This is a genomic window from Nocardioides lianchengensis, assembly GCF_900101465.1.
Lineage (GTDB): Bacteria > Actinomycetota > Actinomycetes > Propionibacteriales > Nocardioidaceae > Nocardioides > Nocardioides lianchengensis.
In genome coordinates this window covers 222,205-277,859 of sequence record NZ_FMZM01000008.1, presented here as the reverse complement: position 1 = coordinate 277,859, position 55,655 = coordinate 222,205, and the positions used below count along the sequence as shown (strand labels likewise).

59 protein-coding genes (2 of these 59 only partly in view) are annotated in these 55,655 nt (G+C 73.1%); 39 read left to right on the top strand and 20 right to left on the bottom strand.

Annotated elements, in window-relative coordinates; translation table 11 throughout:
- The 10 genes from BLT76_RS16305 to BLT76_RS16260 all read left to right on the top strand — a co-directional run.
- Positions 1-547 carry the 3' end of a cystathionine beta-synthase gene (locus tag BLT76_RS16305; protein ID WP_090858365.1) on the top strand. It extends 845 nt beyond the left edge of the window, so 547 of the gene's 1,392 nt are visible here — the last part of the coding sequence; the start codon falls outside the window, past its left edge; the stop codon is at positions 545-547.
- Positions 548-609: 62 nt separating this feature from the next.
- Positions 610-1,251: an ABC transporter permease gene (locus BLT76_RS16300; RefSeq protein ID WP_090858362.1), complete on the top strand. Its 642-nt coding sequence runs from the start codon at positions 610-612 to the stop codon at positions 1,249-1,251.
- Positions 1,248-2,408 carry an ABC transporter ATP-binding protein gene (locus BLT76_RS16295; RefSeq protein WP_090858359.1) on the top strand — a complete coding sequence of 387 codons (1,161 nt, stop codon included), beginning with the start codon at positions 1,248-1,250 and terminating at the stop codon, positions 2,406-2,408. Before BLT76_RS16300 ends, BLT76_RS16295 begins: the two co-directional genes overlap by 4 nt.
- Entirely contained in the window at positions 2,398-3,180 is a 783-nt protein-coding gene (locus tag BLT76_RS16290; protein ID WP_090858356.1) for an ABC transporter permease, read from the top strand. The genes BLT76_RS16295 and BLT76_RS16290 overlap by 11 nt, the downstream gene beginning before the upstream one ends.
- A gap of 1 nt (position 3,181) precedes the next feature.
- Positions 3,182-4,162 carry a glycine betaine ABC transporter substrate-binding protein gene (locus BLT76_RS16285; protein ID WP_090858352.1) on the top strand — a complete coding sequence of 327 codons (981 nt, stop codon included), beginning with the start codon at positions 3,182-3,184 and terminating at the stop codon, positions 4,160-4,162.
- Positions 4,163-4,229: 67 nt separating this feature from the next.
- Positions 4,230-4,667, top strand: coding sequence for a Zn-ribbon domain-containing OB-fold protein (locus BLT76_RS16280; RefSeq protein ID WP_090858349.1), 438 nt, complete (start codon positions 4,230-4,232; stop codon positions 4,665-4,667).
- Positions 4,664-5,854 (top strand): lipid-transfer protein, encoded by a 1,191-nt coding sequence (locus tag BLT76_RS16275; RefSeq protein WP_090858345.1) that lies wholly within the window; start codon positions 4,664-4,666, stop codon positions 5,852-5,854. Before BLT76_RS16280 ends, BLT76_RS16275 begins: the two co-directional genes overlap by 4 nt.
- Before the next feature lies 1 nt (position 5,855).
- Positions 5,856-6,659, top strand: a complete 804-nt coding sequence (locus BLT76_RS16270) for an enoyl-CoA hydratase (protein WP_090858342.1) — start codon at positions 5,856-5,858, stop codon at positions 6,657-6,659.
- Positions 6,660-6,734: 75 nt separating this feature from the next.
- Entirely contained in the window at positions 6,735-7,577 is an 843-nt protein-coding gene (locus tag BLT76_RS16265; RefSeq protein ID WP_170867094.1) for a universal stress protein, read from the top strand.
- A 9-nt stretch (positions 7,578-7,586) separates the two neighbouring features.
- Positions 7,587-8,147 (top strand): hypothetical protein, encoded by a 561-nt coding sequence (locus tag BLT76_RS16260; RefSeq protein WP_139175586.1) that lies wholly within the window; start codon positions 7,587-7,589, stop codon positions 8,145-8,147.
- On the opposite strand, the gene BLT76_RS16255 is transcribed toward BLT76_RS16260, so the two are convergent.
- Positions 8,134-8,505, bottom strand: a complete 372-nt coding sequence (locus tag BLT76_RS16255; RefSeq protein ID WP_090858332.1) for a YchJ family protein — start codon at positions 8,503-8,505, stop codon at positions 8,134-8,136. The two genes, BLT76_RS16260 and BLT76_RS16255, sit on opposite strands and share 14 nt — an antisense overlap.
- A gap of 90 nt (positions 8,506-8,595) precedes the next feature.
- Here BLT76_RS16255 and BLT76_RS16250 point away from each other — a divergent pair, with 90 nt between their 5' ends.
- Genes BLT76_RS16250 through BLT76_RS16230 form a run of 5 tightly spaced genes read left to right on the top strand, consistent with a single transcriptional unit; the run spans position 8,596 to position 13,748 of the window.
- Positions 8,596-8,979 (top strand): hypothetical protein, encoded by a 384-nt coding sequence (locus BLT76_RS16250; protein ID WP_090858329.1) that lies wholly within the window; start codon positions 8,596-8,598, stop codon positions 8,977-8,979.
- Between the two features lie 32 nt (positions 8,980-9,011).
- Positions 9,012-9,920 (top strand): universal stress protein, encoded by a 909-nt coding sequence (locus tag BLT76_RS16245; RefSeq protein ID WP_090858326.1) that lies wholly within the window; start codon positions 9,012-9,014, stop codon positions 9,918-9,920.
- A gap of 21 nt (positions 9,921-9,941) precedes the next feature.
- On the top strand, positions 9,942-11,330 hold the full coding sequence (locus BLT76_RS16240) for a sigma 54-interacting transcriptional regulator (RefSeq protein ID WP_090858323.1): 1,389 nt from the start codon (positions 9,942-9,944) through the stop codon (positions 11,328-11,330).
- Positions 11,308-11,730, top strand: a complete 423-nt coding sequence (locus BLT76_RS16235) for an OsmC family protein (protein WP_244509436.1) — start codon at positions 11,308-11,310, stop codon at positions 11,728-11,730. Before BLT76_RS16240 ends, BLT76_RS16235 begins: the two co-directional genes overlap by 23 nt.
- The gene (locus tag BLT76_RS16230) at positions 11,727-13,748 is read left to right on the top strand and encodes a vWA domain-containing protein (protein WP_090858317.1); all 2,022 of its coding nucleotides are present in this window, start codon (positions 11,727-11,729) and stop codon (positions 13,746-13,748) included. The genes BLT76_RS16235 and BLT76_RS16230 overlap by 4 nt, the downstream gene beginning before the upstream one ends.
- A gap of 6 nt (positions 13,749-13,754) precedes the next feature.
- On the opposite strand, the gene BLT76_RS16225 is transcribed toward BLT76_RS16230, so the two are convergent.
- From BLT76_RS16225 to BLT76_RS16215, 3 genes are read right to left on the bottom strand one after another with little or no spacing between them, the layout of a single operon-like run.
- Positions 13,755-14,183 (bottom strand): DUF2695 domain-containing protein, encoded by a 429-nt coding sequence (locus tag BLT76_RS16225; protein ID WP_090858314.1) that lies wholly within the window; start codon positions 14,181-14,183, stop codon positions 13,755-13,757.
- Between the two features lie 10 nt (positions 14,184-14,193).
- Positions 14,194-15,054 carry a cobalamin-binding protein gene (locus BLT76_RS16220; RefSeq protein ID WP_090858311.1) on the bottom strand — a complete coding sequence of 287 codons (861 nt, stop codon included), beginning with the start codon at positions 15,052-15,054 and terminating at the stop codon, positions 14,194-14,196.
- A gap of 25 nt (positions 15,055-15,079) precedes the next feature.
- Complete coding sequence (locus tag BLT76_RS16215) at positions 15,080-15,691, bottom strand: hypothetical protein (RefSeq protein WP_090858309.1); 612 nt, start codon at positions 15,689-15,691, stop codon at positions 15,080-15,082.
- Positions 15,692-15,825: 134 nt separating this feature from the next.
- On the opposite strand from BLT76_RS16215, the gene BLT76_RS16210 reads away from it, so the two are divergent.
- Both BLT76_RS16210 and BLT76_RS16205 read left to right on the top strand, forming a co-directional pair.
- Positions 15,826-16,605, top strand: coding sequence for a TSUP family transporter (locus BLT76_RS16210; RefSeq protein ID WP_090858307.1), 780 nt, complete (start codon positions 15,826-15,828; stop codon positions 16,603-16,605).
- Entirely contained in the window at positions 16,602-17,231 is a 630-nt protein-coding gene (locus BLT76_RS16205; protein WP_170867093.1) for an IMPACT family protein, read from the top strand. Before BLT76_RS16210 ends, BLT76_RS16205 begins: the two co-directional genes overlap by 4 nt.
- Before the next feature lie 14 nt (positions 17,232-17,245).
- On the opposite strand, the gene BLT76_RS16200 is transcribed toward BLT76_RS16205, so the two are convergent.
- A complete protein-coding gene (locus BLT76_RS16200; protein WP_090858305.1) occupies positions 17,246-17,470 on the bottom strand; it encodes a hypothetical protein in 225 nt (74 codons plus the stop codon).
- A gap of 113 nt (positions 17,471-17,583) precedes the next feature.
- Here BLT76_RS16200 and BLT76_RS16195 point away from each other — a divergent pair, with 113 nt between their 5' ends.
- Positions 17,584-17,769: a hypothetical protein gene (locus BLT76_RS16195; protein WP_090858303.1), complete on the top strand. Its 186-nt coding sequence runs from the start codon at positions 17,584-17,586 to the stop codon at positions 17,767-17,769.
- On the opposite strand, the gene BLT76_RS16190 is transcribed toward BLT76_RS16195, so the two are convergent.
- Entirely contained in the window at positions 17,770-18,738 is a 969-nt protein-coding gene (locus BLT76_RS16190; protein WP_090858299.1) for an MsnO8 family LLM class oxidoreductase, read from the bottom strand.
- Positions 18,739-19,128: 390 nt separating this feature from the next.
- On the opposite strand from BLT76_RS16190, the gene BLT76_RS16185 reads away from it, so the two are divergent.
- Positions 19,129-20,442 (top strand): hypothetical protein, encoded by a 1,314-nt coding sequence (locus BLT76_RS16185; RefSeq protein WP_090858296.1) that lies wholly within the window; start codon positions 19,129-19,131, stop codon positions 20,440-20,442.
- 14 nt (positions 20,443-20,456) lie between these two features.
- On the opposite strand, the gene BLT76_RS16180 is transcribed toward BLT76_RS16185, so the two are convergent.
- Positions 20,457-21,407 carry a tetratricopeptide repeat protein gene (locus BLT76_RS16180; protein WP_139175583.1) on the bottom strand — a complete coding sequence of 317 codons (951 nt, stop codon included), beginning with the start codon at positions 21,405-21,407 and terminating at the stop codon, positions 20,457-20,459.
- Between the two features lie 199 nt (positions 21,408-21,606).
- Here BLT76_RS16180 and BLT76_RS16175 point away from each other — a divergent pair, with 199 nt between their 5' ends.
- The 4 genes from BLT76_RS16175 to BLT76_RS16160 are packed head-to-tail and all read left to right on the top strand — an operon-like array spanning position 21,607 to position 23,637.
- Positions 21,607-21,915 carry a hypothetical protein gene (locus BLT76_RS16175; RefSeq protein ID WP_139175579.1) on the top strand — a complete coding sequence of 103 codons (309 nt, stop codon included), beginning with the start codon at positions 21,607-21,609 and terminating at the stop codon, positions 21,913-21,915.
- Positions 21,912-22,664 (top strand): VOC family protein, encoded by a 753-nt coding sequence (locus BLT76_RS16170; protein WP_090858287.1) that lies wholly within the window; start codon positions 21,912-21,914, stop codon positions 22,662-22,664. The genes BLT76_RS16175 and BLT76_RS16170 overlap by 4 nt, the downstream gene beginning before the upstream one ends.
- Positions 22,661-23,155: a DinB family protein gene (locus BLT76_RS16165; RefSeq protein WP_090858284.1), complete on the top strand. Its 495-nt coding sequence runs from the start codon at positions 22,661-22,663 to the stop codon at positions 23,153-23,155. Before BLT76_RS16170 ends, BLT76_RS16165 begins: the two co-directional genes overlap by 4 nt.
- On the top strand, positions 23,152-23,637 hold the full coding sequence (locus BLT76_RS16160) for a GNAT family N-acetyltransferase (protein ID WP_090858281.1): 486 nt from the start codon (positions 23,152-23,154) through the stop codon (positions 23,635-23,637). The genes BLT76_RS16165 and BLT76_RS16160 overlap by 4 nt, the downstream gene beginning before the upstream one ends.
- Here the strand turns inward: BLT76_RS16160 and BLT76_RS16155 are convergent, their stop codons facing one another.
- The 4 genes from BLT76_RS16155 to BLT76_RS16140 are packed head-to-tail and all read right to left on the bottom strand — an operon-like array spanning position 23,638 to position 27,755.
- Positions 23,638-24,597, bottom strand: a complete 960-nt coding sequence (locus BLT76_RS16155; protein WP_090858278.1) for an SIS domain-containing protein — start codon at positions 24,595-24,597, stop codon at positions 23,638-23,640.
- A complete protein-coding gene (locus BLT76_RS16150) occupies positions 24,594-25,808 on the bottom strand; it encodes a phosphotransferase (protein WP_090858275.1) in 1,215 nt (404 codons plus the stop codon). Before BLT76_RS16150 ends, BLT76_RS16155 begins: the two co-directional genes overlap by 4 nt.
- Before the next feature lie 7 nt (positions 25,809-25,815).
- Complete coding sequence (locus BLT76_RS16145) at positions 25,816-27,126, bottom strand: glycosyltransferase (protein ID WP_090858272.1); 1,311 nt, start codon at positions 27,124-27,126, stop codon at positions 25,816-25,818.
- Entirely contained in the window at positions 27,123-27,755 is a 633-nt protein-coding gene (locus BLT76_RS16140) for a TetR/AcrR family transcriptional regulator (protein ID WP_090858267.1), read from the bottom strand. Before BLT76_RS16140 ends, BLT76_RS16145 begins: the two co-directional genes overlap by 4 nt.
- 203 nt (positions 27,756-27,958) lie before the next feature.
- Here BLT76_RS16140 and BLT76_RS16135 point away from each other — a divergent pair, with 203 nt between their 5' ends.
- From BLT76_RS16135 to BLT76_RS16105, 7 genes are read left to right on the top strand one after another with little or no spacing between them, the layout of a single operon-like run.
- Positions 27,959-29,080 (top strand): polyamine ABC transporter substrate-binding protein, encoded by a 1,122-nt coding sequence (locus BLT76_RS16135; RefSeq protein WP_090858263.1) that lies wholly within the window; start codon positions 27,959-27,961, stop codon positions 29,078-29,080.
- The gene (locus BLT76_RS16130; RefSeq protein ID WP_090858260.1) at positions 29,080-29,985 is read left to right on the top strand and encodes an ABC transporter permease; all 906 of its coding nucleotides are present in this window, start codon (positions 29,080-29,082) and stop codon (positions 29,983-29,985) included. Before BLT76_RS16135 ends, BLT76_RS16130 begins: the two co-directional genes overlap by 1 nt.
- Positions 29,978-30,766: an ABC transporter permease gene (locus BLT76_RS16125; RefSeq protein ID WP_211753009.1), complete on the top strand. Its 789-nt coding sequence runs from the start codon at positions 29,978-29,980 to the stop codon at positions 30,764-30,766. The genes BLT76_RS16130 and BLT76_RS16125 overlap by 8 nt, the downstream gene beginning before the upstream one ends.
- Positions 30,763-31,743 (top strand): ABC transporter ATP-binding protein, encoded by a 981-nt coding sequence (locus tag BLT76_RS16120; protein WP_090858257.1) that lies wholly within the window; start codon positions 30,763-30,765, stop codon positions 31,741-31,743. Before BLT76_RS16125 ends, BLT76_RS16120 begins: the two co-directional genes overlap by 4 nt.
- On the top strand, positions 31,740-33,122 hold the full coding sequence (locus tag BLT76_RS16115; RefSeq protein ID WP_090858254.1) for an NAD(P)/FAD-dependent oxidoreductase: 1,383 nt from the start codon (positions 31,740-31,742) through the stop codon (positions 33,120-33,122). The genes BLT76_RS16120 and BLT76_RS16115 overlap by 4 nt, the downstream gene beginning before the upstream one ends.
- 9 nt (positions 33,123-33,131) lie before the next feature.
- Positions 33,132-34,589 carry an aminobutyraldehyde dehydrogenase gene (locus BLT76_RS16110; RefSeq protein WP_090858251.1) on the top strand — a complete coding sequence of 486 codons (1,458 nt, stop codon included), beginning with the start codon at positions 33,132-33,134 and terminating at the stop codon, positions 34,587-34,589.
- Between the two features lie 2 nt (positions 34,590-34,591).
- Entirely contained in the window at positions 34,592-36,895 is a 2,304-nt protein-coding gene (locus tag BLT76_RS16105) for a molybdopterin-dependent oxidoreductase (RefSeq protein WP_211753007.1), read from the top strand.
- On the opposite strand, the gene BLT76_RS16100 is transcribed toward BLT76_RS16105, so the two are convergent.
- The 7 genes from BLT76_RS16100 to BLT76_RS16070 all read right to left on the bottom strand — a co-directional run bounded on the left by BLT76_RS16100 (position 36,885) and on the right by BLT76_RS16070 (position 46,746).
- Positions 36,885-38,642 carry a sensor histidine kinase gene (locus BLT76_RS16100; protein ID WP_090858248.1) on the bottom strand — a complete coding sequence of 586 codons (1,758 nt, stop codon included), beginning with the start codon at positions 38,640-38,642 and terminating at the stop codon, positions 36,885-36,887. The two genes, BLT76_RS16105 and BLT76_RS16100, sit on opposite strands and share 11 nt — an antisense overlap.
- 46 nt (positions 38,643-38,688) lie before the next feature.
- Positions 38,689-42,576, bottom strand: coding sequence for an HtaA domain-containing protein (locus BLT76_RS16095; protein ID WP_090858246.1), 3,888 nt, complete (start codon positions 42,574-42,576; stop codon positions 38,689-38,691).
- A gap of 77 nt (positions 42,577-42,653) precedes the next feature.
- Positions 42,654-43,115: a neocarzinostatin apoprotein domain-containing protein gene (locus BLT76_RS16090; RefSeq protein ID WP_090858242.1), complete on the bottom strand. Its 462-nt coding sequence runs from the start codon at positions 43,113-43,115 to the stop codon at positions 42,654-42,656.
- A 136-nt stretch (positions 43,116-43,251) separates the two neighbouring features.
- Positions 43,252-44,589 (bottom strand): ABC1 kinase family protein, encoded by a 1,338-nt coding sequence (locus BLT76_RS16085; protein WP_090858239.1) that lies wholly within the window; start codon positions 44,587-44,589, stop codon positions 43,252-43,254.
- A 52-nt stretch (positions 44,590-44,641) separates the two neighbouring features.
- Entirely contained in the window at positions 44,642-45,349 is a 708-nt protein-coding gene (locus tag BLT76_RS16080) for an Ig-like domain repeat protein (protein WP_170867092.1), read from the bottom strand.
- Positions 45,350-45,728: 379 nt separating this feature from the next.
- A complete protein-coding gene (locus tag BLT76_RS16075; protein ID WP_090858233.1) occupies positions 45,729-45,992 on the bottom strand; it encodes a PspC domain-containing protein in 264 nt (87 codons plus the stop codon).
- 94 nt (positions 45,993-46,086) lie between these two features.
- Entirely contained in the window at positions 46,087-46,746 is a 660-nt protein-coding gene (locus tag BLT76_RS16070; RefSeq protein ID WP_090858231.1) for a class I SAM-dependent methyltransferase, read from the bottom strand.
- 60 nt (positions 46,747-46,806) lie between these two features.
- Here BLT76_RS16070 and BLT76_RS16065 point away from each other — a divergent pair, with 60 nt between their 5' ends.
- The 4 genes from BLT76_RS16065 to BLT76_RS16050 all read left to right on the top strand — a co-directional run bounded on the left by BLT76_RS16065 (position 46,807) and on the right by BLT76_RS16050 (position 50,399).
- Positions 46,807-47,412, top strand: a complete 606-nt coding sequence (locus BLT76_RS16065; RefSeq protein ID WP_170867091.1) for a helix-turn-helix domain-containing protein — start codon at positions 46,807-46,809, stop codon at positions 47,410-47,412.
- A gap of 88 nt (positions 47,413-47,500) precedes the next feature.
- On the top strand, positions 47,501-49,153 hold the full coding sequence (locus tag BLT76_RS16060) for an eCIS core domain-containing protein (protein ID WP_090858227.1): 1,653 nt from the start codon (positions 47,501-47,503) through the stop codon (positions 49,151-49,153).
- A gap of 2 nt (positions 49,154-49,155) precedes the next feature.
- Positions 49,156-49,560 carry a YbjN domain-containing protein gene (locus BLT76_RS16055; protein ID WP_090858225.1) on the top strand — a complete coding sequence of 135 codons (405 nt, stop codon included), beginning with the start codon at positions 49,156-49,158 and terminating at the stop codon, positions 49,558-49,560.
- Positions 49,557-50,399, top strand: a complete 843-nt coding sequence (locus BLT76_RS16050) for an SDR family NAD(P)-dependent oxidoreductase (protein ID WP_090858222.1) — start codon at positions 49,557-49,559, stop codon at positions 50,397-50,399. The genes BLT76_RS16055 and BLT76_RS16050 overlap by 4 nt, the downstream gene beginning before the upstream one ends.
- A 1-nt stretch (position 50,400) precedes the next feature.
- Here BLT76_RS16050 and BLT76_RS16045 read toward each other — a convergent pair whose 3' ends face one another.
- Both BLT76_RS16045 and msrA read right to left on the bottom strand, forming a co-directional pair.
- Positions 50,401-50,754, bottom strand: coding sequence for a YciI family protein (locus BLT76_RS16045; RefSeq protein ID WP_090858218.1), 354 nt, complete (start codon positions 50,752-50,754; stop codon positions 50,401-50,403).
- Between the two features lie 142 nt (positions 50,755-50,896).
- Positions 50,897-51,559, bottom strand: coding sequence for a peptide-methionine (S)-S-oxide reductase MsrA (msrA, locus tag BLT76_RS16040; protein ID WP_244509435.1), 663 nt, complete (start codon positions 51,557-51,559; stop codon positions 50,897-50,899).
- 100 nt (positions 51,560-51,659) lie between these two features.
- On the opposite strand from msrA, the gene BLT76_RS16035 reads away from it, so the two are divergent.
- The 5 genes in view from BLT76_RS16035 to ilvA are tightly spaced (at most 28 nt apart) and all read left to right on the top strand, a layout consistent with a single transcriptional unit that may run on beyond the window.
- Positions 51,660-51,866, top strand: coding sequence for a ribbon-helix-helix protein, CopG family (locus tag BLT76_RS16035; RefSeq protein WP_090858213.1), 207 nt, complete (start codon positions 51,660-51,662; stop codon positions 51,864-51,866).
- A 20-nt stretch (positions 51,867-51,886) separates the two neighbouring features.
- A complete protein-coding gene (locus tag BLT76_RS16030; RefSeq protein ID WP_218856253.1) occupies positions 51,887-52,240 on the top strand; it encodes a type II toxin-antitoxin system death-on-curing family toxin in 354 nt (117 codons plus the stop codon).
- 14 nt (positions 52,241-52,254) lie between these two features.
- Positions 52,255-53,421, top strand: a complete 1,167-nt coding sequence (locus BLT76_RS16025) for a cystathionine gamma-synthase (RefSeq protein WP_090858206.1) — start codon at positions 52,255-52,257, stop codon at positions 53,419-53,421.
- Positions 53,422-53,449: 28 nt separating this feature from the next.
- Positions 53,450-54,796 carry an AI-2E family transporter gene (locus BLT76_RS16020; RefSeq protein ID WP_090858468.1) on the top strand — a complete coding sequence of 449 codons (1,347 nt, stop codon included), beginning with the start codon at positions 53,450-53,452 and terminating at the stop codon, positions 54,794-54,796.
- Positions 54,793-55,655 carry the 5' portion of a threonine ammonia-lyase gene (gene ilvA / locus BLT76_RS16015; RefSeq protein ID WP_090858203.1) on the top strand. Its footprint extends 346 nt past the window's final position, so the window shows 863 of its 1,209 coding nt (coding positions 1-863); it begins with the start codon at positions 54,793-54,795; the stop codon falls past the right edge of the window. Before BLT76_RS16020 ends, ilvA begins: the two co-directional genes overlap by 4 nt.

The following is a 55,655-nucleotide window of genomic DNA, read 5'->3' as shown; positions in this document are numbered from 1 at the left end:
GGCCACCGAGCTCGCCGCCGAGGGCCGCACGGACGCCGTGATCGTCGTCCTCCTCCCGGACTCGGGGCGCGGCTACCTCGGCAAGATCTTCAACGACTCGTGGCTGGCCCAGTACGGCTTCCCCAGCGGCCACGCGCCGGCCACCCGCACGGTCGGCCAGGTGCTGCGCGGCAAGGACGGCCGGCTCCCCGACCTCGTGCACACCCACCCGGGCGAGACCATCGCCGAGGCCGTCGCCATCCTCCAGGAGTACGCCGTCTCGCAGATGCCCGTCGTCCGCGCCGAGCCGCCCGTGGTGGCCGCCGAGGTCGTCGGATCGGTCTCCGACCGAGCCCTCCTCGACGCGCTCTACGCCGGGCACGCCAAGCTGACCGACCGGGTCTCCGACCACATGTCGCCGCCGCTCCCGACGATCGGCTCGGGCGAGGACGCCTCCGCCGCGGTCAGCCTCCTCGAGACCGCCGACGCCGTGCTGGTGCACGAGGGCGGCGCCCCCGTCGGCGTGCTCACCCGCCAAGACCTGCTGGGGTTCCTCGCCGGCGCCTGACGCCCGGAGGCGAGATGGCACACACGTTTGGGTGAGGCGGTGATCGGGCACCGCGGCGCTTCATGTGGCAATTCGTCGACGACCGGTCTGACCAGATCGTCTACAACACCCTCCAGCACGCCAACCTCGTGGTGCAGGCGGTGCTGTTCGCGGCGCTGGTCGGGGTGGCCCTGGCCGTCGTCGTGGTCTGGGTGCCGCGCCTCGAGACGCTCGCCAACGCGGTCTCGGCGATCGGGCTGACCATCCCCGCGTTCGCGCTCGTGGGCCTGCTGCTGCCGCTGCTCGGCATCGGTGCCTTCACGGCCTTCTGGGCGGTGGCCTTCTACGCCGTCTTCCCGGTGCTGCGCAACGCGGTCGTCGGCCTGCGGGGGGTCGACCCGACGCTCCTGGAGTCCGCGCGGGGGATGGGCATGGGCCCGGTCGCCGTCCTGCTCCGGGTGCGCCTCCCGCTGGCCTGGCCGGTGATCCACGCCGGCCTGCGCGTCTCGATGCAGATGTCGATGGGCGTCGCGGCAATCGCGGCGTACGTGAACGGTCCGGGCCTGGGCGGCTACATCTTCACCGGCATCACCCAGATCGGCGGGGCCAACGCGGTCAACTACGCCGTCGTCGGCACCGTCGGTGTCGTCGTGGTCGCGCTCCTCGCCGACCTCCTCCTGCTGCTGCTCGGGCGGCTCACCGTCTCGAAGGGAATCCGCGCATGACCACCGACCAGCCCGAGGTGAGCGGCGCCGAGATCGCGCTCGAGAACGTCACCAAGCGCTACCCCGGCCAGAAGGCCGCGGCCGTCGACGGCCTCACCCTGACCATCCCCGCCGGGGAGATCGTGATGTTCGTCGGCCCGTCGGGCTGCGGCAAGACCACCAGCCTGAAGATGATCAACCGGCTCATCGAGCCGTCCTCCGGCACGATCCGGATCGGCGGGCAGGACGTGCGCCAGCAGGGCGAGAACGAGCTGCGCCGGCAGGTCGGCTACGTCATCCAGGGCGGCAGCCTCTTCCCGCACATGACCGTGGCCAAGAACATCGCCCTGGTGCCGAAGCTGCTCGGCTGGGACGCCGACCGGATCGAGCAGCGGGTCGTCGACCTGCTCGACCTGGTCGGTCTCGACCCGGCGAAGTACCGCGGCCGCTACCCGCGCGAGCTGTCCGGCGGGCAGCAGCAGCGGGTGGGCGTGGCCCGCGGCCTGGCGGCCGACCCGCCGGTGATCCTGATGGACGAGCCCTTCGGTGCGGTCGACCCGATCACCCGCCAGCGGCTCCAGGACGAGCTGCTCAGCATCCAGCGCGAGCTGCGCAAGACCATCGTGTGCGTCACCCACGACATCGACGAGGCGATCAAGCTCGGCGACCGGATCCTGATCCTCCGGGAGGGGGCCGAGGTCGCGCAGTACGACACCCCCGAGAACGTCCTGGCCGCGCCGGCCGACGACTTCGTCAGCGACTTCGTCGGCTCCGGCTCGACGCTCAAGCAGCTGTCCCTGGCCCGGGTGTCCTCGATCGAGCTGGCCGACCGCCCCACCGCCTGGGTCGGCGAGTCGACCGGCGAGGTCGTGGCCCGCGCCGAGGCGGAGGGCCACGACGCGGTCGTCGTGCTCGACGACCGCGGCCGGCCGCTGGGCTGGCCCTGGCTGCGCCAGCTGCGCGGGCACGACCGGGTCCCGTCGTACGACGCCGAGAAGCTCAACACGCTCGACTCGCGCGCGACCCTGAACGACGCGCTCGACACGATGCTGACCTCCAGTCACGGGGCCGCGGTAGTGACCGGGGACCGCGACCAGTACCTCGGCGTGATCAGCTTCGAGGCGGTCACCGACCACATGCGCCAGCTGGAGCGGGAGGCCGCCGCCCATGGCGAGTGACACCGTGACCGACGTTCCCGCCAGGACCTCGCGGCTGCGGTCGATGCCGCGCGGCACCGTGACCATGCTCGTGGTGCCGCCGGTCATCGTCGCCTCCGTCTTCCTCGTGTACGTCGTGTGGCGCCAGACGGCCACGCTGGACTCGATCGAGGAGTCGCAGCTGGCCTGGCCGACCGTGTGGAAGCTGCTCGGCGAGCACGTCCGCCTCACCGTGGTCTCCGCGCTGGCCGTCGTCGCGATCGCGGTGCCGGCCGGCGTCCTCCTGACCCGGGGACGCGCCCGGATCGCGGCGCCCCTCGTGGTCGCGGTGGCCAACACCGGGCAGGCGGCGCCGTCGATCGGGCTGATCGCGCTGCTCGCGATGTGGCGGGGCTACGGGTTCTGGACCGGCGTCATCGCCCTCACGCTCTACGGCCTGCTGCCGGTGCTGCGCAACACGATCACCGGCCTCCAGGGGGTCGACCCCACGCTGAAGGAGGCGGGCCGCGGCCTGGGCATGTCGGCGACCGGGGTGCTGCTCCGGGTCGAGCTGCCGCTCGCCGGGCCGGTGATCATGGCCGGGGTCCGCACCTCCCTGGTGCTCGTCGTCGGCACCGCCGCCCTGGCGACCTTCATCGACGCCGGCGGTCTCGGAGCGATCATCACCACCGGCATCTCGCTGCTGAAGGTCTCGCTCATGGTGTGGGGCGCGGTCCTGATCGCGCTGCTCGCGCTGCTCGTGGAGTGGCTGGGCCGGCTCCTGGAGCTGTTCACCCGGCCGAAGGGGGTCTGAGATGACGACGCGACTGCGCCGTACCGCCGCCGTGGCGGTGCTCGCCACGTCCCTGACCGCCTGCGGCCTCGGGACGGCCGGCGGACCGGTGCCCGACGCCGAGCTGGCCGGGGCCCTGACCGACGCCGGGCCCCTCGACGGCGCCGAGATCACGGTTGGCTCGAAGAACTTCACCGAGAGCATCCTGCTCGGCAAGATCGCGCTGATCGTGATGAAGGCCGCCGGGGCCGAGGTCACCGACCTCACCAACATCCCCGGGAGCTCGGCGACCCGGCAGGCCGCCCTCGAGGGCCAGATCGACGCCCAGTGGGAGTACACCGGCACCGGCTGGATCACCTACCTCGGCCACACCGACCCGATCAAGGACGAGCAGGAGCAGTACGAGGCGGTCCGCGACGAGGACCTCGAGAACGGACTGGCCTGGCTCCCGCCGGCGCCGATGAACAACACCTACGGCTTCGCCGTGACCAAGCAGTCCCAGGAGAAGTACGGCCTGAAGACGCTCTCCGACATCGCCAAGGTCCCGGTCGCCGAGCGGACGATGTGCATCGAGTCCGAGTTCGCCAACCGGCCCGACGGGCTGAACGGGATGCTGAAGACCTACGGGCTGTCCCGGGGCGCGGACGGGGTCCCGGAGGGCAACCTGCAGACCTACCAGACCGGCGCGATCTACGACGCGACCGCGAAGGGTCGCTGCACCTTCGGCGAGGTGTTCACGACCGACGGCCGGATCCTGGCCCTGGACCTCGTCGTGCTGGAGGACGACCAGCGCTACTTCCCCAACTACAACGTCTCGCTGGTCCTGGGGGAGCAGGTGCTGGAGGACCACCCGGAGATCGCGGACCTCTTCGCACCGGTCTCGGAGAAGCTCACCAACGAGGTGCTGCTGGAGCTGAACGCCCGCATCGACGTCGACGGGGAGGACCCGACCGACGTGGCCCGGGACTGGCTGGCCGACGAGGGGTTCGTCGATCCGGTCTGAGCGGGGGCGGGCGTCCTGCCGCTAGAGTGAGAACCTGTTCTAGTTTTCGGGTCTCAGGAGGCGACGGATGACGGCGACACCCGCCATCGAGGGGTGGTTCACGACGGGGCCGGAGCCGGCGCTGGTGGGGTCACGGTGCACGACGTGCACCACGGTCTACTTCCCGCCGCTGGCGGGTGGCTTCTGCCGCAACCCCGCCTGCGACGGCGAGGACTTCGAGAGCACCGAGCTGTCGCGTCGCGGTCGGATCTGGTCCTACACCGACGCGCAGTACCAGCCGCCCGCGCCGTACGTCCCGGCGTCTGACCCCTACGAGCCGTTCGCGCTCGCCGCGGTCGAGCTGCCCGAGGGCCTGACCGTGCTCGGCCAGGTCGCCCAGGGGTACGGCGTCGCCGACCTGCGGGTCGGCGCGGAGGCCGAGCTGGTCGTCGAGATCCTCCACGACGATCTGTCGATCTGGCGCTGGAAGCCTGTGGTCGAGCTGGGCCAGGAGGCCGACCAGTGAGCCACGACGTCGCCGTCCTGGGCGTGGGCATGCACCCCTGGGGCAAGTGGGGCAAGAACTTCGTCACCTACGGCGTGCACGCGGCCCGGGCCGCCCTCGCGGACGCGGGCGTCGCGTGGACCGACGTCGACCTGGTGGTCGGCGGCGAGACGGTCCGCAACGGCTACGGCGGGTACGTCGCCGGCGCCACCTTCGCCCAGGCGCTGGGCTGGAACGGCGCCCGGGTCGCGACGTCGTACGCCGCCTGCGCCACCGGCGCCCAGGCGCTCGACACCGCTCGTGCCCGGATCCTGGCCGGGCTGTGCGAGGTGGCCCTGGTCGTGGGCGCCGACACGACGCCGAAGGGGTTCCTCGCCCCGAACGCGGGGGAGCGGTGGGACGACCCGGACTGGCTGCGGTTCCGGCTGCTGGGCATGACCAACCCGGCGTACTTCGCGCTCTACGCGCGTCGGCGGATGGACCTCTACGGCGCCACCCAGGAGGACTTCGCGCAGGTCAAGGTCAAGAACGCGCGGCACGGGCTGGAGAACCCCTACGCCCGCTACCGCAAGGCGGTCAGCGTCGAGGACGTGATGTCCAGCGCCGTGGTGAGCGACCCACTGCACCTGCTCGACATCTGCGCGACCTCCGACGGCGCCGCGGCCGTGGTGCTGGCCAGCACCGAGTACGCCAAGCGCCTGGGGCTGGCGAGCCCGGTCCGGGTCTCCGCGGTCTCCACGGTCACGCCGACCTTCCCGAACACCGTGATGGACATGCCCAACCTCTCGACCGACTCCAGCGCCGCGGTGGGCGAGCCCGAGCACACCTTCAAGGAGTCGATCGCCCGGGCCGCCTACGAGGAGGCCGGGATCGAGCCTGCGGACGTGGGCGTCGCCGAGGTCTACGACCTGTCGACGGCCCTCGAGCTCGACTGGATCGAGGACCTCGGCCTCAGCGGGCGGGGCGAGGCCGAGCAGCTGCTCCGGGCCGGCGAGACGACGATCGGCGGCCGGATCCCGGTCAACCCGTCGGGCGGGCTGGCCTGCTTCGGCGAGGCGGTCCCGGCCCAGGCGCTGGCGCAGGTCTGCGAGCTCACCTGGCAGCTGCGCGGGCAGGCGACCGGTCGCCAGGTCGAGGGGGCCACGGTCGGCATCACCGCCAACCAGGGGCTCTTCGGGCACGGCTCGTCGGTGATCCTGAGCGTCTGAGGTGTCCTTCGTCCTGGTCGACCGCCCGGTCGAGGCCGTCGCCGTCGTCACCCTGAACCGGCCCGAGCGGATGAACGCGATGGCCTTCGACGTGATGGTCCCGCTGCTGGCGGAGCTGCAGGCCCTGGGCAGCGACAACTCGGTGCGCGCGGTCGTCCTCACCGGGGCCGGCGCGGGCTTCTGCTCGGGCGCCGACCAGGAGTCCGCCGGGGTGCCGCCCGGGGTGGCCGGGGTGACGCGGCCGACGTACGCGCTCCGGGCGATGGAGGTCCTCGAGGAGGTCGTGCTGACCGTACGACGGCTGCACCAGCCGGTGGTCGCCGCGATCAACGGCGCGGCGATCGGCGGCGGGCTCTGCCTGGCCCTGGCCTGCGACCTGCGGCTGGCCGCGCCGGCGGCGTACTTCCGTGCCGCCGGCATCAACAACGGGCTCACGGCGAGCGAGCTGGGGCTCAGCTACCTGCTGCCGCGGGCGGTGGGCTCGACCCGGGCCGCCGACATCATGCTCACCGGGCGCGACGTCGGCGCCGCGGAGGCCGAGCGGATCGGCCTGGTCTCGTCGGTCCACGAGGACGTCGTGGCCGCGGCGGTCCGGACCGGTGAGCGGGTCGCGGGCTTCTCCCAACCCGGCGTCGAGCTCACCAAGCGCTCGTTGCAGGCCGGCCAGGCGGCGACGTCGCTGGAGTCCTACCTGCCCAGCGAGGGCCTGGGACAGCTCTACCTGAGGTTGCTGACCGGCAACTTCGAGGAGGCGACCCGGGCCCGGCACGAGGGCCGGGCGCCGCGGTTCACCGACGACCGCTGACGAAAGTGACGGCTTCCCCCGAAAGGGGGAGGTGTGAAACAAAGGTCCCAGACGCGTCGACCGGGGGGTGGGGGCTTGCCAGCAGCACGTTCGGAGCTGGTGGAGCGCGGGTCCGGTGCGGTCGTGGTCGGGGTGAGCGGGTCCGAGTCGGACCTGCTCACGGTGCCCCAGGCGGCCTTCGCCGCGGCGCGCGAGGGCGCGCGGCTGCTGGTCGTGCACGTGGTCGGCTCGCTCAACCGCGACGCCGACGGCGACGTCGACGAGACGCTGCTCGAGCGCTTCGCCGCAGCCGGGGAGGCGGTGGTCGAGCGCGGCGTGGCGCTGGCCCGCGCGACCGCCCCCGGGCTGGCGGTCGACGACGCGCTGCTCAGCGGCGACCGGGTCGGCGTGCTGCGCGCCGTCACGACGCGCGCCCTGCGGCTGTACGTCGGCACCTCGGAGACCAGCTCGGTCCGCCCGATGGTCCCGGGCCTGGTCACCGCGGGCATCACCAGCGACGTCGGCTGCCCGGTGCTGCTGGTGCGCGGCAGCCGGACCGAGCGCGGGGGCCGGGTGCTCGCCTACCTCCACGAGGCCGACGAGCGGGCCGTGGTCGCGTTCGCCGAGCACGAGGCGCGGGCGCTCGGTGTCTCGTTGACCATCGTCTACCGCGGATCGATCGGGGAGGTCTGGCCGGTCGGCGAGGACATCGCGGTGACCCGGCTGCTGGTCCCGCAGCAGGCCCGCGCCCACCGGCTGCTCGCCTCGCCGCGCAACGACCTGCTGGTGGTCGCGGCCTCCGACCTGCGCTCGGCGCGCACCGCCGAGGGCGCGACGTCCCTGCGCCAGCGCTACTCCGGCACCGCCTGCCTGGTGGCCGTGGTCCCCGAGGAGCAGTCGGCGGTGCCCCTGAGCCCGCTGCCCCCGCCGGGCCACTAACCTGGCTCGGTGCTCGGCTCCAGCAGGTCTCCCGCCGCCGGGCCGCCGGACCGGGTGCTCGACCTCTTCGTGGTGCCGGACGCCGTCGTTCCGCTCGTCGGTGCGCGCGGCGGCCAGGTCGTGGCCGGCGACCTGGTGCTCAGCCCCGACCGGGACGCCGGCGTCCTGGCCTGGCTGAACCCCCTGGTCGCCCGCCTCGCCGTACGCCTCGACGAGCGACCCGGCCGGGACCCCCGCGACCTGCGGCTGGCGATGCCGGTGCCCGCGCGCGACGGGTCCTGGGTGGTCGACGGCTGGGCGGCCAGCCGCTACGAGCCGGGGACGACGGTCTGCACCGACCTCGACGTCGTCGTCGCGACCGCCCACCTGCTGCACGCGGAGCTGGCGGTCGCGGTGTCGACCCGGCCCGAGGCCCTGCCCCCGGTCGACGAGCCGGACGCGCAGCTGGTGGACGCGAACCTCGTCGGCAACGTCCTGCTGGACGCGCGCGGCGCGCCCGTCGTGCTCGACGTCGAGCCGGCCTGGCGCCCCGCCCGCTGGGCCGTGGACCGGCTGCTCAGCCGGTGGTGAGGTCCTCGCCGACGTAGACCCAGCGGCCGCCGCGCCGCTCGAAGAGCGACCGCTCGTGCCGCTGGCCGGCCACCCCGCCCCGGTCGTACGACGCCACGAACTCGACCCAGTCCTCACCCGAGCCGAGGATCTCCAGCCCGGTCCAGGTCAGCGTCGGGTCGGGCTCGAGCTCCGGCGGCCGGGTCCGCGGGTGCCAGGTGCGGAACACGTGGTCGAGGTCGTCGACGGCGTACGCCGAGTAGCGCGAGCGCATCAGCTCCTCGGCCGTGGCGGCCTGGGCCGCGCCGCGGTGCAGCCGCCCGCAACAGGCGTCGTACGACGGGCCGGAGTCGCACGGGCAGGGGCGCTGGAGCTGCACGCCGCGACGCTACCCGCTCGGGACCAAGGTCCCGGCCGCTGGGACCCGACGTCCCTCGATGAGACGGCTCTCACACCGCACCGTCGAGTCATGCGGATCGTGGAGGTGCCCGCGGGCACGGTCGTGGTGGAGCTCGAGGACGACGAGGCCTCCTGGTCGACCCTGAGCTGGGCGGCCGAGCGGGCGGCACGGGCGGGTCGCGACCTCACCCTCGTGCACGCGCTCGCCGTCGAGGAGCGCTTCGGCACGGATCCGTGGGTGCTGCTCGAGGTCGTCGGGTCTCTGGCCGACGCCGGCCAGGAGCTGCTGGCCGCGGCCCGTCACGAGGCGCGCCGGGTCGCCCCGACCCTGCGCATCCGCGAGGTGCTGCGGCTGGTCGACCGGAAGACGGCGATCGACGCCCTGGCCGCGACCGCGGCCGAGGTGTTCCGGGCCGGGACCAAGGTCCCCTCGGTCGCGGTCGTCAGCCACTGACCCCGGCGCGCGGGGCCCGGCAGGCTGGCGGCATGGAGACCATGAGCAGCACCCCCGCCGTCCCCGCAGGCACGGTCGTCGTCGGGGTCGACGGCTCCGAGGGATCCACGCGCGCGGTGCGCTGGGCGGCCACCGAGGCCGGTCTGACCCGTCGGCCGCTGACCCTCGTGCACGCCTGGACCCTGAACGGCAGCAGCTGGCTGGACCAGGCCGGCATCGACCACCGGACGCTCGCCGCGGCGATCCGCGACGAGGCGGTCGGGATGCTGGCCACGGTCCGCGCGGGGCTGCTCGCCGAGCGGCCCGCCCTCGACCTGGAGGTCCACCGCCTGGTCGTGGAGGCCGACCCGCGCGACGCGCTCGAGGAGCTGTCCCGGTCGGCGGCGATGGTGGTGGTCGGGTCCCGCGGCCGGGGCCCGGTACGCAGCCTGCTGCTCGGCTCGGTGAGCGTGGCGGTCTCCCGCCTGGCGCACTGCCCGGTCGTCGTCGTGCGACCGGGCGCCGAGCGCGCCACCGGCGGCGTGCTGGTCGGCGTCGACGGCACCGCCACCTCCCGGCCGGCGCTCGAGCTGGCCTTCCACGAGGCCGCCCTGCGCGGGCTGCCGCTGACCGTCGTGCACTGCTTCTGGGACGCGCAGGTCGCCACCCTGCCGGCCCACCGGGTCGATCCGGGCTCGTCGGCGTACGCCGACCTGGAGCTGCTCGTCGCGGAGTCGGTCGCGGGGCTCCAGGAGGAGTACCCGGAGGTGCCCGTCGAGCGGGCCCTCTGGCGCGGTCTGGTCGACGAGGCTCTGGTCGCCGCGTCGCAGGGCCGGGACCTCACCGTCGTCGGCCTGCGGCAGACCGGGCGGCTGCGCCAGCTGGTGCGGGTGCCGGTCGCGCCGACCGTGGTGGAGCGGGCCGACGGTGCCGTCGCCGTCGTACCCCATGACGCCGATTGAGGTGCTGAGTACGTTGGAAGCGTGACCTCCGCTCCCAGCATCAGCACCGTCGGCGAACTCCGGGCCTCGGGACACGTCCAGAAGCCGCTGCGCACCGAGATCCGCGACAACCTGCTCGGCATGCTCCGCGAGGGCGTCGACCCGTGGCCGGGGCTGCACGGCCTCGGCGGCACGGTGATCCCGCAGCTCGAGCGGGCGCTGATCGCCGGCCACGACGTCGTCCTGCTGGGCGAGCGCGGCCAGGGCAAGACCCGACTGCTGCGCACCATGATCGGCCTGCTCGACGAGTGGACCCCGGTGATCGCCGGCTCCGAGCTCGGCGAGCACCCCTATGAGCCGATCACCCACGCCTCGCGCCGTCGCGCGCTGGAGCTCGGCGACGCGCTGGGCGTCGAGTGGCGCCACCGCGACGACCGGTACGCCGAGAAGCTGGCCACCCCCGACACGTCGGTGGCCGACCTGATCGGTGACGTCGACCCGATGAAGGTGGCCGAGGGCCGCTCGCTGGGCGATCCCGAGACCATCCACTACGGCCTGATCCCGCGCAGCCACCGCGGCATCGTCGCGATCAACGAGCTGCCCGACCTGGCCGAGCGGATCCAGGTCGCGATGCTCAACGTGATGGAGGAGCGCGACATCCAGATCCGCGGGTACGTCGTACGCCTGCCGCTCGACGTGCTCGTCGTCGCCAGCGCGAACCCCGAGGACTACACCAACCGCGGCCGGATCATCACCCCGCTGAAGGACCGCTTCGGCGCCGAGATCCGCACCCACTACCCGCTGGAGCTCGAGGACGAGGTCGCGGTGATCCGGCAGGAGGCCGACCTGGTCGCGGAGGTGCCCGACTACCTGGTCGAGATCCTGGCCCGGTTCACCCGCAACCTGCGCGAGTCCAGCTCGGTCGACCAGCGCAGCGGCGTCTCGGCCCGGTTCGCGATCGCGGGTGCCGAGACCATCGCCGCCGCGGCCATCCACCGGGCCACGGCCCAGGGCGAGGACGAGGCGGTCGCCCGGGTCGTCGACCTGGAGACCGCGGTCGACGTCCTCGGCGGCAAGATCGAGTTCGAGTCCGGCGAGGAGGGCCGCGAGGCCGAGATCCTCACCCACCTGCTCCGCACCGCGACCGCCGAGACGGTGCGCCAGCACTTCCGCGGCATCGACTTCGGACTGCTGGTCGACCGTCTGGAGGCCGGCGAGATGGTCTCGACGGGGGAGCGGGTCACGGCGCGCGACTTCCTCACCGGGCTGCCGGTCCTCGGCGAGTCCGAGCTGTACGACGAGGTCTGCGACCGGCTGGGCGCCACCAACGACGGCCAGCGGGCCGGCGCGATCGAGCTGGCCCTCGAGGGGCTCTATCTCGCCCGCAAGATCGGCAAGGACTCCGACGGTGCCGAGACCGTCTACGGCTGACGTGCAGGTCCGGGTGCGCGTCGCGTCCGGTTCGCGGCGCGACGGGCTGGCGCCGGCGTTCGTCGTCCCGCACGCCTGGACCGAGGACGGCATCTCGGTCGACGGCGGCGGCACCGGGGCGCACCTGCTGCTGACCGCGGTGGCGTGCTGCGTGCTCAACGACGTCTACCGGGAGGCCCAGGAGCCGGGGATCGCCCTGGCCGGGGTCCGGGTGGACGCCGTCGGCGGCTTCGACAGCACGACCTGGTCGTCCACGACCATCGCCTACGACGTCGACGTGGACAGCGACGCCCCGCAGCAGGTCGTCGACGGGCTGCTCGCCCAGGTCGACGAGGTGGCCGAGATCCCGCGCGTGGTGCGCGGGTCGGTCGCCGTCACGCGTGAGAGGAGCGAGGCATGAGCAGGACCCGGCAGTCCCGGTTCAAGCGGTACGAGGGCGGCGACCCGCTCGCGCCGCCGGTCGACATCGCGGAGGCGCTGGACGCCATCGGCGAGGACGTGATGGCGGGCTACAGCCCGGAGCGGGCGATGCGGGAGTTCCTGCGCCGGGGCGGGCGCGACCAGGCCGGCCTCGACGAGCTCGCCCGCCGGGTGGCCGAGAAGCGGCGCGAGCTGCTGCAACGGCACAACCTCGACGGCACCCTGCAGGAGGTCAAGGAGCTGCTGGACCGCGCCGTGCTGGAGGAGCGCAAGCAGCTGGCCCGCGACGCGATGATGGACGACGCCGACCGGGCGTTCCGGGAGATGCAGCTGGAGAACCTGCCGCCCAGCCCCGCGGCGGCGGTGAGCGAGCTGGCGTCGTACGACTGGCAGAGCCCGCAGGCGCGCGAGGACTACGAGAGGATCAAGGACCTGCTCGGCCGCGAGCTGCTCGACCAGCGCTTCGCCGGCATGAAGGACGCCCTGGAGAACGCCACCGACGACGATCGGGCGGCGATCAACGAGATGCTCGGCGACCTCAACCAGCTGTTGGAGAAGCGGCAGCTCGGCGAGGACTCGCAGGAGGACTTCGAAGAGTTCATGGCGAAGCACGGGGACTTCTTCCCCGAGAACCCGCAGAACCTCGACGAGCTCCTCGACGCGATGGCCCAGCGGGCCGCAGCCGCGCAGCGGATGCTCAACTCCATGTCGCCCGAGCAGCGCCAGGAGCTGATGGAGCTCTCGGCGCAGGCCTTCGGCTCCCCGCAGCTGATGGACGCGCTGTCCCGGCTCGACGGCAACCTGCAGTCGCTGCGCCCCGGCGAGGACTGGGGCGGCTCGGAGCAGCTGGGCGGTGACGAGGGACTGGGCCTCGGCGACGGCACCGGTGTCTTCCAGGACCTGGCCGACCTCGACCAGCTCGCCGAGCAGCTCTCGCAGTCGTACGGCGGAGCGCGGATGGACGACCTCGACCTCGACAAGCTGGCCCAGCAGCTCGGCGAGTCCGCGGCCGTGGACGCCAAGACCCTGCAGCAGCTGGAGAAGGCGCTGCGCGAGCAGGGCACGATGCGCCGCGACTCGACCGGCCAGCTCCAGCTCACCCCGAAGGCGATGCGTCAGCTCGGCAAGGCGCTGCTCAAGGACGTCGCCGACAAGATGTCGGGCCGCCAGGGCCAGCGCGACCTGCGCCGGGCCGGCGCGGCCGGCGAGCTGTCCGGCTCGACCCGCGAGTGGGCGTTCGGCGACACCGAGCCGTGGGACATCCCGCGCACCGTCCTCAACGGCACGCTGCGCCGGACCGGTTCCCCGGGTGGCCCGCTGATGGAGATCGGCGACGTCGAGGTGCAGGAGACCGAGGCCCGCACCCAGGCCTGTGTCGCGCTGCTGGTCGACACGTCGTTCTCGATGGCCATGGACGGGCGCTGGGTGCCGATGAAGCGCACCGCGCTGGCCCTGCACACGCTGATCAAGTCCCGTTTCCGCGGCGACGCGCTGCAGCTGATCGGCTTCGGCCGGCACGCGGAGGTGATGGACATCGAGCAGCTGACCGCGCTCGACGCCATGTGGGAGAAGGGCACCAACCTCCACCACGGGCTGCTGCTCGCCAACCGGCACTTCCGCAAGCACCCGAACGCGCAGCCGGTGCTCCTGATCGTCACCGACGGTGAGCCGACCTCCCACCTGGAGGCCAGCGGCGAGGTGTTCTTCAGCTACCCGCCGCACCCGGTCACCGTCGCCCACGCCGTCCGCGAGCTCGACAACTCGCGCCGTCTCGGCGCGCAGACGACGTTCTTCCGGCTCGGCGAGGACCCGGGGCTGGCCCGCTTCGTCGACTCGATGGCCCAGCGGGTCGAGGGCCGGGTGGTCGCGCCCGAGCTCGACGACCTGGGCGCCGCCGTGGTCGGCTCCTACCTCGGGTCGCGCGGGCCGGGCCTCGGCGGGGGCGGCTCGGGGTACGGCGACTGGTTCGGCGGCCGGGGGTTCTGGGTCGGCGACTGAGCCGCCTCAGAACGGCGGCGCGGTGTCGTCCTCCTCGGGCGGCGGCCACGGGTCCCACCGCGGCCGCTTCTCCCACAGCGCGCACGGCCGGGTGGAGGTGCGGTGCACCCCGTCGCAGGCCGGCTGCTCGTCGTGCCCGGCCGGGCGGGTGCCGAGCAGGTCGCGCACGAGTGGTCCGCTGGTCACGCGGAAGCCGTTGCGGTGGAACAGGTCGCAGTCGCAGCGGACCCCCTGGGTCCACAGCCGGTGCTCCAGCGACGTCGCCCGCGGGGAGCGCAGGTCGCGGAAGCGCAGCGTCCACAGCCGCCGGTGGTCGCACGCGCGCACGCGCAGTCGGCGCGCGACGTAGCAGACCAGGCACTCGCGTGGTCGCGGGTCGGCGTCGGGCTCGGACAGGGCCCGCAGGAACTGCTCGGTCTCGTCGGCGATGGACATGGCCACCGTTCTAGCCGGGGTCACCGACAGCCAGCTCGTCGAGCACCCCGGCCAGCTCCTCGACCCCGTCCACGATGCGCGGCCCGGGGCGAGCCCAGCAGCCGTCGGCGTCCACGGCGTGCACGGCGACGCCGGCGGGCAGCAGGGGGCGGACCGTCTCCGCCTGCTCCTGGGCGCCGGCCCGGTCGTAGCCGCAGGGCGCGACCACGACGAGGTCGGGCCGGGCGGCGTGCACGTCGTCCCAGGTCGTCCGGACGGACTTCTCGCCCGCCGTACCCAGGACCGGGTCGCCGCCGGCGAGCGCGACCATCTCGGGGATCCAGTGGCCGGGCGCGTACGGCGGGTCGGTCCACTCCAGTACGACGACCCGAGGCCGCGGCCGGTCGGCGACCCGCGCGGCCACGGCGTCCAGCCGCGCGCGCAGGGAGTCGACCAGCGCGACGGCCGGTCCGGTGCGGCCGAGCGCAGAGCCGAGGGAGATCACGGAGGCGAGCACCTCGTCGACCGTGTGCGGGTCGTAGGTCAGCACGCTGGCGTTCGAGCCGAGGTGCTGCAGCGCGTCCGCGACGGTGTCGACGTCGACCGCGCAGACCGCGCACAGGTCCTGGGTGACGACGTGCGTCGGCTCGAGATCGCGCAACGCGTCCTGCTCGAGGCGGTAGAGGTCCTCGCCCCGTCCGAGCGCGGCGGCGACGTACGCGTCGATGCCGGCGGGCGTGAGGCCCGCCGGCATCGACGAGGTGGAGACGATCCGGCGCTCGCGCGCCTCGTCGGGGGTGTCGCACTCGAAGGTCACTCCGACGACGTCCTCTCCCGCGCCGAGCGCGAAGAGGATCTCGGTGGTCGAGGGGAGCAGCGAGACGATGCGCACCCCGCGACGGTACCCAGGGGCTGGGTCAGCGCGCGGTCTTCAGGGTCAGCTTGGCCAGCTTGACGGCCTTCTTGGCCGACGGCGTCCCGCCGTCCGTGGCGCTGACGCCGGTGGTGATGATCTTCTTGCCCTTGCGGGCCACCACCGACTGGCTGACGAACTTCTGGCCGGAGATCGTCGCGGTCACCGTGTAGCCCCAGCTCTGGTCGCCGAGCCGGACCTTCAGCTTCTTGACCTTGACCTTCACCTTGGTCCCGCCGACGTCCACCGGGCACTTGGTGGCCTTCGAGGCGCTCCGCAGGTACTTCACGGCGGCCTTGGTGTTGCGGAACTTCAGCGCCGAGACGTAGACCAGCGGCGCAGCGGCGGTGGGGGTCGCGTACTGGGCGGGCGAGTAGGCCGCCGACGCCGAGGTGGCGCCCTTGATGGCCTTGCCGGACTTGCACTTCTTGATCGACTTCACCGACGAGGTGGAGGTCGAGGCGGTGCCGCCGGCGAGGTGCGGGTAGATCTTCGCGACCTGCGCGACCGCCGGGACCTTCGGCGCCTTGGCGGCGTGCGCGGGCGTGGTGAGGGCCGGGACGGCGAGAACGGGGACGGCGAGCGCAACGACCGCGCGGGACAGCCAACGAGTCATGGTGAGGTTTTCTCCGGTTCTGTAGAGAGGTGCTGGGCGGGAACTTCCTACCCAACCGGGCGGACGGCATACCTGCGGTCCCGGGATGTCTCGGGATTCGCCCGTGGCCCGGGCGGGCGCGGACAATCGGCCGCGTGGAGGACCCGACCCTGACCGTGCTGGCGCTCCTCGGTCTGGCGGCGGTCACGGCGGGGTTCGTGGACGCTGTCGTCGGCGGGGGCGGGCTGGTCCAGCTGCCGGCGTTGCTGGTCGGGCTGCCGCACGCGAGCCCGGTGCAGATCCTGGCCACCAACAAGCTCGCCAGCATCTGCGGCACGACGGTCAGCTCGGCGACGTACTACCGCCGGGTCCGCCCCGACCCGCACACGTTCCTGCCGCTGATGCTGCTCGCGCTGGTGGGGTCGTTCGCCGGCGCGCTGGTGGCCAGCCAGATCCCGCGCGAGGCCTTCGAGCCGATCGTGCTGGTGGTGCTGGTGCTCGTCGGTGCCTACGTCCTGCTCAAGCCGAGCCTCGGCGAGGCCACCGCGCTGCGGTACGCCGGCAGCACCCACCTGGCCGCCGCGATGGTGGTGGGTGCGGCCATCGGCTTCTACGACGGCGCCCTCGGCCCCGGCACCGGCAGCTTCTTCGTCTTCGCCCTCGTCGGGCTGCTCGGCTACGGGTTCCTGGAGGCGTCCGCGAAGGCCAAGCTGGCCAACTGGGCGACCAACCTCGGCGCGCTGCTGCTCTTCGTCCCGCAGGGTGCGGTGCTGTGGAAGACCGGGCTGGTGCTGGGGGTCTGCAACCTGGTCGGCGGCTACCTCGGTGTCCGGGTGGCGGTCTCGCGCGGCTCGCGGTTCGTCCGGATCTTCTTCATCGCCGTCGTCGCCGCGTTCGTGGTGCGGATCGGCGGCGACGTCGTGGGCGTCTGGTGAGCAGCTACCTCACGCTCGCCCGGGACGCCGAGGCCGAGATCGAGGTCAAGCGGTCGCGGTTCCTGGCCACCGTGGTGCGGGTGCCGGACGAGGCCGCCGCGCGGGCGGTCGTCGAGCGGTCGAGGACCGCGCACTGGGACGCGCGGCACCACTGCACCGCCCTCGTCGTGGGGCCGCCCCCGGTGCCGGTCGAGCGCTCCAGCGACGATGGCGAGCCGGCCGGTACGGCGGGCGCCCCGATGCTCCAGGTGCTCCGCGGCGCCGGGGTCAGCGACACGGTCGCGGTCGTCACCCGCTGGTTCGGCGGCACCCTTCTGGGCGCCGGCGGCCTGGTCCGGGCGTACGGCGACGCGGTCCGCGCCGGCCTCGACGCCGCCGGCACGCTGCGTCGCTCGCTCCTGCGCGAGCACCTCCTCGAGGTCGACCACGCCGACGCGGGCCGGATCGAGACCGAGCTCCGGACGCGCGGCGTCCGCGTGCTCGACACGTCGTACGACGCCCGCGCGACGCTGCGGCTCGGCGTACCGCCCGACGGTGAGGCGCGGCTGCACGCCCTCGTCGCCGAGCTGACCTCGGGGCGCGGCGAGACCGTCGCCGCGGGGGAGCGGTGGGTGGACGGCGGCTGACCCGCCGGTCCGGGTCAGGAGGGGCGGACGGGCGCGCTCGCCTGACGCGCGCCGATCGCCCACATCGCGCCGCCGACGGCGAGGAGCGGGAGGGCGGCCGACGCGCAGGAGAACAGGACGAGGGAGCCGAGTCCGGTCGAGAGCGGGTCGCTGATCGCGACCCCGACGGCGTAGGCGAGCATCCCCAACGCGACGAGCGCGCCCGCGATGGTGGTGAGGGTGCGACCTGACTGCTGCATGGCTCCAGCCTAGGGAGCGAGTGCGCCCGCCGCACGCTGGTGCAGACCACGGCGACGCCGTGCGCCGGCTTCGACGTCGCCGCGGGGGAGCGGTGGGTGGATATCGTCGGCGCATGAACGGGATGCAGCACCGGTTCGTGGTGAGCTGCGTGACCGTCGTCGTCGGCGCGGCGGTGGTGGGGGTCGCCTACGTCGCCACGGCCGACACCGGGCTCGTCGAGGTCTTCGTCGCCGCGGGCCTGACGGGGGCGGCGCTGGTGGCGATCTGGCTCTACGTCCGGGCGCTCCGTCGCGGCTGATCAGGCCACGATGTCGCGGAGCAGCCGGTCCGAGGCGAGCAGGGCGTCCCGGTCGTAGGTCGAGGCGCTGGACATGACCTCGTCGGCCCCGGTGCGCTCGACGAGCCGGTCCAGGCGGCGCCGTACGGTCGCCGGGCTGCCGGCCACGGCGCGGTCCAGGGCGGTCTCGACCCGGCGTCGTACCTGGGCGGGCCAGGGGGTGGCGCGGATTGTCGCCTCGGACTCCAGCGGCGGGAACTCGCCGGTCTGCCGCGACCGGGCCATCGCCCAGGCCTCCGGCAGCGCGAGCTCGCGGGCGGTCGCGTCGTCGTCGGCGACGAGGACGTCCAGCGAGACCGTCACCCAGGGCGAGCCGTCGCCGTGCGGTCGGAAGTCGCGGCGGTACGACGCGAGCGCGGCGGGAAGCTCCTCGGAGTCCAGGACCGGCCCGCCGACCACCACCGGCAGACCGAGCCGAGCCGCCACCTCGATGCCGCGGCCGGTGGCCAGCAGGTGCAGCGGGATCGGCCCTCGCGCCGCCGGGCGGGCGGTGACCTCAGCGGTGCCGTCGAGGTAGCCGCGCAGCTCCGCCAGGTCCGCCTCGAACGAGTCCGCGGCCTCCGGGCCGCTGCGCAGCGCCCGCCGTACCGGCTCGGTGAAGCCGACCGAGCGGCCCAGGCCGAGGTCCACCCGCCCGGGGTGCAGGGCATCGAGCACGAGGAACTGCTCGGCGACGACGAGCGGCTGGTGCAGCGGGAGCATCACGCCCCCGGAGCCGATCCGGATCGTCGTCGTACGACCGGCGATCGCGGCCAGCAGCACCGCGGGCGTGCCCGACGCGATGCCGGGCACCGCGTGGTGCTCGGCGACCCAGAACCGCTTGTAGCCCGCCTCCTCCGCGCGCACCGCCCGGTCGACGGTCGCGGCCAGGGCCTCGGCGTCGGGGGTGCCGGCGCGGGTGCGGGACCGGTCGAGCAGGGAGAGCCTCACATCCGTCCCAACACCGCGACGTGCCGCCGCCTTCCCTGCCGCGTCGTGGTCGCACCCCCCGTTGGTTGAGCAGGTCGCGCTAGCGACCGTGTCGAAACCCCCGCAGCCCGAGAGCCCCCGTTGACCCCCGCCGACTTGTCGGTCGTGGGCTGAAGGTCTGTCCGGGTCGTCGTTGTTTGGCTGGCTACCGGGGTCAGGTCCGCGGGTGGCCACCGTCGGCGGCCGGGCTGCAGGCCGCTCCCTCCCTACCGTCCGTAGGGATCTCGCGGACGGTAGGGAGACGGGCCCACCTGGCCCCCACTCGCCTCCTCCGCAACCGACCCCGAGAACTCTCTCCGCAGATCCATAAAGTTCCTAGATTCGCACACCTGTTCGAACTAGAATGACTCCATGAGCATCGACGTCCACGACCCCGCCACCGTGCTGGCGGCCGCCGAGACGTCCGTGCGTACTCGCCGCGCCGCCGCCCTCGAAGACCTCGATCTCGTCCTGGCCTGGGCCGATCTTCACGGCGACGACCCCCAACACAAGCCCGGCGCGATCCCGGTCCGGTATGGCGGGGACCAGCTCATCGACCTCGGCGGCGACGGCACCCCCTACGTCCAAGACCTCTGCCTCGGCGAGCTCGCCATCGCCCGCCACACCCACCTCCTCTCCACCCGCTCGGTGATGGCCGACGCCCTCGACCTGCGCCACCGCCTCCCCCAAACGTGGGCCATCGTCCAGACCCTCGCCTGCGAGGTGTGGGTGGCGTGTCGGGTCGCGTCCATGACCCGCAAGCTGACCCACGCCCAGGTCGCGCTGGTGGATGAGGCCGTAGCCCGGGCGATCGGCGGGTGTGCGCCCGGGCGGGTGTTCCGCATCGTCGAGGCCAAGATCATCGAAGCCGACACCGCCGCCCACATTGCCCGCATCGAAGAACAAGGCCGCACCCGCACCGTCGTGCTGTCCCCGACCGACGACACCGGACTAAGGATGCTGTTCGCCCGCCTCGAAGCCGGCGACGCCGTCTGGGTCGACGCCACCATCGACCGGGTCGCCGACCTCCTCCACGATGACGCCGACCTCCGGGCGCTGCACCACCCCGACCTGCCCGAGGACGTCACCAAGGCCGAGCTCCGCGCCATCGCGCTGGGCTGGCTGGCCCGCCCCCACGACCTCGCCGCACTCCTCCATCTGCTCGACCAGCACGACGACGAACAGGCCAGCAAGCGGCGGAAGCCTTCGGCGGTGCTGCACGTCCACTTCCACCAGGCCGCCCTCGACACCGGCGTCGGTGTCGCCCGCGTGGAGGAGCTGGGGCCCCTGGTCCTGGACCAGGTCCGACTCCTCCTGGCCCACGCGAACGTGACGCTGCGACCCGTGCTGGATCTGTCGGAGACCATCGCCGTGGACCGGTACGAGCACCCCACCATCGTCCGGGAGCGGACCGCGATCCTGATTCCGGCCGACGCGTTCCCGCACTCCACGTCCGTCACGAGGCGGGTCGATCTGGACCATCCGACGCCATACCTGGACCCAGACTCGGGTGGACCACCCGGACAGACCGGTGACCACGCCGCCGCGCCATTGACCCGCAGGCACCACCGGGCCAAGACCCACGCCGGCTACACCGTCGAACAGCTCGACCGGACGACGTTCGAGTGGACCACACCCCACGGCGTCAAGCGCCGCGTCGACCCCACCGGCACCCACCCCGCCTGAGCGCGCCCGGATCGCTACCAGAGCAGGTCGAGGGTCAGCACGGACACGCCCGATCGGGTGGACGTCCACTCCTGCAGGCACGCCGAGAGGTCGGGCGCGTGTCCGGCGAGGCCGAGACGGGTGGTCGCGGTGGGGGCGGGGGCGTGGGAGTGACCGGGACCCGGCGAGCCGTGGGAGCAGGCGACACAGAGGAAGCGCATCGCCGACCAGTCGTCGACCCCGAGCCCGCGTCGCCCGGCCAGGTCGCTCAGGGCCCGGACGTCCTCGGGGGTGGTGCCCTCCACCTCGGCCTGCCAGGTCGGCAGTCCCGAGTCGTGCAGGCGCTCCAGCTCGTTGAACACGGGTACCTCCTGGTTCCCGAGCTGCCGGGTCCCGGTCGGCTGGCCGTCGTGGAGCAGTACGTCGCGGAAGCGGTGCCCCGACTCCGGGAGCGGGACGCTGGCGACGACCGCGTGGGCGGGGCTGCGACGCCAGCACCAGATCACCTCGGTCGTGCCGTGCTCGGGCAGGACCTGGAGCGACAGGCTCGGTTGGTCGGGGTTGACCCGGATCGGGACCGCCCCGAAGTCCACGTCGATCGGCTCCGCGCCGCCGTCCAGCCCCGCGACGCCGTACGCCGTCCACGCTCGTCGCGCCCGCTCCCAGTCACCCAGCGCGGTGGCGGCGATGCCGAGGTTCCACGCCGCCGGGTCGGCGTCGCCGTTGCCGAGCTCGGCCGCCTCGGCCTCGCCGAAGAGCGGCATCGCGCGCTCGTTCCGGCTGGCGCTCAGCGCCCAGTCCCGGCGCGCCTTGGCGTGCATGCCCGCCTCGAACCAGGCGAAGTACGAGTCGGGGGCGACCTCCGTCAGCTCGGCGGCGCAGCGGTCGGCGACCGCGACGTCCTCCGCCTCGGTGGCGGCGGTCCACTCGGCCCACACCTCCTGCGGGGTGCGTGCGGGCGGTCCGTCGGGTCCGGAGGTGAGCATGCGCGAAGTCTGCCTGCCCTGAGCCCCCGCTGGTACGCCGCGAGCCGATCCCCGATCCCCGCCGAAGCAGGCGGGCTCAGCGTCGACAGGCCACAGCTCGGCAGCGGCACGCGCACCAAGCGTCTTCACCCCTCATGATCCCAGAGCCGGGAGCAGAACGGGCCGGAGGATCTGCCGCTCCGCGCACTAGGTTGTGGGCGTGGAGTCGACCACGGCACGGAGCTCGCGCAGCACGGTCATGATGACGGCCGTGATCACCGGCGTGGTCTGCCTTCTGGCCCTCGCCATCGCCTACGAGGTCGTCTACCCGCAGAGCGACGCGGCCGACCGGCCGGTCGGGTACGCCGCGCTGGTCGTCCTGGCCGTCGGCCTGGTGCTGGCTGTGCCGCGGGCGTCTCGCTCGTGGGGAGTCGGGGTGCTGACCGGCCTGGGGGTGACCTTCGTCTTCGTGGCGGCCGCCTGGTTCGTTTACGCCCTGGCGCTCGTGACGGGCGGAGCGGCCCCGTGACCCCGACCTGGCTCACGGCGTTCCTCGACCTCACCCCCGAGGACCACACGGCCGCGGTGCAGCACTGGCGCGGCGTGACCGGGCACGGCCTGTCGAAGCCGCGCGGCGATCACGGCGAGTTCGCGTCGTACCTCCCGCCCGGTGCGGACGTGCACCTGAAGGTGCAGCGCCTGGAGGCGGGCCCGTCGGGGGTCCACCTCGACCTGCACGTCCCGGCGGTGGCGCCGGCGGTCGAGGACGCGGTCGGGCTGGGGGCGCGGCTCGTGGCCGACCACGGGTACGCCGTGCTGTCGTCGCCCGGGGGCTTCGGGTTCTGCTTCGTGACCGAGCGGGCGGCGGTCCGCGCCGCGCCGGCGTCCTGGCCCGGGGGCCCCACCGGACGGGGCCATCGCTCGTCGGTCGACCAGGTCTGCCTCGACGTGCCACCGGACCTCTGGGAGGCCGAGCTGGAGTTCTGGCGGCGGCTGACCGGCTGGTCGGCGCGGATCGGCGGACGCGAGTTCGTCCACCTGCTCCGCCCGCCCGCGATGGCGGTGCGGATCCTGCTCCAGCGCCTCGACGATCCCCAGCCGGCCGTCACCGGGCACGTCGACCTGGCGTGCACCGACCGGGCCGCCGAGACCGCCCGGCACGTCGCGCTCGGGGCGGAGGTGCTCGCAGTGCACGACGAGTGGACGGTGCTGCGGCCGCCCGCCGGCCCGGAATACTGCTTGACCGACCGGGACCCGGGCACGAGAGTCACCGGATGACCCAGTCCGGCGACGAGCGCGCCACCCTCCTCCACTTCCTCGACCACCACCGCGACGTCCTCCGCCAGAAGTGCAGCGGCCTCACCGCCGAGCAGCTCGACACGCCGCACCCGCCGTCCCCGCTGACCCTCGGCGGGATGGTCAAGCACCTCGCCTACGTCGAGAACTGGTGGAGCGTCGGCGTCTTCCTGGGCCAGGAGCCCGGCGAGCCGTGGGCGAGCGTCGACTGGCGGGCCGACGGCGACTGGGACTGGCACAGCGCGAAGGACGACACCCCCGACCAGCTCTGGGCGCTCTACGACGCGGAGCGCGCCGCAGCCGACCGCGTGTACGCCGCCGCGCGCCTCGACGACCTCGCGGTCACCCCGAACCACCACGCCCAGACCCGGGCCAACCTGCGCTGGATCCTGGTGCACCTGATCGAGGAGTACGCGCGGCACAACGGGCACGCCGACCTGATCCGGGAGTCGATCGACGGCCAGGTCGGGTGAGGATCCGCGCGGCTGCGGCCGACGACTGGCCGGCGATCTGGCCGTTCTTCCGGGCGACGGTCCAGGCGGGGGAGTCCTACGCCTTCCCGCTCGACCTGACCGTCGAGACGGGACGTGGCTGGTGGCTGGAGCAGCCACCCGGCGCGACGGTGGTCGCGGAGGAGGGCGGCGTCGTCCTCGGCAGCGCCAAGATGGGCCCGAACCGCCCCGGCCGCGGCGACCACGTCGGCACCGCGTCGTTCATGGTCGCCCCGGAGGCCCGCGGACGCGGGGTGGGTCGGGCGCTCGGCGAGCACGTGATCGCCTGGCACCGCGAGCAGGGCTACCGCGCGATCCAGTTCAACGCCGTCGTCGAGACCAACACCGCCGCCGTCCGGCTCTGGACCGACCTCGGGTTCGCGATCGTCGGCACCGTCCCCGAGGCGTTCCGCTCAGCCGCGCACGGGTACGTCGGCCTGCACGTCATGCACCTGCGGCTGTGATCAGCCCGCCAGCCACAGGTGCGCGGAGACCAGCTCGGCCACCAGCACCTCGCTGAGCAGCCGGACGTCGTCGTCGGTGTCGCCCGGGTAGCGCAGCGTGTACGACGATCCCTCCAGCTCGCCGCCGACCGACACGACGGTGGTCGAGCGCGGCAGCGTCCACTCCAGGATGCCGTCGTCCCACGCGGAGCCGGCGTACGAGAGCAGCCGGTAGTCGGTGTTCTTGGTGAGGTAGACGTCCACGTGCGCCCAGTCGCCCGCCTCGCAGGCGACCGCTGCCCGGCGGGGGCCCTCGCGCAGCATCAGCGCGGACTGCTGCGCCGAGGACAGCCGTCGGGCCGGGGCGACGACGTGCGCGCCGGCCGGGCCGTCGAGCAGGCCGGTGACGGTCGGACCCCAGTCGCCCCAGGTCGACAGCAGGTACGACGACGCCTCCGCGGCGGCGCTCACGGTGTCCGCGACGGCGTCCACCGGCTCGCCGAGCAGGTGCGCCTCCAGGGCGAGCAGCAGCGCGAGGGTGTGCTGGAAGGAGCGGCAGGCGACCCCGCCCGGCTCCGGTCCGGCCTCGAGGTCGACGGTCCAGGAGGCCCGCTGGGTGATCGTCGACCCGGGGGTGTTGGTCAGCGCGACGACGGTCGCGTCGGGGTGCACCCGCCCGAGGGCGTCGAGGGTCTCCTTCGAGCCGCCGGTCGCCGAGATCGCGACCACGAGGGTGCCGGCGCCCCACGCGGGGAGCAGGTCGCTGCTGGCCAGCTCGGCCACCGCCACCAGGCCGCGGGCCCGCATCCGGGCGGCGGCGACGCCCGCGGCGTACGTCGAGGAGCCCATGCCGACCAGCACGACCCGCTCGGGCAGGAAGCCCAGCCCGGCCCAGGGGTCGGCGGCGCGCAGCCCCTCGGCGAGGTGCTGCAGGGCCTCGGGCTTGCGTTGCAGGTCGGCCAGGAACTCGGCGGGCTTCACGGCTTCTCCTCCGGGAGGGGCAGCAGCGCGGGGAGCGCCGCCTCGGGGACGTAGAACCACCGCGGCAGATGCGCGGCGGCATAGCTGAACTCGCGGCACACCTGGCGCAGCCGGAAGGCGCGCACGAGCGCGGGCTGGACCAGCCGCGGGTGCCCGGCGGTCGCGACGGTCACGGCGTACGACGTCAGGAACGCGTCCTCGGCCGCCTCCGCGGCGGCGGTGACCGTGGCGAGGTCGTGGTGCGGCTCGTGGCGGCGCAGCACCAGGGCCGCGTGCTTGATCGACTGCGCGAGCCCGGCGACGTCGAGGGCCGGCGGCTGGGGGAGCAGCCGCTCGGCCGTGGGGACCACCGGGTTGCCGTCGAAGTCGGTGACGACGTACGTCGCGTCCGCGCCGGTGCCCCGGCGCAGCACCTGGCCGACGTGCAGGTCGCCGTGCACGCGGATCAGCGGCGTCCCGAGCGCGTGGGCGGGGGCCCGGGTCTCGGCCCGGAGCGCGACGGCGCGCCGGGCCAGCAGGTCGTGGGTGTCGCCGGTGGTGGCGGCGAGGGCCTGCTCGAGGTCGCGATCGGCGCCGGCCTCCCAGGCGGCGAGGTCGTCCGCGGTGGCGGCGGAGACCCCGTCCTCGGCCAGGGCCGCGTGCATCCGGCCGACCAGGTCGCCGAGCCGGCGACCGGTCTCGCGGACGCCGTCGTACGACTCGTCGAGGACGGCGGAGCGCAGGTCGCCGACCGTCCAGGTCCAGCCGTCGACGGCGCCGGAGAGCAGGCTGTCGACGGTGGCCAGAAGCCGGGGCGCCGCGTCCCCGGGAGCGGACCACTCGAGCAGCCCCCAGGGCGTCGGCATGCCGTCGAAGCGGTGCCGCTGGAGGGCGTCGAGGACGCTCGGCGCGGGATGTGGTCCGGGCTCGGCGGCGCGGAGCCACTTGACCACGGCCTTCTCGCCGACGACGACCGACTCGTTGGTCTGGTCGACGCCGAAGGAGCGCTCGCCGGCGACGGTCTCGTGATGCCAGGTGGTGACCCGGAACGGTCCGAGCGCGCGGCTGCCGCCGCCGAGCAGGGCGACCAGCGCGGTGGCCGCGCCCTCCCCGCTGGTGGCGCGCCGGTCCCCGTCGACCAGCCACGGCACCGGTCGGGGCAGGCCGTCGCCGTCGTCGACGACGAGCAGCACCAGACCCGGCGCGAGCGTCAGCCGGTCGAGGACGATCACGCGCGCGTCAGGCCCGTGACGCGACGTGGTCGAGGCCGACCCGCTCGATGACGTCGGCGCCGACCTTCAGGCCGTCGCGGGCTCGGATCCGCTCGCCGAGCGCGGCGACCGAGGCCCGCAGGTCGGTGTCGGCGAGGATCTTCTCGACGGCACCGGTCAGCTCCTCGTCGGTGAAGGCGTACGTCGCCAGCCGGATGCCGAGGCCGAGCTCGTCGACCCGCTGCGCGTTGTCGTACTGGTCCCAGAAGAGCGGCAGCACGATCATCGGCTTGCCGAAGTGCAGCGCCTCGGTCGTCGTGTTGTTGCCGCCGTGGGTGATCACCAGGTCGACCTGCGGGATGACCTTGGTCTGCGGCAGGGTCTGCTCGCCGACCATGTTGTCGGCCAGCGCGATCCGGTCGGCCTGGGGGCCCTTGCTGACGATGAACCGGTGCGGGGTCGTCCCGAGCACGTCGACCAGCCGCTGCATCAGCGCGACGTCGGCGCCGCCCAGCGAGCCGAGCGACAGGTAGATCAGCGCGCTGCCCTCGGGGCGGTCGGCGACGGCCGCGGGGACGTCGTACTCCTCGTCGGTGAGACGGACGCTGGAGTCCATCCGGGTCCACGAGCCGTCGAGCGGCCGGTCGGCGAGGTAGTCGGCCTCCTCCGGGAAGACGTAGAGGTTGGCTGCGTTGTCGCGCGGCATGAACTCCAGGTCGGGCAGGGGTGCCCCACCCTGCTCGACGACCCAGGCGTTGAACGACTCCCACGTCTCCCGGTGGGTGCGCTCGAGCTCCTCGCGGAACGGCGTCCAGGAGGCCGGATCGGCCTGGGCCAGGCCGGACAGGCCGGGGGCGACGCCGGGGCCGGGCACCTCGAGCGGGTTGCAGGAGACGATCCGGACGAACGGCGCGCCGCTGGTGGTCAGGGCCGGGAAGATCACCACGTTGTCCTCGACCACGACGTCCGGCCGCACCTCCGCGAGGATCGCCTTCAGGGCCGGCTCGGCGTACCTCGCCCCGTCGATGAGCGCCTGGTACGTCGGCTGCACGAAGGTCTCGAGCTGCTCGGCGGTGCTCTTGCGGAACTCGGGCGCGGTCTCGGCGATGAAGTCGGTCCAGAACTGACCCGCGTCCTCCTCGCCGGCGTCGGGGTCGGGGGCAGCGAGGTCGACCAGCCGCTCCTCGAAGCCCAGCGGGGCGAGCCTGCCGGCCCAGGACGACTCGCTGGCGAAGACCACCCGGTGCCCGCGCTTGAGGAGCAGGTCGCCCAGCCCGATGCACTGGTTGGTCGGCCCGTAGGCGGACTCGGGGAGGAAGAGCACGGTCAGCTGCGTCATGCGAGGGCTCCTGCGTCGAGGGTGGACGGGTCGGGCTGGTCGAGCGCGTGGCCGGTGGCCAGCCGGGCGTAGTCGAGGATCAGGCGGGTCGCCACGACCTGGTCGATGGTCGGGTGGTGGGCCACCATCCGGTAGCCGTAGGCGTCCTCGAGGGCGACGATGTTGCGGGCCACGGTCAGCGAGGGCTGGGCCAGGGTGAAGACGCCCGAGGCGGCGCCGTCCTCCAGGATCACCTGGTACATCGCCACCTGGCGGTCGTAGAGCGAGGTCAGCATCGCGGCGTAGCGCGGGTAGCGACCGGCCGCGCCCCCGAGCTCGCAGAAGAGCCGGACCTCCTCGTCGTCGGAGTCGAGCGGCAGGCCGGAGGCGATGGTGACGACCAGCTTGCGGTCCGGGGTCATCGGCCCGCTGACCGCCCGCAGCCGCTCGTCGTAGAAGCGCTCCATGCCGGCCCGGTTGGCCTCGACGAGCAGCGTCTGGACGTCGGGGAAGTGGTAGAGGATCGCCCCGGAGGTCAGGCCGGCGACGTCCGCGACGTCCTTGAGGCGTACGTCGGCCCCGTGCTCCGCGACCGCGCGCCGGGCGGCGGCGAGCAGGTTCTCGCGGCGCTGCTTGCGGCCGACGGCCATGGGCGTTCCTCACGTCATCTCGGGGGTCGATCGGGCGTGGGCGGCACTCTGCCAGCCAAGGCAAAGAAATTGAACCCCCCTTCAGTGAATGGTCCAGATCGGCATGAAACGTCTGTGTTTCAGCCATTGCATTTCCTGAATGCGCGTGCAAGGTTTCCGGCCTAAGGCGACCCGTGAGGGGTCCGATCACATCGGAGAGAGCCATGTCCACCATCAACCGCCGGCCGCGTCGCATCGCGACGGCCGCCGTTCTCGGGACCGCCCTGACCCTCGTCCTCGCCGCCTGCGGCGGGGACGACGGCTCGTCGGCCGAGCCCGCAGCGCTCGACCCCGACGCCGACCTGAGCAAGCAGACGATCGTGGTCTCCAACTGGGAGGCCTACATGCCCGAGGACATCGCCGAGCGGGTCAAGGAGAAGACCGGCGCGACGGTGAAGATCACCTCGCACGCCACCAACGAGGACATGGTCGCCAAGGTGACCGGCTCCGGTGGCGAGGGCCTCGACGTGGTCTTCGGGTCGCAGCCCTACCTGGAGGCGCTCTCCAAGGCCGGCCTGATCGAGCCGCTCGACACCGACCTCCTCGACAACTGGGGCAACCTGGAGTCGGCGGCCACCGACACGGCCGAGGTCGACGGCGCGACCTACTGGGCGCCGTACACCTGGGGCACGACCGGCATCTGCTACCGCGCCGACCTCGTCGACGAGGCGCCGACCAGCTGGCGCGACCTGCTCGAGCCCACGGACGCCAACAAGGGCAAGGTCACGATGATGGGCACCGAGCGCTGGGCCATGCTGCCCGCGCTCAAGGCGCTCGGCTACTCGGTCAACACCACCGACGAGGACGAGCTGGCCGAGGCCAAGGAGCTGATGGTCGCGGCCAAGCCCAACCTGCTGGCCTACGACGACTCGACGTTCTACGAGCGGCTGATCAGCGGCGAGGCCACCATGACCGAGGCCTGGGACGGCTGGTGCAACTACGGCACCGGCGAGGACGAGAACATCAAGTTCGTCGTCCCCGAGGAGGGCTCGGACCTGTGGACCGACGGCATCGCGGTGCTGAAGTCCTCGAAGAACAAGGAGGCGGCGTACGCCTTCATCGACACCATCCTCGACGCCGAGACGCACGCCTGGGTGGAGGAGAACATCCTCTACAACATCCCGAACGAGGCCGCGCTGGAGCTGGTGCCCGCCGAGCTGAAGGAGCAGTACGAGACCCTCGGCACCCGCCGCGAGGAGATGCTGTCGGGCGAGAACATGACCGACGTCGGTGACGACGCGGCCGCGCTCTACAACCAGATCATCACCGAGGTCACGGCGTCCTGATGACCTCCACCAAGCAGCACGGCGGGCTGGCTCGACCCAGCCTGGGGGCCCGGCTGCGCCGCGGCGTCGAGCCCGCCGTGCTGCTGGGCCCCGGCCTGCTGTTCTACGCCGCCCTCGTGGCGGCGCCGGTCCTGCTCGTGACCGGCTACATGTTCGCGCGCCGCGGCCGCTTCGGCGGCGTCGAGTGGGAGCTGAGCCTCGACAACTTCAGCCGGGTCACCGACTCGGTCTACCTGGAGGTGTTCCGCGAGTCGCTCGGCCTGGCCTTCGTGGCCACCCTGCTCGCACTGCTCATCGGCTACCCGACGGCGTACGCGATCGCCAAGCTGCCGCCGCGGTGGCGCACGGTCGCGCTGGTGCTGGTCGTGGTGCCGTTCTGGACCAACTTCCTGATCCGGGTCTACGCCTGGATCGTGCTGCTCAACAGCCAGGGCCTGCTCAACGACCTGCTGGTCGGGATCGGCGTCACCGACGACCGGTTCACGCTGCTCTACACGCCGGGTGCGGTCGTCGTCGGGCTCGTCTACTCCTACCTGCCGCTGATGATCCTGCCGCTCTACGCCGCCATCGAGAAGGTGGACGAGGACCTGCTGGAGGCCTCCGCCGACCTCGGTGCCGGCCGGGTCCGCACCTTCCTCGGTGTGCAGCTGCCGCTGACCATGCCCGGCGTGGTCACCGGCTCGATCCTGGTCTTCGTCCCGAGCCTCGGGAACTTCGTGGTCCCCGAGCTCCTCGGCGGCGGCAAGACGGTGATGGTCGGCAACCTGATCCGCGACCAGTTCCTCAAGGCGCAGGACTGGCCGTTCGGCTCGGTGCTGGCGATGATCGTGGTCGTCCTGCTGGTGCTGCTCTTCCTCGGCCAGGCCTGGGTCACCCGTCGCGTGGAAGGCCCGGCCCGTGGCTAGGGCCGGGGCCCGCCAGGGGCTCGGCTGGCTGTGGCTGCCGCTCGTCCTGTGCGGTGCGTTCCTCTACGTGCCGATCCTGGTGCTGGTCGCGATGTCGTTCAACGGCGGCGGCTCGGCGTACTCCTGGGGCGGCTTCAGCTTCCGCTGGTACGGCGAGCTGGCGCGCGACAGCGACCTGATCTCGGCCGTGGTGACCTCCCTGGGCATCGCCGCCGGCGCCACGGTCATCGCCACCGTCCTCGGCACCCTGCTCGCGGTCGGGCTGGCCCGGCACACCCGGTCGAAGATGCTGGAGGCGGCCGCGATGGCGCCCGCGATCCTGCCCGACCTGGTGCTGGCCATCGGTCTGCTCGCGTTCTTCTACGCCGCCGGGATCCCCAAGAGCGCGCTCACCGTGCTGCTGGCCCACGCCGCGTTCGGCACCGCCTTCGTCGTCGCGGTCGTGCGGTCCCGGCTGGCCGGCTCCGACGCCGCGCTGGAGGAGGCCTCGCGCGACCTGGGCGCCGGTGCCTTCTCGACGTTCGTGCTGGTCACCCTGCCCTCGATCGCCCCGGCGGTGATCGCCGGTGCGCTGCTGGTCTTCACGCTCTCGCTCGACGAGTTCGTGATCGCCTACTTCACCGCCGGCCCGACCACCCAGACCCTGCCGATCACCGTCTACGCGATGGTGCGCACCGGCGTCACCCCCGAGATCAACGCCCTCGCGACCGTGCTGGTCGTGATCAGCGTCCTCGTCGTGGTCGTCGCGGCCCGCGCGATCCGCCCGAAGGAGAAGTCATGAACGCTCCGCTGCTCGAAGTCCAGCAGGTCAGCCGGTCCTTCGGCGACGTCCGCGCCCTCGACGGCGTCTCGCTGACCATCGCCGAGAACGAGTTCTTCGCGCTGCTCGGCCCGTCCGGCTGCGGCAAGACCACGCTGCTGCGCTCGATCGCCGGATTCGAGCACCCCGATGGCGGAGCCGTCCTGCTCGGCGGCTCGGACCTGCTCGCGCTGCCGCCGAACAAGCGCCCGGTCAACCTGATGTTCCAGTCCTACGCGCTCTTCCCGCACCTCTCGGTGGCCGCCAACATCGGCTACGGCCTGAAGCGCGAGAAGCTGCCGAAGGCCGAGATCGCCCAGCGCGTCGACGAGGTCCTGGAGACGGTCGGCCTGACCGCGATGGCCAAGCGGCGCCCGGCGCAGCTGTCCGGCGGCCAGCGCCAGCGGGTCGCCCTGGCCCGGGCCATCGTCAAGCGGCCCCGGCTGCTGCTGCTCGACGAGCCGCTGTCCGCCCTGGACCGCAAGGTCCGCGCCGAGATGCAGCTGGAGCTCAAGCGGCTCCAGCACGAGGTCGGCATCACCTTCGTCGTGGTCACCCACGACCAGGAGGAGGCGATGTCGATGGCCGACCGGATCGCCGTCCTCGCCGGGGGCCGGGTCCAGCAGGTCGCCACCCCGCTGGAGCTCTACCGGAACCCGGCGAACCTGTTCGTCGCCGACTTCATCGGCACCAGCAACCTGCTGCCCGGCCCGTCCGCCGGCCAGCACCTGGTGGTCCGCCCGGAGGACGTCCGGCTGGTCGCGCCCGGCGCGGGCCGGCTCGACGGGACCGTCGCGGACACCCAGTTCCAGGGCGGTACGTCGACCGTCGCGGTCGACGTACCCGGTCAGGCCAAGCCGTTCCTGGTGACCGAGCACGGCGCCACCGAGGCGGTCCGCGGGACGCCCGTCGGGCTGGCCTGGCAGCACGAGGTCGCCGTCGGCGAGGGCCTCGCATGACCGACCTGCTCGCGAGCGCCCGCCCGCTGCCCGTGTGGTGGGAGGGCCGGGACACCGGCGCGGTCAGCGAGCCGCTGTCCGGGGAGCGCACGGCCGACCTGGTCGTGGTCGGCGCCGGCCTCACCGGCCTGTGGGCGGCGATCCACGCGCTGGAGGAGGATCCGGACCGGGACGTCGTCGTCCTGGAGGCCTCGCACGTCGCGTCCGGCGCGTCCGGCCGCAACGGCGGCTTCCTGTCCGAGTCGCTGACCCACGGGCTCGCCCACGGGATCGCCACCTGGCCGGCCGAGCTGCCCGAGCTGCTCCGGCTGGGCCGGGCCAACGTCGCCGAGATCGACGACTTCGTCGACCGCGAGAAGATCGACGCCGACCTGCGGCTGTGCGGCAAGACCGCCATCGCCACCCGGCCGCACGAGGTCGAGGCGCTGCGGGCCGCGCACGAGCTCAACCTGCAGCACGGCGAGAGGTCCACCTACCTGAGCGCCGAGGAGGTGCGGGCCGACGTCCACTCGCCGTCGTACCTCGCGGGGGTCCGGACCGCCGGCGGTGGCCTGGTCGACCCGTGGGGGCTGACCACCGGGCTCCGCGACGTCGCGCTGAGGCGCGGAGCCACGCTGCACGAGGAGTCGCCGGTCCGCTCGCTGGAGCGCGACGGCGACCGGGTCGCCGTACGCACCGAGCACGGCGTCGTCCGGGCCCGGCAGGTGGTGCTGGCGACCAACGCGTTCCCGCCGCTGCTGCGCCGGATCCGCGCCTACGTGCTGCCGGTCTGGGACCACGTCCTGGCCACCGAGCCGCTGACCACCGGCCAGCTCGACGCGATCGGCTGGGCCGACGGGCAGGGGCTGACCGACGCGGGCAACCAGTTCCACTACTACCGGCGCACGGCCGACGACCGGATCCTGTGGGGCGGCTACGACGCCGTCTACTACTACGGCAACGGCACCCAGGCCGGCCGCGAGCAGCGGGAGAGGTCGCACCAGCTGCTGGCCGAGCAGTTCTACGCCACCTTCCCGCAGCTCCGCGACGTCCGGATGACGCACCGCTGGGCCGGGATCATCGACACCACGTCGCGGTTCACGCCCGTCTTCGGCACGGCGTACGCCGGCCGCGTGGCGTACGCCGTCGGCTACACCGGCCTCGGCGTGGCGTCGTCGCGCTTCGGCGCCCGGGTCGCGCTGGACCTGCTGGCCGGCCGCGAGACCGAGCGGACCGCGGTCAGCCTGGTGCAGCGGCGTCCCGTCCCCTTCCCGCCCGAGCCCGTGCGCTGGGCCGCCGTCCAGACCACCCGCGCCGCGCTGGCCCGCGAGGACCGCACCGGCCGCCGCGGCGCGCTGCTGCGGACCATGGACCGCTTCGGCGTCGGCTTCAACAGCTAAGGACCCCTCATGCTCAACGGACTGCACGTCGACGGATCCAGCCGCCCCGGCGGCGGGACTCCCGCCACCCTGGTCGACCCGGCGACGGGCGACGTGATCGGCGAGGTCGCCCAGAGCTCGGTCGACGACGTTCGCGAGGCCGTCGACGCGGCGGCCGCCGCGTTCCCCGCCTGGGCGGCCCGGACGGCGGGGGAGCGGGCCCGGGTGCTGCTCCGGCTGGCCGACCTCCTGGAGGCCGACGCCGAGCTGCTGACCGACCTCGAGGTGGCCGAGACCGGGAAGCCGGTGCCGGTCTTCCGCGACGGCGAGCTGCCGTTCGCCGCCGACAACCTGCGCTTCTTCGCCGGCTCCGCGCGCTCGCTCGAGGGCACCGGCGCCGGCGTGCTGAGCGAGGGCTTCACCTCGATGCTCGTACGCCGCCCGCTCGGCGTCGTCGCCGGCATCGCGCCGTGGAACTTCCCGCTGGTGATGGCCATCTGGAAGATCGGCCCGGCGCTGGCCGCCGGCAACACGATGGTCCTCAAACCGGCCCCGCAGACCCCGCGCAGCACCGTCCGGCTGGCCGAGCTGGCCGCCGAGGCCGGACTGCCGGCGGGCGTGCTCAACGTCGTCACCGGCGGGGCCGACGTCGGGCAGGCGCTGGTCGCCGACCCGCGGGTCGCGATGGTCTCGGTGACCGGGTCGCCCGGGGCCGGCCGGGCGGTCATGGAGACCGCCGCCTCGGCCACCAAGCGCGTCCACCTCGAGCTGGGCGGCAAGGCGCCGGCCCTGGTCTTCGCCGACGCCGACCTGGAGGGCGCCGCGGGCGCGCTGACCATGGCGTCGACGTACAACACCGGGCAGGACTGCACCGCCGCCACCCGGGTGTACGTCGAGGCCTCGGTCGCGGAGGAGTTCGCGGACCTGCTCCGCGAGCGGATGGCCGCGGTGACCTGGGGCGACCCGCGGGACCCGGCGACCGACATCGGTCCGCTGGTCTCGGTCGAGCACCGCGACCGGGTGCACGGCTTCGTGACCCGGGCGGTCGCGGCCGGCGCCGAGCTGGTCACGGGCGGCGTGGTCCCCGACGGGCCCGGCGGCTACTACCCGCCGACCCTGATCCGGGGTGCCGCCCAGGACGCCGAGATCGTCCAGCAGGAGGTCTTCGGGCCCGTGCTGGTCCTCGGCACCTTCACCTCCGAGGACGACGCGGTCGCCCAGGCCAACGACAGCGCCTACGGGCTGGCCTCCTCGGTGTGGACCGTCGACGTCGGGAAGGCGCTGCGCGTCGCGCACCGGATCGAGGCCGGGGTCACCTGGGTCAACGACCACCTGCCGATCGCCTCCGAGGCGCCGCACGGCGGGGTGAAGGGCAGCGGCTTCGGCAAGGACATGAGCCACGAGGCGGTCCTGGAGTACACCGTCACCCAGCACGTGATGATCAAGCACGCGGCCCGCGAGGCGCACGACTCCTTCCGCCCGGCCTGACCTTGAGGCGCACGGTCACCCACTTCGGCACCTACGACGTCCGCGTCGAGGGTGGGCGACCGGTCGCGCTCGACCCGGTGGCCGACGACGGCGCCCCGAACGGGCTCGCCGACGGGATGCTCGACGTCCGCGAGGGACCGCTGCGGATCACCTCGCCGATGGTCCGACGCGGCTGGCTGGAGCGCGGCCCCGGGCCGGCCGACGGGGCCCGGGGGAGCGAGCCGTTCGTCGCGGTCTCGTGGGACCGCGCGCTAGAGCTGGTGGCGACCGAGCTGGCGCGGGTGCGTCGTACGCACGGGGACGAGGCGGTGTACGGCGGCTCCTACGGCTGGGGCAGCCCCGGCCGGTTCCACCACGCGCAGAGCCAGGTGCACCGGTTCCTGACGATGGGCGGCGGCTACACCGCGTCGGTGAACTCCTACAGCGCCGGGGCGATGGAGGTGGTGCTGCCGCACGTCATCGGGGGCGACTCGTGGAGCTTCGCCGAGCGGGGGGTGCAGTGGCCGGAGATCGTCGAGCACGGCGAGCTGGTCGTCTCCTTCGGCGGCACCGCCGCCAAGAACGCGTTCGCCAACGCCGGCGGCGTGGCCCGGCACCGGCAGCCGGCCTGGCAGCGAGGAGCCCGCGCCGCCGGGGTGCAGTTCGTGACCGTCTCCCCGCTGCGCGGTGACGCCGACCCCGCGCTCGAGGCCGACTGGATCGCCCCGCGACCCGGCACCGACGTCGCGCTGATGCTCGGGCTGGCCCACGAGCTGCTGCGCACCCGACGCCACGACGAGGACTTCCTGACCCGCTGCTGCGTCGGCTGGGAGCCGTTCGAGCGCTACCTGCTCGGCCGCGACGACGGCGTCGCCAAGTCGGCCGCGTGGGCGGCCTCGGTCTGCGGGATCGCGCCGATGACCGTCGTCGAGCTGGCCGAGCGGATCGCCGGGAGCCGGACCACGATCAACGTCACCTGGTCGCTGCAGCGGATGCAGCACGGTGAGCAGGCGCACTGGATGGGCGTGGTGCTGGCCGCCATGTCCGGCTCGCTGGGTCGTCCCGGCGGCGGGTACGCCGGCGGCCTCGGCATCTCGCTGATGGGGGTCCGCCCGCGGCGGCACCGGATCGCCTCGCTCCCGCAGGGCACCAACCCGGTCGGGCCGGCGCTGCCGGTCGCCCGGATCGCCGACGCGCTGCTCGGCCCCGGCACGCCGTACGACTACGACGGGTCACGGCGGACCTATCCCGACCTGCGGCTCGTCTACTGGGCCGGGGGCAACCCGTTCCACCACCACCAGGACCTGCACCGCCTGGTCCGGGCCTGGCAGCGGCCCGACACGGTGATCGCCCACGAGGCCTACTGGAACCCGCTCGCGCGGTTCAGCGACATCGTGCTCCCGATCGCCACGACCCTGGAGCGCGACGACCTGGCCGCCGGGATGATGGACCTGACCATCACCGCGATGTCGCGGGTCGCGGAGCCGCCGGCCGGGGTGCGGACCGACTACGACGTGTTCTCGGCGCTGGCGTCCCGGCTGGGCTTCGGCGAGACCTTCACCGAGGGGCGCACCGCCGACGCGTGGGTGCGCGAGCTCTACGACCGGACCGTCGCGAACCTGGCCGAGGACGGCGTCCCGCTCCCGTCGTACGACGACTTCCGCGCGCTGGGCTCCGTCGAGACGCCCGAGCCGGCCCCCGACGAGCGCTGGTCGTTCGCCCGGCTGCGCGAGGACCCCGCGTCGTACCCCTTGCCGACGCCGTCGGGCCGGATCGAGATCACCTCCGCGACCATCGCCTCCTTCGGCTACCCCGACTGCGGCGGGCACCCGCGGTGGTACGAGCCGGCCGAGTGGCTGGGCGGGTCCGCGGCCGAGCGGTTCCCGCTGGCGCTGGTCTCGAACCAGCCGTCCCGCCGGCTGCACAGCCAGCTCGACCACGCCGCCCACAGCCGCGCCGGCAAGGTCGCCGGCCGCGAGCCGGTGCTGCTGCACCCGGCCGACGCGGCCGCGCGCGGGATCGCCGCGGGCGACGTCGTACGGATCCACAACGAGCGTGGCGCCTGCCTGGCCGGGGCGGTCCTCACGGCCGACGTCCGCCCCGGCGTGGTGGTGCTCGCGACCGGCGCCTGGTTCGACCCCGAGACCCCCGGCGTCACCGGGTCCCTGGACCGGCACGGCAACCCCAACGTGCTCACCGCCGACCGCGGCGCCTCGTCGCTGTCGCAGGGCCCGAGCCCCGGCACCACGCTGGTCGAGGTGACGCCGTACGACGGGGTGCCGCCGGGCGTGCGGTGCTTCGACCCGCCGGAGATCGCTACAGACTGACCGGCTCCCGCCGCCGCGCCCGGGGCGCGAGCGCGACCCCTGGCCGACGCGGCAGGCGCACGGTGGCGGTGGTGCCGCGCTCGGGGCTGGAGGCGATGTCGACCGTCCCGCCGTGGAGCGTCACGATCGCCTGCACGATGGTCAGCCCCAGGCCGGTGCCCTGGACCGCCTGCTCGGTGGCGGTCGAGGAGCGGAAGAAGCGGGTGAAGAGCCGGTGCTGCTCGGCCTCCGGGATGCCGACCCCGGTGTCGGTGACCACCAGCGTCGACGTGGTGTCGCCGGTGCTCAGGCGCACCCCGATCCGGCCGCCGTCGGGGGTGAACTTCACGGCGTTGGTGAGCAGGTTGACGAGCATCCGCTCAAGCTGGGTCGGGTCGATCTCGTGGTGGTCGGGGGCGTCGGGTACGTCGATGACCAGCTCCAGCGACCGGTTCTCGAACATCCAGAGGACCGCCTCCGCCGCGGACGAGACGACGTCGCGCAGGTCGGTCGGGACCGCGTTGATGGTCAGTCGCGAGGACTCGATCTGGGACAGGGTGAGCAGGTCCTCGACCAGCGTCAGCAGCCGCTGGCCGTTGCGGTGGACCCGGCCGACCAGGGCGAGCTGGGGGTCGTCGAGGTCTCCGACGGCCCCCTCGGTCAACAGCTCGAGGTAGCCGATGATGCTGGTGATCGGCGTGCGCAGCTCGTGGCTGACGGTCGAGACGAAGTCGGACTTGGTCCGTTCCAGCTCCCGGAGCCGCTCCACCGCCTCCTGCTCGGTCACGAGGGCGGCGGTGAGCGCCTGCTCGGCCCGGTGCCGCTCGGTGACGTCGCGGAAGACCACGACGACGTCGCCCGGTCCCTCGTCCCCGTCCGGGGGCAGCGGGATCGCCGAGAACGTGAGGACCCGGCCGTCCGGGACGCCCTCGTTGCGGACCACCAGGTCGATGTCCCGCGCGCGCTGCCCGCCCAGGGCCTGCACGTGGGGCAGCTCGTGCCGGGCGACCGGGCGGCCGTCGAGGTGATGGAGGCCGTAGCCCTCGGCGGGGCCGATGCCGCGGGCCCGGTGGTCGCCCCCACCCAGCAGCGCGACCCCGGCCGGGTTGCGCAGCAGGACCCGCTCCTCGCGGTCGACGACCGCCAGGCCCTCCTGGAGCGAGTCGACGATGGTGGACAGCAACCGGGTCTGGGCCTGCGCCGTGTCCCGGGCGCGCTCGTGCAGCCACCAGTTGACGACGCAGGCGATCGAGGCGCAGGCGAAGAAGGCGGCGTGCACGACGGCGAAGAGCCACGGGTGCTCCCAGGCCGCCGGGTGGTTGTAGACCGCGCGGGGATCGGAGGTGCCCATCACCCCGTGATGGACGAGCACGTAGACCACGCCGAGGGTGAACGGCGCCCACGCCTCGTAGAGCGCGATCACCGGGATCATGACGAAGAAGTGGAAGTGCGCCTCGACGAGCCCCTCGGAGAGGTGCACGATGACGCCCGAGCTGATCATCAGGCCCGCGGCCGCGACGGAGGCCTGCAGGACCCGGCGCATCGGGACGAAGGTCGCGACCATCGCCGCCATCAGGACCGGGGCTGCGTCCACCCAGGCGTGGCCGATCCCGTTGCCGCGCAGGACGGCGTACGTCGGGATGGCGACGACGTGTCCCCACAGGAGGAACAGGACAGCGCGGTGCCGGGTCCGCCAGGCCGGCTCGGGCAGCGAGCCGCCGCGGGGCAGCCAGCGGGGCCAGCGCCGCCACGAGGAGAGGGAGGGCACGTGGTCCCATCGGCCGCTCAGACCCGGACCTGAGCGGCCGAGGAGGTCAGCGCGTCACCCGCACCGTCCTGGCCGCCCGGGCTCCGGTGAACAGACCGGGCTCGGCGGGGGTGAAGACCACGACGACCCGGCGCTTGCCGGCGGCGAGCCCCCGCGGCAGGCGGTAGCGCACCGGGCCGGCGCCGGTCACACGGATCCGGCCGACGGTGCGTCCGTCGACCCGCACCGCGACTGTGCCGCGCGCCCGGGCGGCGATCGGGTCGCTCACCCGGACCGTCAGTCGCGGGCGCGGCCCCGGGCGGGCGCTCAGGCGCACCCGGGCGCGGGCCGCGGCCACGTCGAGCGTGGCGGCGCGGGAGACGACCGTCCCGGCGGCATTGGCGACCTTGACGCGCAGGCCGGCGCCGTCGTCCCCGCGGGTGACCCGGTCGAGCATCAGCCGGGCACCACGCTGCTCGGGCAGGTCGATCCAGGTCGACCCGATCCGGCGCTGCCACTGGTAGCGCAGGTCGTCCCCGGTCGCCGCGACCGTGAAGCCGGCCGGCCGGGTGACGGTCACCCGCGCGCTCGTCGGCTGCCGGGTGATGCGCGGGGCGACCGGCGCGGGCTCCACGACCGGCCCGAGCTCGGCGGGGCCGATGGTGATCGGCGCGCCCGGCTTGTGCGGGTCGGCGGCACCCCCCGACGAGTACCAGTACGACGACAGCCCGGTGCGTCCGTGGAAGTCAACGAACCGCTGCGGCCAGGCCCCCCAGTCGGAGCCGGTGCGGGCCTGGGCGGCCGCGCCCTCGGGTACGGCGACGGTGACCCCGGCGTAGTCCGGCTGCAGCTCGAACCCGGCCGGGTCGAACGTCGCGGCGGCGAAGGTGGAGATCTCGACGTCGGCGACCGGCGGGACCGGCGTCTTCTCGTTCGGGTTCTCCTGGCGCGAGCCGTAGCCCGACAGGTCGCCGGTGAGCACCCCGGAGCCGTCGGCCCGGACCGCGAGGACCGGGTCGGTGACCGTGAACGGCACCATGCCGCCGTAGAAGTTGACGGTCCACGACCCGCGCCAGCCGATGCGTGCGGACCCGTCCGCGGCGAGGGTCCCGGTGCCGTCCTCCAGGACGACGACCTGCTCGGTGGCCGGGTCGGCGTCGACGTGCGCGGCCCGCGTCGCCCAGGTCGCGGCCGTCTCGCCCGCCGTCCCGCGCTGGCGCACCGACACCTGTCCGGAGCTCGCGCGGTAGGTGGCCTCGGTGCCGTCGGACACGCCCGCCGAGAAGTACGACGACCCGCCGAACGGCGGAGCCACCTGCATCTCCTCGCTGCCCGTCCACTCGAGTCGGACGTCCGACAGCGAGGCCGGCCCGCTCGGCGGCTCGGTGACGGTGAGGGTCGCGACCCGGGTGAACGTCGAGCCGACGGCGTTGGTCAGCCGGGCCCGGAACTGCGCCCCGGACTGGTCCACCGCGGTCTCGCGGATCGTCAGGCTGGTCTCACCCAGCAGCAGGTCGTCGTCCTCCACGACCGGCGTCCAGAAGCCGCCCACCTTGCGCTGCCAGGTGATCGTGGTGGCCTCCGGGTTGGCCTCCCAGAGGGTGGACAGCTCGACGCTGGTCCCGGGCTCGGTGCGCACGTCGAAGGGGTGCTGGACCACGTGCGGCGCGTAGGCCAGGTCGAGGCCGACCTCGGCGGACGAGATCCGGCCGGCGTCGTTGCTCACCAGGGCGCGGTACGTCGCGCCGTCGTCGGCCGGTACGGCGTCCCAGGCCAGCTCGGTGCCGGTCTCGCCCGGCAGGTCGGTGAAGGTGGTCTCGCCGTCACGCTTGCGCTGCCACTGCACGTCCGCCTCGATCGCGGGGTCGACGGCGAGGTCGAAGGCGACCGGGGTCGACGCGGCCCCCGCGGTGATCGTGGTGGACACGGCCGCCGGCTGGGTCGTGATCCGCGGGGCCAGGCCGAGGTTCGCCACGCGGAGCCACCCCACCGGCTGGCCCTCGGCGTCGTAGTCGGTCGCCGGGACGACGATCGAGCCGTCGGGCAGGCTGTGGATCTGGAAGTTGCCGAAGAGGTAGTCGGTGAAGCGGCGGATCGGGTAGCCGGCCACGTCGGTCGTCCCGTCGTACCAGTGCAGCTGCTCGCCCTCGAGGTCGTAGGGGTTGGCGACCCACAGACCGCCGGTGGTCGGGTCGTCGGCCACCGAGGTGCCGAGGGCCGAGATCTCGAACGGCGCGTACATGTCCTCGCCCACGACGGGCGCGCCGGCCGCGGCTGTGCCGTCGGGCCCGACCCGCACGGTCACGAAGTCCTCCAGGGACGCGCCGTCGCCGTGCAGCACCACGCCGCCGTCCCCGGTCGACCGGGCGGCCACGTAGCCGTTGTAGAGGGTCCCCAGGTAGGCCGCCGGCAGCACCGTGTCGGGGATCTCGGCGACGACGGCGGTGGGGTCGGGGCCGTCGGTGAGACGCACGTGCAGCGCGCCCATGTAGTGGTCGACCCCGTTCTCGTCCTGGCGGATGACCGGCGCCTGGCCGGTTGCGAGCACGTAGGAGCCGTCGCCGAGGACGGCGAGGTGCTCGACGTACTCGAGGATGGAGGACAGCGGGCTCGAGATGTCGCCGGTCGCCGCGCCCCACTCGCCACCGGTGCTCGGCAGGCGGAAGTCCGTCACGGACCGCGCCCAGCCGGCGCCGTCGCGGGTGAACCGGTAGATCTCGTCGCTGGTGTAGATGTCGGGGCGCTGACCGGTCGGGATCCCCTGGGCGATCAGCAGCTCCTGCTCCAGGCCGTTCCAGATCAGCTGGCTGGTCTCGGTGCCGGACACGACGACGTTCTGGCCGACCGTGCGCGTGGTGCTGTCGCGCAGGCGCCCGACGACGCCGGTCGTGAAGCGGGTGCCGTCGAAGGTCAGGCTGTGGACGACGTGCTCGACGCCCAACCCGCCGTTGCTGCCCGGGACCGGGTCGCCCTCGTGCAGGCCGAGGTAGAAGATCGTGTCCGTCGCCGGGTCGATGGTGAAGCGGTACTGCGGCTGCGCGAGGTCGTGCAGGTCGAGCTCGACCGGCGTGCCGACCGGCGTCATCGTGGCGGCGTCCAGGGCGGTGACGGTCAGGTCGTCGTCGGCGCCGGTGGTGAGGGCGAACAGCCGCTTCCCGTCGCCGGAGACCAGCAGCCGGCGCTGGAGCGTCGCGTTCCCGGTGCGGCCGGTGGAGTAGAGGGCGGCCGGCTCGAGGACCGGGGCGCCGGGGAGGTCGAAGTGCTCGGTGAGGTCGGGCAGCGCGCCCGCGCCCTCGTAGCTGAAGGAGGTGTTGTCGAGCGTCGTGCCCTCGCCGTAGATGCTGAGCCCGGGACCGGCCGTCGTCGGGATCGCGTCGTACGACGTGGTCGGCGGCCCGAAGGTCGTCTGCGCCGCGGCGATGTCGAACTTGGCCAGCACGACGTCCTCGTCGACGTGCAGCTCGCCGCCCGGGTCGCCGCGCAGGTAGCCGGTGTGCGTGCCCCGCAGCACCTGGGCGTCGCGGGAGATCTCGAGACTGAGGTCGCTGAACCTGGTGTCCAGGCCCCACGTGCCCGGCGCCACCTGGCCGTACCAGGCGCGGAAGTGCAGCGAGCCCGCGAGGTCGAGGGTGGTGGTGCCGGTGTCGGCGTCGAAGGCGCCCGACTCGACCGGGAAGCGCCAGGCCTTCGGCAGCGTGATGCCGCCCTCGGTCTGCTCCGTCGCCGCCACGGTCGCACCGTCCTCGGCGCGGGCGCCGGCGCCGGTCGCCTCCTCGTAGGGCCCGATGTAACGCCGCCAGGACGCCTTCACGCCCCACACGAGCGAGCCCTCGGTGAGGGGGGCCGCGGCCGCCGTGGCGCTCGGGGCGGGCGCGAGGAGCACCACCAGGCCGGACGCCAGCAGGGCGAGGGTCGCAGCGAGCGCGGTGAGGCTGCGGGGACGGTGCGGGGTCATGGGCGAGCGGGCTCTCTTCGTCGGGGGGTGCGGGCGTGCGCGACGGGGCGGCGCCGGAGCGCCGCCCCGTCACGTCCTCAGAGGAAGGTGATGTCGTAGGTGCCGACGGTGGCCTTGGTGCCGCCGGTCGGGTGCTCGGTGATGAGCAGCTGGCAGTCGACGCCGCTGGCGCCCTTGCAGGTGAAGGACGTCGGCTGGGGCACGTTCAGCGGCCACGGCAGGGCCGTCTTGTGCACGTTGGTGTTCGTCTTGGTCGCCGTGTAGCTGATCGAGAACGCGCCCGTCGCGTCGGTGGTGACCTCGGTGCCGGCCGTGCACGCCGGGATGCCCAGGTAGGTCTGCGTCGAGCAGACGCCGACCTTGTGCGGGCTGCTGGGGGTGAGCCCGGAACCGGAGATGGTGATGACCTGGCCGTCGGTCAGGCCGGTGGTCTGGCTGACGGAGGTCGCGGCGAACGCCGACGACGTCGTCACGAGCACGAGCGACGCGACGGCGGCCAGGAGCAGCGAGATGCGTCGTACGAGCGTGAGGTGGGGCATGGGGGGATCCTCTCAACTTAAGTAAGCCTTACCTAACAAAGGAGGCGGTCGAGAGTGTTCGGAGTCGGGGGGTCGGCTGTCAACGCGCTCGTCCACGAGCGCGCGGCGGCCCGCGCGAGAAGCGGGGCGAACCTGTCTAGACGGGTTCGGCGAAGCCCGGCAGCAGCTCGGTCAGGATCGCTCGGAACGGCGCCTCGGCGCCGAGCTGGCAGAGCACGCCGATGCCGCCAAGCCAGGTGCGGTGGATGAGCAGGTACTGCGGCGGCAGGTTGAGCCGCATCGCCACCGTGAACGACGGGTCGCGCGGGTTGTTGATGCGCTGGAACTGCTCCTGCATCCACTCCCGCGAGAACCGGAACCGCTCGACCCTGGTCGGCTCGACGAACGGCGAGAGGTAGTCGAGCACCAGGTCGGGGTCGATGGTGATCCGGTCCTTGACGAACCCCTCGGCGCGCAGCCCGTCGAGCAGCGCCTCGTGGTCCTCGTCGCCCGCGATCCGGATCAGGCTGCCCATCGCCTCGGGGAGGCCGGCGCTCTCCAGTCGGGCGACCGCGCCGAAGTCGAGGACGCCGAGGCGACCCGGCTCGCCGTCGGGGCCCGGCAGCACCCGGAAGTTCCCGGGGTGCGGGTCGGCGTGCAGCATGCCGGTGCGCGAGGGGCCGGAGAACAGGAACCGGACCAGCAGCTCGCCGTAGTGGTCGCGCTCGGCCTGGCTGCCGTCGCGGATCACCTGGGCCAGCGAGGCCGGGCTCTCCATCCACTCGGTGATGAGCACGGTCTCGCCGACCGCGACCACGGCCGGGACCTCGATGTCGGGGTCGCCGGCGAAGGCGTCGGCGAAGACGGTCTGGGCCTCGGCCTCGAGGCGGTAGTCGAGCTCGTCGACCGCGCGGGCCTGCAGCTCCTCGACCAGCGGCTTGATCTCGACGCCGGGCACGAGCGGACCGATGGTGCGGGCGAGCCGGGAGAGCTGGCGCAGGTCGGAGCGGAGCGCCTCGCCGGCGCCGGGGTACTGCACCTTGACCGCAACCTCGCGGCCGTCGTGCCAGCGACCCCGGTGGACCTGGCCGATCGAGGCGGCCGCGGTCGGGCCGCCGTCCAGCCAGACCAGCTGCTGTTTCCAGTCCGGACCCAGGTCGCGTGCGAGCGCGTCCCGCACGGTCTGCGTCGGCATCGGGGGAGCGGAGTCCTGGAGCTTCGTCAGCTGCTCCCGGTACGGCGCCGCCAGCTCGTCGGGCAGGGCCGCCTCGAGCACGGAGAGCTGCTGCCCGAACTTCATCGCGCCGCCCTTGAGCTCGCCCAGGGTGCGGAAGAGCTGCTCGGCGGTGCGCTGCTGGATCTCGGTCATCACGGCCTCGGCCGGCTGCCCGCCGAGCCGCTTGCCCAACCCGAGCGCGCTGCGTCCGGCGTACCCCAGGGGCAGGGCGGCCAGACGTGCGGTCCGCGCCACTGCCTTCCGGGGGAGGTCGGTCATGCCTCCATTGTGGCGGGCGGCTCCACACGCGCCGTGCGGAGCCGCCGCCGGACTATCGACGAACGCGGAGCACGACGGTCGCGTTGGACGGGGCGAAGCGAGACTTGTCCGTGGGCGAGAAGGTCACCTTGAGTCGGTGACTGCCCGGCTTCAGTGTCTTCGGTAGCTTGAACGAGGCGCCCTTGCCAGCCTTGAGCGGCAGTCGCTTCAGTACCTTGCGGCCGTCGGCGATCTCCACCCGACCTGCGGGGGCGCCGGTGACGTTGATGCGCAGCGTCACCCGGGTCTTCCCGACGATCTGCACCTTCTTGGTGAGCTTCAGCGCGACCCGGGTCCTCTCGGGTGCCGGAGCGGGGGCGGGCGGCTGGGGCGAGGTCACGGTGCCGGTGTTCGACGAAGCGACACGGGGGGAGAACACGGGAGGCTCGTCAGCGAACTGGCCGGGGGCGCTGTCCACGAAGTAGAGCTCTGCCCCCGACGTGTTGTAGCCCGCCCACAGGACGTCCACGTGGATCGCGACCGCGGCCGGGTTGCCGAGGCAGCTACGGGGCACCGTCACGGTCGCGGTGCCGTTCACCCCGAGCTTCTCGGCGGTAGCGATCGAGGTGCACGTGACGTTCTCGGCGGCGTCCAGCACGCCCGCGACACCGTCCTCCTTGCTCCACAGGATGAAGTAGTCCTCGACCCCGTCGGAGTTGGTGTCCACGGAGGCCCGCAGGACTGTCCAGCTGTCCGCGTTGGTGTAGCTGAAGGTCGACACGAGCTGGAGGCTCTGCGTTCCATGGTCGATCCTCACCGACGTCAGATCGATGTCGAAGTCACCGTAGACGAGTCCGGACGGGGTGATCCCCAGGGCGTCATCGGTCGGATCGGCCACGATCGTGGTGCCCGCGAAGGCTGGCGCTGCCAGGAGCGCCAGGGCCGTTCCGAATGAGGTGGCGAGGAGACGGAGCTTGCTGCGTTGCACGTGTTCTTCTCTCAGGTCGGCCGGTCCACGAGACGGGCAGGTGGGGGCGAGATCAGCCGACCCGAGGCGGCAGCAGGTCGAAACGTAGAGTCCGCTGACGTCGTCGTCCGCAAAACGTGCAAAGACGTCGGCTCAGCCGCGGATGGTCCATACCGGTCAGGACCTGCACCGCTCAGGACGAAGACACGCCCGACGCGGTGAGGTCCGGCGTCGGGTAGACCACGTTCTCCTCGGCCGGCATCAGCACCCAGAGGATCGGGTAGATCAGCACCTGGCTGCCCGGCACCACCATGAGCAGCAGCACGAACAGCAGCCGCGAGACCCACGGGGTGAGGCCGAACCGCTGCCCCACGCCGGAGCAGACGCCGCCGAGGATCCGGCCCTGGCGGGGGCGGACGAGGCCCTGGCGGGCGAGGCTGGAGCGGATGTCGTTCATGGGGTTCCTCCTGTTGCTGGGTGTGCCTCCAGCCTGCGTCGTCCGACGCCGTCGCCCCATCGGGATCAGCCCTGGCCGACCCCCGAGGTCGACCCTAGGTACGACGGGTCGCGCGCACGACCACGTCGTGCAGCGTCATCGGCGCGCCGCCCGGCCGGTCCACCGTCCGGGCGAGCTCCTCGGCCGTCACCACCTCCCAGACACCGCCGTCCAGACGGGCGGTGACCGAGGCGGCGGTCGCCGTCGCCGCGTCCGGCGGCTGGTCGCCGTGCCCGTGATCCTGGTGGTGTCCGTGCAGGTGGCCCACCACGAGCAGGGTGCCGCCCGGCGCCACCCAGCCCGCGAGCCGGTCGTAGAAGTCGAGCTGCGGGATCGCCGGGTGCGCGTAGTGGGTCGTCACCAGGTCGTACGACGTCGCCGGGGTCCAGCTGCTCAGGTCGGCCTCCACCCAGCCCACTCCGTCGACGCCGGCGGCGGCCGCGCGTCCGGCGGCCCGGCCCAGCGCCTCGGCGGAGATGTCGGCGGCGGTGACCCGCCAGCCGTGGGCGGCCAGCCAGATCGCCTCCGCGCCGGCCCCGCAGCCGGCGTCGAGCGCCGTGCCGGGGGTCAGGTCGGCGAGCTCGCGCTCGAGGTACGGGTTCGCCGGGAGGGGAGTGGGGTCGGCGGGCCGGTCCTCGCGCCAGTGCCGCTCCCAGTAGGCCTTGTCGAACTCGTGCTGGTGGTCGTGTCCGTGGTCGTGCTGGTGTCCGCTCACCCGACGATCGTGCGACCCTGGGCGCTCACCAGCAAACGTTGTTGCCGAATGGAAACGCCGATGACCGAGGACCCGATCGACCGCACGCTCGACGCCGTCGGGCCGCGGCTGCGCCGGTTGCGGGAGCGCCGCGGGGTCACGCTCGCCGACCTCGCCGCCGAGACCGGCATCTCGACCAGCACCCTGTCCCGTCTCGAGGCCGGTCTGCGCCGCCCGACCCTGGAGCAGCTGCTGCCGCTCGCCCGCGTCCACGGGGTGACCCTCGACGAGCTCGTGGACGCACCGCCCACCGGCAACCCCCGGGTCAACCTGCGACCGGTCGTCACGGCCGACGGGACCACCGTGCTGCCGCTCACCCGGCGTGCCGGCGGGATCCAGGCCTACAAGTTCGTCCTTCCGCCGGGCCGCGACGACGCCGAGCCCGACCTGCGCACCCACGAGGGCCATGACTGGGCCTACGTCCTCGACGGCATCCTGCGTCTGGTCCTCGGCGAGCACGACCTGCTCCTGCAGCCGGGCGAGGCGGTCGAGTTCGACACCCGCACCCCGCACTGGTTCGGCGCGACGTCGGCCGGCCCCGTGGAGTTCCTCAGTCTCATCGGCCGGCAGGGGCAGCGCGCCCACGTCCGCGCCTCCGCGCGACCGGAGCCATCTAGGCCACGTTGAGGGGACGGTCGCGTCGTGGGATCCTCCCGATCATTGGGCGGTGAGTCCGGGCTCCGCGGGGGACCCCACCGGTCCTCCGGGGAGTGTCATGACCGCATCGACCAAGCAGGGCCTGCGTCGGCCCGAGCAGGAGACCTCGTCCGCGGAGGTACGGCGCGACGTCGCCGTGGAGGTCGAGGCCGCGACGCCCGTCGCTCCGGTGCCGCTCCCGTCGTTGGTCGTCGGCGCGGCCGACGACCGGGCCGAGGTCGACGCGGACCGGGTCGCCGACGCGGCCCTGTCCCGGCTGGCGCCCGAGACCGACGCCCACCAGCACGGCGCCGGGTGCGTTCACCGCCTCGCCGCGCCCGCGCCCGCCGGCGCCACCCCGGTGGTCGGCGCGGCCGGGGGCGAGCTGGACGCCGCGACGAGCGACGCGATCACCAGCCGGGTCGGCCAGGGCCGGGCGATGCCCGGCGACGTACGCCGCCGGATGGAGGGCGCCTTCGGCGGGTCGTTCTCGTCGGTGCGCATCCACGACGACGCGGGCGCGGCCGACCTCTCCCGCTCGGTCTCGGCCCGGGCGTTCACGGTCGGCTCCGACGTGTTCTTCGACCGGGGCCAGTTCGCCCCCGAGACGCCGGCCGGCGAGCGGGTGCTCGCCCACGAGCTCGCGCACACCCGCCAGACCGGTGGCGGGGCCCACCGGATGCTGCACCGGCTCGCCTACACCGACAACCCGTCGACCTGGGACGGCGAGCGCGTACGTCGGTCCGGCGAGGGCGTCGCCGGCGTGTTCTTCGTCGGGCCCGACCGAGACGTCGTGGTGAAGCCGCTCAACTCGACCGGCACGGTCGAGTACGCCAACGACTTCATGGCGCAGGGCATGAACATGCCGGCGCCGAAGACCGTCCGCTACGCCAAGGGCACCCCCCAGGCCAACGTCCTCGAGCGGCTGCTGATGACCGCCGAGGGCACGCGGTCCGACACTGAGGTGACCGATCAGATCAACGGGGCCAAGGCCTACCTGATCATGGAGAAGATGGGCGGCAAGTCCATCCAGACCCTCAGCAACGACGAGGCGACGGAGTTCCTCGGCAACGAGCAGGCCCTGAAGGACACCGGTCGGATCATGGTGTCCGACGCGTTCCTCGGCAACACCGACCGGCTGGTCGGCGGCAACGTCAACCTGGGCAACTTCTTCTACCAGGCCAGCGCCGGGCTGCTGCCCGGCAAGGTCAACACGATCGACAACGACTCCAAGTCGACGAAGGGCAAGACCCGGACGGGCCGCTCGGGCAACAAGGTCGTCGACGGTGACCTCGGCAGCAAGATCGGCTACCTCGAGATGCTCATCGACCTGCAGCAGCGGCTGGGGCCGATCGGCGCGTTCCTCACGAAATTCATGCAGGCCCACCGCGACAACGCGGGGGCGCTGGGCTACCTGAACACCAACCGGGCGACCATCATCACCGCGGTGAGCGACGGCATCACCCAGGCCCTCACCGACATGACCGCCCTGTTCAACAGCAACTTCGACCTGGTCCGGCAGGTGGCGAACGGCGACGTCGAGAGCGAGTCGTCGCGCAACCTGTCGTCGGCGAAGGGCGCGGCCAAGTACCTCCAGGCCCGCCAGAGCGGCACGTCGCAGGCCGACGCGACCGCCAAGCTGACCAAGTACGTCGAGTACCGCGCCAAGCGGGACAAGACGCCCAAGGGCTTCAAGTGGGTCACCAAGCTCGTGTCGAAGACCGGGTTCTGAGGGTGGGGCTGCTCGACGCTGCCGAGTCGATCCTGCGGGCCAACACCTGGGACTTCGAGCGGATGCCCGACGGGGGCGCCATCGGCACGGTCATCGAGGGACCACCGCGCTACGCGCTGGTGGTCGCCGCCGACGACGAGCGGGAGCTCATCACCTGCTTCGCCGTGCTCACCGAGCCGGTCGCCGAGGAGCACCGGGACGAGGTCCTGCGGCTCCTGAACCGGGCCAACCACGGCATCGAGGTCGTCTCGTTCGAGATGGACGAGGCGGACGGCGAGGTGCGGGCCCGCGCCACGGTCCCGGTCTACGGCGAGCCCCTGGTGGAGACCCACCTGGTGGTGGTGCTCTCGGAGACGATCTTCCACGCGGCCCGGGTCTTCCCACAGGTCACTACGCTCGGCTCATGAGCGAGCAGAGCATGGCCGGGTTCACCGTCCTGGTGACCGGGGCCAGCGACGGGATCGGGGCCGAGACCGCCCGGGTGCTGCACGTCCGGGGCGCGACGGTCCACGTCACGGGGCGCTCGGCCGAGAAGCTCCGACCGGTCGCCGAGGCGGTCGGCACCGAGCCCCTCGTCGCCGACTTCTCGCGGCTCGACGACGTACGACGCCTCGCCGAGCAGGTCGCCGAGCGGGCGCCGGCCATCGACGTGCTCGTCAACAACGCCGGCGGCACCTTCGCGCCGTCCACGCGCACCCACGACGGCCACGAGCCCAACTTCCAGATCAACCACCTGGCGCCGTTCCTGCTCACGAACCTGCTGCGCCCGCAGCTGGTCGCGGCCGGGCTGTCCCTGGTCGTCAACACCTCCAGCATCGGCAACCTGATGGGCCGGATCGTCCTCGACGACCTCGACTACGAGCGTCGCCGGGCGATCGAGTTCCCGGCCTACGGCACCGGCAAGCTGATGAACATCGTCTTCACCCGCGGCATCGCCCAGCGCTGGACCGGCGACGGCATCCTCTCCGCCGCGGTCCACCCCGGACCGGTCGGGAGCTCCTTCGGCCGCGACTCGTGGCTCGTCGGGCTGCTCTACCGCTCGCCGCTGAAGCGGTTCGCCACGATCAGCGTCCCCGACGGCGCGGCCCCGCTGGTCGCGCTGGCCGAGCGCGGACCGGACCCCGAGATCAACGGCCGCTACTTCAGCCGTTTCAGCCCCGACGGTCGGGAGAACCGGCAGGCGAGCGACCAGGCCATCATCGACGGGCTCTGGGCGCGGTCGGCGGCGCTGGTGGGCCTGGCCTGACCTAGGCGGGCGGCGGCGAGCCGAACCGTCGTACCTCGTGCGGCCAGCCGCAGCCCTCGGCGATCCGCGCCGCCCAGTGCTTCGCGGTCTCGTCGTCCGGCACGTCCACGACCGTGAAGCCGCCCAGGAACTCCTTGGTCTCGACGAACGGGCCGTCGGTGACCAGCATGTCGGCGCCGGTCGGGTCGACCGCGTAGACCGGCGCGCCCTCCTCGAGCCCTCCGGCGAAGACGTACACCCCCGCCGCCTTCATCTCCTCGAGGGCGGCCATCGAGGGCTCGACCCGACCGCGGAACCACTCCTCGGAGTGGTCACCGACCCACTGCTGGTTGAAGTAGAGGAGGTACTGGGGCATCGCTGCGGCTCCTTCGCTCGGGCGGACCCGTCGTCCGCCTCCACCCACGCTACGAACGGGGAGGGGTGGATACGACAGTGTGGCCCCGACAAAGTCGCGAACGGCCCCGCACCACCGGGTGCGGGGCCGTCGGGGTGAGCGATCAGGCGGTCTGCGGGAACTTCACGCCCGTGTTGGCGTGGCAGCGGTAGCCGAACGGGTTCTTCGCGAGGTACTGCTGGTGCTGCTCCTCGGCGTAGAAGTACGGCGTCTCGCTGGCGGGGCGGATCTCGGTGGTGATGTCACCCAGCCGACGCCGCTTCAGCTCGTCGCCGTAGACCTTGGTGAGCTCGCGGGCGGTCTGCTCCTGCTCGGGCGTCGTGTAGTAGATCGCCGAGCGGTACTGCGTGCCGACGTCGTTTCCCTGGCGCATGCCCTGGGTCGGGTCGTGCACCTCGAAGAACGTCTTCAGCAGGTCGGCGTACGAGACCTTCGCCGGGTCGAAGACGACCCGCACGGCCTCGGTGTGGTTGGTGCGACCGCTGCAGACCTCCTCGTACGACGGGTGCGGGGTGGTGCCGCCGGCGTACCCGACGGAGGTCGACCAGACCCCGTCCTTCTGCCAGAAGATCTCCTCGGCGCCCCAGAAGCAGCCGAGGCCGAGGAACGCGACCTCGTAGCCGTCCGGGATGGTGCCGGACTCGGGGTCGGTGATCACCGGGGTCCCCAGGACGACGTGCTGGTCACTCAGGGCGAACGGGCTCTCGCTGCGTCCGGGCAGGGTCTGCTCGGGGTCGACCAGTGCGGACTTGCGGAACAGGTTCACGGGCCCTCCTTCAAAGGGGAGTTGAGCTTGCAAGTGTGCAACACCGGAGGCGGACCGATCGTTCCCGTCGGAGTGATACCACAGTGGTAGCATCGGGTTTATGGCCATGACGCTGCGCACCGACGAAGAGCTCGAGAACGCCCTCGACGACCTGACCGCGGCGAAGGGGCTCTCGCGGCAGGAGGTCGTACGGCGAGCCGTCCTGGAGATGCGGGATCGCGACGGGCACCGGGCGCGGGTCGCCGACGCCTCACGTCAGATGCTGGCCGACTGGGGTGAGACCCTTGATCGGCTGGGGTCGGTGTGAGCGGGACGACCTTCCTCGACTTGGAGGACCTGATCCAGCTCACCCGTGACCTGGGGGCCGGTCCGGTGCGCGACGCCGGACTCCTGGAGTCAGCGGCCGCCCGGCCGAGGACGACCCTGTTCGGCGAGGACGCCTATCCGGCGATCGAGACCAAAGCCGCTGCACTGCTCCACTCGATCTGCCGCAACCACGCGTTGGTCGACGGCAACAAGCGATTGGCCTGGCACGCGGCCACCGTCTTCCTGTGGCTCAACGGCTGGCGGGTGACCCTGACCCAGGACCAGGCCTTCACGCTGGTCATGGATGTGGCCGAGGGTGTGCTCGACGTGCCTGAGATCGCCCGCGCCCTCGGGTCGGCCCTTGTCGCGAGGTGAGTAGCCTCGACCGGGTGAGCGAGCAGCAGCACCGGCACAAGTCCGGCTTCGAGACCCGCGCCATCCACGCCGGCTACGAGCCGGACCCGACGACGGGGGCGGTGATCCCGCCGATCTACGCGACGTCGACCTACAAGCAGGACGGCGTGGGCGGGCTGCGCGGCGGCTACGAGTACAGCCGCTCCGGCAACCCCACCCGCACCGCCCTGGAGGGCGCGCTGGCCGCGCTGGAGGAGGGGGAGCGCGGGTTCGCGTTCGCCTCCGGGCTGGCCGCCGAGGACACCCTCGTCCGGTCGGTGCTGAAGCCGGGCGACCACGTGGTCTTCCCCAACGACGCGTACGGCGGCACCTGGCGCCTCTTCGACAAGGTGCAGCGGGTCTGGGGCATCGACTACACGCCCGCGCCGGTGTCGGACCTGGAGAAGGTCGCGGCCGCGATCCGCCCCGGGACGACCAAGCTGGTCTGGGTCGAGACACCCACCAACCCGCTGCTCAACATCGGCGACATCGAGGCCCTCGCGGCGCTCGCGCACGACGCCGGCGCGCTGCTGGTCGTCGACAACACCTTCGCGTCGCCGTACCTCCAGCAGCCGCTCGCCCTCGGTGCCGACGTCGTCGTCCACTCCACGACCAAGTACGTCGGCGGCCACTCCGACGTGGTCGGGGGCGCCCTGGTCGTCAAGGACCTGGAGGTCGCCGAGCAGGTCGGCTTCCACCAGAACGCGATGGGCGCCGTCCCCGGCCCCTTCGACGCGTTCCTGACCCACCGGGGCCTGAAGACGCTGGCCGTCCGGATGGACCGGCACTGCGACAACGCCGAGCGCGTCGTCGAGTTCCTCTCCGCCCACCCGTCGGTCGGCGAGGTGATCTACCCCGGCCTCGAGAGCCACCCCGGGCACGAGGTCGCGAGCCGGCAGATGAAGCGGTACGGCGGGATGGTGTCCTTCCGGGTGACCGGCGGAGAGGCCCAGGCGCTCGCGGTCTGCGACCGCACCGAGGTGTTCACCCTGGGCGAGTCGCTGGGCGGCGTGGAGTCGCTCATCGAGCACCCGGGCCGGATGACGCACGCCAGCGTGGCCGGCACCGACCTGGAGGTCCCGGCCGACCTGGTGCGGCTCAGCGTCGGCATCGAGACGGCCCACGACCTGGTCGCCGACCTGGAGCGCGCCCTGGAGGGTTAGCCCCCGACGATCCGGTTACGTTGTGCGGGTGAGCGACGATCCCGAGCAGCCGGACGACCAGCCCGCCGAGCAGCCCGAGGACTCGCGCTGGCGCCGTACCCGCCGGATCCGTCCGGAGCGGGACGACGACGAGCGGCTCCCGCAGCGCCTGGCCCACCAGTGGGCCCAGCTGCGTGAGGAGCGCGAGCGCGCGCTCGCGCTCCCCGAGACCCGGATCGTCGCCGCCGGCGGCAACGGCTTCTCGACCCGGCAGGTGCCGCACGGGCTCGACCTGACCGCCGCGTGGGCCTGGCGGTTCATCGTGATCGTGGTGGCCGCGGCGGTGGTCGCCAAGGCGGTCGCCTTCCTCTCGGTCGTGGTTCTCCCGGTGGTGATCGCGCTGCTGCTCGCCGCGCTGGTCGTCCCGCTCGTCGACCTGCTGAACCGGCAGCTGGGCCTGCCCCGCGGCCTGTCCTCGCTCGTCGTGGTCATCGGCTTCATCGCCGCGGTCGCCGCGCTGCTGACGCTCGCCGGGCAGCAGATCGCGAGCGGCGCCACGGACCTGGTCGACCAGAGCGCCCAGGGCATCGGCGAGATCCGCGACTGGCTGAAGGACGGCCCGCTGCACGCCAGCGACTCGCAGATCAACGACTACCTGCAGCAGGCCCAGGAGACGCTGACCCAGCAGTCCCAGGGCGGGGAGATCGCCGCCCGGGTCACCGAGGTCACCACCGCGGTCGGACACGTGTTCGCGGGCCTGTTCATCGCGCTGTTCTCGACGTACTTCTTCCTCTCCGACGGCAACCGGATCTGGTCCTGGATCGTCCGGCTCACGCCGCGGGCGGCCCGCGCGCAGGTCGACAGCTCGGGGCGGGTGGCCTGGATCTCGCTGACCCAGTTCGTGCGGGCCACGGTCGTGGTCGCCCTGGTCGACGCGATCGGCATCGCGATCGGTGCCGCCGTCCTGGGGGTCCCGTTCGTGCTCGCCATCGGCGTGCTGGTCTTCCTCGGCGCGTTCGTTCCGCTCATCGGGGCCACGGTCGCCGGCATCGTCGCGGTGCTGGTCGCCCTGGTCGACCAGGGACCGGTGACCGCGCTGCTGATGCTCGCCGTGATCATCGGCGTCCAGCAGCTGGAGGCCCACGTCCTGCAGCCGTTCCTGATGGGCCGCTGGGTCTCCATCCACCCGCTCGGCGTCATCATCGCCATCGCGGTCGGCGTGCTCGTCGGCGGCGTCGCCGGGGCGCTGGTGGCCGTGCCGCTGGCCGCGGCCGTCAACGCCGTGGGCGAGCACCTGGCGGCCAACACCGATCCCGGGGACGATCCGATCGAGGAGCTGGCCGAGGACTACGAGGAGACGGGGGAGACCCCGGAGATCCCGGAGGAGCAGCGATGAGCGTGAGCCTGGCCGACATCGTCGCGGCCCGCGAGGTCCTCGACGGCGTGGCCATCACGACCCCGATGGAGGAGTCGCGCTGGCTCTCCGCGCTCGCCGGCGGCCCGGTCTCGCTGAAGTGCGAGAACCTCCAGCGCACCGGCTCGTTCAAGGCCCGCGGCGCCTACGTCCGGATCAGCCGGCTCTCGCCGGAGGAGCGCGCACGCGGCGTGGTGGCGGCCTCGGCCGGCAACCACGCCCAGGGCGTCGCGCTGGCCGCCCAGCTGCTCGGCATCCGGGCGACCGTCTTCATGCCCGAGGGCGCGCCGATCCCCAAGGAGAAGGCCACCCGCGGGTACGGCGCCGACGTGGTCTTCGAGGGCCGCTACCTGGAGGACGCGCTCGTCGCGGCCCGACGCTTCGCGGACGAGACAGGGGCGGTGCTGATCCACCCGTTCGATCACGTCGACATCGTGGCCGGCCAGGGCACGGCCGGGCTGGAGATCCTGGAGCAGGCGCCCGACGTCGAGACCGTGCTGGTGCCGACCGGCGGCGGGGGGCTGCTCGCCGGGATCGCGATCGCTATCAAGGAGCTGCGGCCCGACGTCCGGGTGGTGGGGGTGCAGGCCGCCGGGGCGGCGGCCTTCCCGGGCTCGCTGGCCAGCGGTCGGCCGGTCGCCCTGGAGTCGATGCAGACGATGGCCGACGGGATCGCCGTCGGCCTGCCCGGCGACATCACCTTCGCCGCCGTGCGCGACCACGTCGACGAGATCCTCACGGTCTCCGAGGAGGACCTCTCCCGGGCGCTGCTGGCGCTGGTGGAGCGGGCGAAGATGGTCGTCGAGCCCGCCGGTGCCGCCGCGGTCGCGGCGATGCTCGA

Coding starts and splice junctions, on each gene's coding strand:
- BLT76_RS16300 (WP_090858362.1), top strand. CDS start 610: ATGTGGCAATTCGTCGACGACCGGTCTGACCAGATCGTCTACAACACC.
- BLT76_RS16295 (WP_090858359.1), top strand. CDS start 1,248: ATGACCACCGACCAGCCCGAGGTGAGCGGCGCCGAGATCGCGCTCGAG.
- BLT76_RS16290 (WP_090858356.1), top strand. CDS start 2,398: ATGGCGAGTGACACCGTGACCGACGTTCCCGCCAGGACCTCGCGGCTG.
- BLT76_RS16285 (WP_090858352.1), top strand. CDS start 3,182: ATGACGACGCGACTGCGCCGTACCGCCGCCGTGGCGGTGCTCGCCACG.
- BLT76_RS16280 (WP_090858349.1), top strand. CDS start 4,230: ATGACGGCGACACCCGCCATCGAGGGGTGGTTCACGACGGGGCCGGAG.
- BLT76_RS16250 (WP_090858329.1), top strand. CDS start 8,596: ATGCGGATCGTGGAGGTGCCCGCGGGCACGGTCGTGGTGGAGCTCGAG.
- BLT76_RS16245 (WP_090858326.1), top strand. CDS start 9,012: ATGGAGACCATGAGCAGCACCCCCGCCGTCCCCGCAGGCACGGTCGTC.
- BLT76_RS16230 (WP_090858317.1), top strand. CDS start 11,727: ATGAGCAGGACCCGGCAGTCCCGGTTCAAGCGGTACGAGGGCGGCGAC.
- BLT76_RS16225 (WP_090858314.1), bottom strand. CDS start 14,183: ATGTCCATCGCCGACGAGACCGAGCAGTTCCTGCGGGCCCTGTCCGAG.
- BLT76_RS16215 (WP_090858309.1), bottom strand. CDS start 15,691: ATGACTCGTTGGCTGTCCCGCGCGGTCGTTGCGCTCGCCGTCCCCGTT.
- BLT76_RS16200 (WP_090858305.1), bottom strand. CDS start 17,470: ATGCAGCAGTCAGGTCGCACCCTCACCACCATCGCGGGCGCGCTCGTC.
- BLT76_RS16195 (WP_090858303.1), top strand. CDS start 17,584: ATGAACGGGATGCAGCACCGGTTCGTGGTGAGCTGCGTGACCGTCGTC.
- BLT76_RS16185 (WP_090858296.1), top strand. CDS start 19,129: ATGAGCATCGACGTCCACGACCCCGCCACCGTGCTGGCGGCCGCCGAG.
- BLT76_RS16180 (WP_139175583.1), bottom strand. CDS start 21,407: ATGCTCACCTCCGGACCCGACGGACCGCCCGCACGCACCCCGCAGGAG.
- BLT76_RS16165 (WP_090858284.1), top strand. CDS start 22,661: ATGACCCAGTCCGGCGACGAGCGCGCCACCCTCCTCCACTTCCTCGAC.
- BLT76_RS16145 (WP_090858272.1), bottom strand. CDS start 27,126: ATGACGCAGCTGACCGTGCTCTTCCTCCCCGAGTCCGCCTACGGGCCG.
- BLT76_RS16140 (WP_090858267.1), bottom strand. CDS start 27,755: ATGGCCGTCGGCCGCAAGCAGCGCCGCGAGAACCTGCTCGCCGCCGCC.
- BLT76_RS16135 (WP_090858263.1), top strand. CDS start 27,959: ATGTCCACCATCAACCGCCGGCCGCGTCGCATCGCGACGGCCGCCGTT.
- BLT76_RS16130 (WP_090858260.1), top strand. CDS start 29,080: ATGACCTCCACCAAGCAGCACGGCGGGCTGGCTCGACCCAGCCTGGGG.
- BLT76_RS16120 (WP_090858257.1), top strand. CDS start 30,763: ATGAACGCTCCGCTGCTCGAAGTCCAGCAGGTCAGCCGGTCCTTCGGC.
- BLT76_RS16115 (WP_090858254.1), top strand. CDS start 31,740: ATGACCGACCTGCTCGCGAGCGCCCGCCCGCTGCCCGTGTGGTGGGAG.
- BLT76_RS16110 (WP_090858251.1), top strand. CDS start 33,132: ATGCTCAACGGACTGCACGTCGACGGATCCAGCCGCCCCGGCGGCGGG.
- BLT76_RS16095 (WP_090858246.1), bottom strand. CDS start 42,576: ATGACCCCGCACCGTCCCCGCAGCCTCACCGCGCTCGCTGCGACCCTC.
- BLT76_RS16090 (WP_090858242.1), bottom strand. CDS start 43,115: ATGCCCCACCTCACGCTCGTACGACGCATCTCGCTGCTCCTGGCCGCC.
- BLT76_RS16085 (WP_090858239.1), bottom strand. CDS start 44,589: ATGACCGACCTCCCCCGGAAGGCAGTGGCGCGGACCGCACGTCTGGCC.
- BLT76_RS16075 (WP_090858233.1), bottom strand. CDS start 45,992: ATGAACGACATCCGCTCCAGCCTCGCCCGCCAGGGCCTCGTCCGCCCC.
- BLT76_RS16065 (WP_170867091.1), top strand. CDS start 46,807: ATGACCGAGGACCCGATCGACCGCACGCTCGACGCCGTCGGGCCGCGG.
- BLT76_RS16060 (WP_090858227.1), top strand. CDS start 47,501: ATGACCGCATCGACCAAGCAGGGCCTGCGTCGGCCCGAGCAGGAGACC.
- BLT76_RS16050 (WP_090858222.1), top strand. CDS start 49,557: ATGAGCGAGCAGAGCATGGCCGGGTTCACCGTCCTGGTGACCGGGGCC.
- BLT76_RS16045 (WP_090858218.1), bottom strand. CDS start 50,754: ATGCCCCAGTACCTCCTCTACTTCAACCAGCAGTGGGTCGGTGACCAC.
- BLT76_RS16035 (WP_090858213.1), top strand. CDS start 51,660: ATGGCCATGACGCTGCGCACCGACGAAGAGCTCGAGAACGCCCTCGAC.